The organism is Dyadobacter koreensis (genome assembly GCF_900108855.1).
GTDB classification, from domain to species: Bacteria; Bacteroidota; Bacteroidia; order Cytophagales; family Spirosomataceae; genus Dyadobacter; species Dyadobacter koreensis.
Genome location: NZ_FNXY01000002.1, coordinates 602,309 through 659,979, shown reverse-complemented (window position 1 = coordinate 659,979; position 57,671 = coordinate 602,309). Strand labels below are relative to the sequence as shown.

Genomic DNA, 57,671 nt, shown 5'->3' with positions numbered 1-57,671 from the left:
GAAATACCTGATTGATACTGATAGCGTAATCGATTATCTTAATAATAATTTGCCTGATTCCGGAAGTCAATTTCTTTCAAAAGTTGTTGACGATGTACCCGTCTTATCCGTAATTTCTAAAATAGGAATACTCGGTTTTTAGGCACCTGAAAAATCTTATCGAATTCTTCTTGATTTCATAGATGATTTGTTTTCGGATTAACCGAAGAAGTAGTTGGTAAGACTATCAATCTTCGAAAAGCAAATAAAATTAAATTGCCAGACGCCATCATTGCTGCAACTGCTCTTGTATGAATACGTTTTGATTTCAAGAAATACCTCAGATTTTAAAAATATTGCTGGTTTAAAGGTAATTAATCCTCATGAGTTGTAAAGTAACTCCGGCAACAACCCTTGCAACCCACCGGTATGAACAGCCACGATGCAACTGCCTTTCTTAAAAAATCCCCGGGCCATTAAATCATACAGGCCAAAAAACATTTTCCCAGTATAAACCTGCTCTAATTGGATGTTATGATCATACTTGAATTTTGTGATAAAATCAAGAAGTTCAGGCGTATGACGGGCGTATCCCCCAAAATGATATTCAGTAAAAAGCACGAATTGACCATTGTCTTTACTCCCACGAATTAACTCCATAATATCATTTTCTAAAAATGCCCCGCCTTTTAAAGAAGAAAAAGCCAGCACGTCAGATCCTGATGTAAGAATTCCTGCCGAAGTTCCCCCGGTACCAAGAGCGACCGCATAATAATCCGGTTTGGAATTTAACTGCTGCTCAACCTCAATTGTCATTTCCCGAACACCTTTCAGGGCCAATTCCGACGTTCCTCCTTCCGGAATGACAAAAGGATTTCCGAATTTTTCACGCAACTGATCAACATATTCCGAAGAATTTCTCAGCTTATATTCTTCTCTTGAAACATAATGCAACTGCATTCCGTGCTCCTCACAAAATTGCAGCGTCGGCGATTTCCTTTCCCCAGGATCTTCGCCTCTGATGATACCAATCGTTTTGAAACCAAGATTGGCCCCCGCCGCTGCCGTAGCATAAATATGGTTCGAAAATGCACCTCCAAAAGTCAGAAGTGTTGTTGCGCCCAGCTCCTTTGCTTGCTGAAGACTATATTTCAACTTTCTCCATTTGTTCCCCGAAACAGTCGGATGGACCAGATCATCTCGTTTTATAAACAAATGAACTCCTGCCTTTTTAATAACGATATCTGAAAGCTCCTGAATAGGTGTCGGTAAAGAAGGAACCAGTAAGTCCACGAATTTTGATAGTTTTGTAAAAGAAATAAACTTAGGATGTAAGCGATATGCCCGGGAAGTTTTTGCCTGCAATAGCTTGCGTTACTCAATTTACACCATTCCAGATGTCATTAGAAGTAATTGATAATAGTGCCGACGAAGAAGACGATTTATTTGAACATTACCGGATTGTAGCCGACAAAGGTCAAACGTTGATGCGTTTGGATAAGTTTTTAAATATCCATGTTCCCAATGCTTCCCGCACAAAAATACAAAATGGTATCGAAGCAGAGTCAGTAAAAGTGAATGGACTCGCTGTCAAATCAAGTTATAAGGTAAAACCTCTCGATGTTATCACGTTGCTGCTTCCACAGCCTCCCCGTGATACAGAGATTATTCCGGAAAATATTCCACTTGATATTATTTATGAAGATGATGTCTTGCTGCTGGTCAATAAACCAACAGGAATGGTAGTTCATCCGGCTTTCGGAAACTGGACCGGTACTTTGATCAATGCCTTGGTATACCATTTTCAAAATTTGCCAACCGGCAGAAATGGCGAAGGTCGGCCGGGACTGGTGCACCGGATCGATAAAGATACTTCGGGTTTGCTTGTGATTGCGAAGACTGAGTTTGCCATGACCTTTCTGGCGAGACAGTTTTCAGATCATACAATTGAAAGGACTTACAATGCGCTGATCTGGGGTGAACCTAAGGAAGTCAAGGGAACGATTACGGGCCATATTGGTCGCAGTGCGCGTGACAGGCGTGTTATGGATATTTTTGAAGACGGATCGCAAGGCAAGCACGCAATTACGCACTATGAAGTTATCAAACCGCTACGTTATGTTTCGCTGATTAAATGTAATCTTGAAACGGGCCGGACTCACCAGATCCGTGCGCATATGAAACACATCGGTCATCCTATTTTTAATGACACAGTTTACGGTGGTGATAAAATTTTGAGAGGCGGAACTACGGGCAGTTTTAAGGTTTTTGTTGAAAATAATTTTAAATTACTCCCTGGACAGGCACTGCACGCAAAATCTCTGGGTTTTATCCATCCGACAACAAAAGAGTGGATGCAATTTGATACCGCACTCCCCGAAAATTTTCAGACTATCGTGGATAAGTGGGAAAATTTTGTGAAGTATCAATAAGCGAATGCAGTAGATATTAGTTATTTACATGTTTTAATTACAAAATCTTTGCTCATGAATATTACCACCCGTCAAGGTACACTTGAAGATATCCCAGCCATTTTTGAATTAGTAAAAGAACTTGCCATTTTTGAAAGAGCACTTGATCAGGTTAGCAATAACGTCGACAAGATGTCGCGGGATTTTAAAGAAAATCTGTTTGAATTTTTCGTTGCAGAAGTCGATTCGAAAATCATCGGATTGTCTCTGTATTACTTTCGGTACTCAACCTGGAAAGGTAAAAGATTATATATGGAAGACATTATCGTAACCGAAGAAATGCGCGGTAACGGAATTGGAAAAGTCTTATTTGATGCAACAGTTGCGGCAGCTAAAAGAACAGGTTCAACAGGTATGATGTGGCAGGTTTTGGATTGGAATACTTCTGCTGTTGGTTTTTACCGTAAATATGGCACAAATTTCGATGACGAATGGATCAACTGCAACCTTGATTTTTAAAAAAGTTACGCAGCTAAAACTGATATATATATAAGACCGGATTTACTTCAATAAATCCGGTCTTCTTTCTTTGGTCCTTTTGATAGATTGTTCGTAACGCCATTCTTCCACTTTGGCTTCATGCCCCGATAGTAATATTTCAGGAACAACATTTCCTTCAAAGTCAAACGGACGCGAATAAACCGGCGGCGCCAGTAAATTGTCCTGGAAGGAGTCTGTTAATGCAGAAGTTTCGTCATTGAGCACGCCGGGCAACAACCGAATAATCGCGTCTGCCAGAACTGCTGCTGCCAATTCTCCTCCGGATAGTACGTAATCTCCAATACTTATTTCCTTTGTAATAAACAGGTCACGCACCCGCTGATCCACACCTTTGTAATGTCCGCAAAGCATGATCAAGTTTCCCTTTAATGAAAGCTGATTGACCATTTTCTGCTCCATCAGTTCTCCGTCCGGTGTCAGATAAATAATTTCATCGTAAGCTCTCTCCGCCTGCAAAGCACGGATGCACCCGGCAATTGGCTCAATTTGCAGTACCATTCCTGCCCCGCCTCCAAAAGCGTAATCATCAATCGATCGATGCTTATTTACAGAGTAATCCCGCAAGTCATGTACGACAACCTCTACATATTTTCCCTCCTGCGCACGTTTCAAAATCGAATGCGCAAAAAAGCTGTCCAGGAGGTTAGGAACACAGGAAATTATATCAATCCGCATCGTCAGGAGTATTATCGTCAGAAGAATTGTCCAAATAAACTTCCAGTAAGCCTTCCGGAAGGTTTACCAGTAATTTTTTATTTTCCTTGTCTGCTTTTAACACGATATCTTCGGCTGTTGGGATCAATACTTCTACGCCCTGATACTCCATAGAAATTAGATCCTGACCGTTCAAAGAATATACTTCCCGCACAATGCCAAGTTCTCCTTTATTTTCATCGACCACGGTATAACCCTTGATTTCATGATAATAAAATTCCTCTTCTTCAAGTTCAGCGAGCGAGTCAAGCGGAAGGAACAGCGAAGTTCCAACCAGTGCCTGTGCCTTCTCTATCGTGTCAACCTCTTCAAATCTGACAATGGCCCTACTCTCTTTCTGCAAATTGAAACGCTCCACAAAATACGGAACCAGATCGCCCTTCAGTTCGAAGTATACCGAATCCAGATCTTCGTAGTCTTCCGGATAATCTACATCCAGAAATATCACCACATCACCCGAAGTTCCATGTGTACGAACGATATAGCCCAATAAAAAACAGCTGTCCTGTGTCAAAGTCTTATTGATTAATTATGCTAGTCCTAAAACAAATATGAGTCTGCACGGTATAAACCGGCAGACCCACAAAGAAAGTATGTTATACTAAATTATTCAGCAGCTGGTGCCTCATTAGTATCTTCTGCCGATACTTCGTCAGCCGCAGTTTCGTCCGTTGTTTCTTCAGCAGCAGGTTCTTCTACTACAACAGGAGCGTTTTTCTTAGCGATTGCCTCAGCACGCGACTCATTTACTTTACGTTCAGCATCAAGTTTCGCTTGTTTCTCAGTGTCTTTCTTAGCAGACAATGAATCAGCAGCAGAAACGTTACGATCCGTTTTAGATGCTTTCCATTCTTCAAAACGAGCATCTGCTACGTCCTGACCGATTGCACCTTTAATAACACCAACTTGTAAGTGCTTGCGAAGCATAACACCTTCATGGTGCAGGATTGAACGAGCTGTGTCCGTTGGCTGAGCACCTTTAAGCAACCAGTCAACAGCCTTAGCTGTGTCTAAAACTACGGATGAAGGATTAGTACCTGGGTTGTAGCTACCAATCTTTTCGATGAAGCGACCATCACGTGGTGCTCTGGCATCTGCGATTACGATATCATAAATCGCTTTTTGTTTGCGTCCACGACGCGCTAATCTAATTTTAACTGCCATTATTGAATTTGTTATGAGAGGGAACTCGTCCCTTAATTAAACAGGGTGCAAACTTACGCAATATTATTGACTTCTTAACTATATGTCACAAAAAAAGGGAAGTGAATATTCACTTCCCTTTTTTTGTATTTCAAATCCTGTTATTTCTGGAAACCAGCAGGATATGTTGAGCGAATTGTGTTGTTAGGCAAGATCTTAATCTCAACGCGACGGTTAGATTGAAGACCTTCAACAGTTGTATTTTCAGCAATTGGGCGGTACTCACCGAAGTATTCGATCAAGATTCTGCTAGTATCTTTAAGGCCCTGACGAACCAAGAAACGTTTCGCAGCATCCACACGACGACGGGCAAGAGCCATGTTATAAGAATCAGAAGCACGGGCATCAGTATGTCCTACAAGAACGATACGGCAGTTGGTACGAAGATTCAACAACTCGATAACTTTGCTAAGTGTTTCTTTTGAAGCATCGCGGATAATCGCTTTGTCTGTATCAAATTCAATATTACTGAATAAAGCTTCGCATTCGTCTTTCGGCAAGTTGTTTTTGATAGCGTCTCTGATAATTTTATCAAGATCCATTGCAACACCACCACCTGAAACTACACTTCCAGCAGGCGTATTTGGTTCTTTGTCAAACAAATCGGCTACACCGTCACCATCTGTATCTGTGTAAAGACGTGGATCCACTGGTTTCGGCATATTAGCTTTTGCAATTGAATCAGCATCGTTCATAGTCGGGTTGTAAGGAACCGGGATCAATGCCTGTGGATTTGCCCAACGTAAGTGGTAACGTCCGCTTCCTGCATCGTAAACTCCTTTTTTAGCTCTAACAGCATTTTTACCAAGTTTGTAAGTCAATGCAACTTGTAAAACACCCCATCTGTCATTTTTTGAATCCCCTTTTTCAAACGTCCAAAGGCCCAACTGCGTTTGGTAGTCTGTTCTGTCACCTACTGTCAAATCAAGTTTCTCAGTATTAACATATGTATAAGTATAGTCCAGACCCAAGTCAAAACGTGGAGACAGTTCGTAGTGAACAGCTAAACCCACCGGCATAACCCATTCACGAGTGTAAGTAGAACCGTTACGATCCCAGGATCCAGCAGTTTTAGAACTTCCGGCAGTGTTGGAAGAAACTTCAAAAACCTCGCCTGTACCTGTATTCGTGGCTGTAAGATCAGTGTGGTAATACATGATACCAGCTCCCAAGTGAGCGTCAACTTTCCATCTGCGTAATTTTTTGTAACCAAAAAGCAAACGGTTAAGATTCATTGTTCCATCAAGAGAAACCTGAATGAATGATGGGCTGTTGAAATAAGCGTCGTAAGTATTTGTGATACTCGGGTCTCTTGGGTTAGCAATTTGAATACCTTTTTTTGATCCTTGTAACCATCCGTTATATCCTGTCAACTGGATACCGAAAATAGGAGATAGTTGTTTGTTGATGGAGAGTCCCCATGATCCGGTCAGATCTTCATGATCGCCTCTTTTGAAGTCGTATTCTTTCAAATCACCAAAGAATTTTGTGATGCCACCATATCCGGTGATCGACCATGTATTCATCTTATTGGGTCCATCATACGTTCGGTTTTTTTGAGCCAAAGCATCCAGGCTCATGAGTGACAAACAAACTAAAGCAATGTAAAGATTCTTTTTCTTCATGGGAAACACTAGTTATGTGATTCAATTATTCATTAATTATTTACTTAAAAAACAGAAAAAGGAAGAAGCCTGTAAGCCGGATTCTGTATTCTGATTTTCATCAGAATTCCTACCATTTATCCAGGATTCTGATCACTCAAAACCTCTAACGATCTACCCGTGTTAACGTCCCAAAAGAACGGAGACGAGTAGCCTCACAAGTTAACACCTATTTGATCTTTCAGCCCGTAAGGTTTACCCTGCCTTTAAAGTCACCCTTAAAGCGGTGGGCTCTTACTCCACCTTTTCACCCTTACCTGACATAAAAAATGTGCCAGGCGGTATATTCTCTGTGGCACTTGCTGTCAGTTGGCCGTTCCCAGCCCTCTGCCTTCCCGTTAAGAAGTACGGCACTCTATGCTGTCCGGACTTTCCTCCCCGGCTTTCGCCGCGGCGATAGGACGGCTTATTCCTTTCACTGACCACAAAGCTAAGAAATACTTTCCTTTGATCAGCAGTCAATTTACCATAAAAAGTAAAAAATATGGCATTTGTTTGCACATCAGGCAAAATTATTGGTCAAAGCTTCGCAATCCTTCTACACGTAAATTGATATTCCCCTGAGCAAAAACAACGGAATAAATGTGTTTTGGGGTCAAATATACCTTATCTGGTGTGATCTCCAAAAGTGTTCCCTTTATTTGTACCCCGTCAGTAACTTTATAATTTGCAAGTATCTGCTGGACACTCTTTTTAGCTTCGTTCATCTGACTGCCTACCGGAAACACCATTTCTTTCTCCATCATTTTGCTGAATTTACCCTGCAGCAACCACCCTGCGGTTTTAACAATTGTATTTCTGGTATCCAGATCGTAATCCAGATCTTTAAGGGATAATTGCTGAGTCTTCGGATCGTAATAGGGTATTCCTTTCAAATAGATACTTCCGCTTATGCTGCCTTGAAGTCCTGCTTTGATGATAAGGCGCTCATTCTGACCATACATTTCTATCGAACTAACCTCCACATTATACTTTCCTCCCAAAAAAGAATATTTCTGTCCTGCCAGTCGCGCAGTTGCCATTCTCGCAGCGTCTTCATAGGATATCAAACTGATCAGTCCGATCCTGAAATCCGAGGTTACCTTATCCGTTATCGTCAGATCCGGAAGTTTCGGAGCCGGCTTCACTGCTGGTTTTACAGCCGAAGTAATCGTTTGGGTGAACCCTTTGATACCAATTGACGAACGCAGAATATTATTTGTCACCAGTAACGGTGTCATAATGATAGCATTGGGCGTTACAACCAGCCATGTGTCAAATTCTTTCGACAGCAGAATCGGCTGCCTTGCCAGATTCCAAGCGGCTTCCACATATTTTTTTACTTCAATCCCACCTGCTACCTGATTGTCAATAGCCTGAGTTATCTTTTCAAAATTATGATTTAACAATCTGCTAACCATGCCTTTAATCGGAATTCTGATTCCAGCTACTTTAACATTTGGTTCACTGATCCAGTCATAACTGTCCACATATGTTTCCGTATGAAGTTTCCAATTCGGCGATATTCCGATTTTTGAGATCAACCTGATCCTTATCGAAAATTCTGTATCCTTATAACCTGACAAATTGATTCCCAGCGGACTAACCTTATATCCGGCGTTGACCCAAATTTTTAGCGGAACTTCAAATAAAAAAGTAGAGTCCTTCGCGACGACCCGTATTGGATTGATCTTCCAGACCTTCGCTTTCAGATTATCTCCCCCATTATCCTCAAAGCTGTCATCTTCATAAATCAATCCTTTCAGTTGCGCATTAATCTGTGTTTCTAACTCAGAAACAGGCATTTCGATAGGCAGATTAACAACCGATAAATGCTTTTCATTTTGAATTTCCGCGTCTGAATACAAATATTCTTCCATAGGCTTTTTAGGCGAAGTGGTTTTTGAACGACAGCTCCACTGTGCTAACCCAATGGCAGCAAACAGCAGAACCCATATGACTCGCATAATGCGATTATTTGATTTTAACCAGGGTTGCACCGTATCCGAATTTTTCCTTTTGAGCATCTTTAAAATACTGAACATGTTGATTTTTGCTCAGCCTGCGGTGTAATTCTTCCCGTAAAACTCCACTTCCCGCGCCATGGATAAACGTAATTTCTTCCATTCCATTACCAATCGCTTGCTCCAGACTACTTTCAAAAACGGCCAGTTGTTTTTTCAAAATCTCATCTTTTGAAATTCTGGAAAAATCCTCAACGAGTTTTTCAATATGCAGATCTACAACACCTTCCGGTTTTTCCAGCTCGATTTTTGCTGTAGATCCTCCGCCCATCAAACTCGTGCGAAGTTGCTCCTGAATATTTGTTTTATCCACCACAACTTCCTCTTTTTTAACATTTTCTTCATCCAGTTGGAAGACGAAAGCATCTTTCCCTAAAACCGGAGCGGGGCCTTTGCTCTTATAAAAAGACTGCGCGCGACATTTTATTTTCTTTTGGAAAGGCAGGACTGCATCAAAATTGCCCTCCCGGTAATGCAGAAGATTAAAAGCAAAAATCGGCCAGGACTCAAAGTCTTTTATTTGAAGCTCTGTCAATTTCTGAGAAGTCCTTGGCTGTAATAAGCCAGCTGCCAGTCCTGTATGGACATTTTCTGTTTGCGACGCAGCAGTAAATGGCACTGTCCAGTCAGAATTATTGATGATATGTAAAGTAACGGCCTTATCATTGATCGAGACAAAAGCCAGATAAATTCCCTTTTCAGCAAAAGCCGCTTGTCTTGGCGCAATCCGGTCTCTTTGTGGCGCGATGCTTTGTCCTTCTGGCGTCCTGTTTAAACGCTGGGATTCAACAGGCGAAATAGTTACTAACTCACTGCGCAGCACAGGTATACGAAAACCATCTTCAATCTCAACTTCGATAACATTTCCCGGCAAAAACGCATATATAATCCCCTCTTCGCGGCCATGAACTAATCTAACTTTATCTCCAATATTCATAATTTTACATTTAAAATAAATAACAAACCGTCTGTTGAGACGTCCGTTAATCGCTAAGTTACTTTATTCTTTGTTCGATCTTTACGCTTAAAAATATAACGGTTTAAAATCAATGCCTTTTTTACTGAACTGCAACGCCGGAGCAGGAATTTTCAACGAGTTGGCTAAAAAAGCGACTGTCCTGATAAATTTGCTGCGTGTTTTAATTTTTGTCAAATCTATATCCATAGACAAATAGTATTGCCGGTACGGATGAAATCCCATTTCAATACTTTTTGATTTTTCTGACGCCACCATATCCTGAATCCCATAGCCAACAGAGAAACATAACCAGGCCGGCCAGCTGCTTCCCTTGAAAAACGACCTGGGACTACTTGAATACCAATAAGTTTGGCCATTATAATCTTTCAGCCAGCGCTCCGTGGGTTTGCTTCCCAGCAAGTTAGGCCGCTCTTTGGCAAGTGATGTAAAATGAAAAGAAAATTTCGGCTGTATCCTTACTTCATCCCAAAGTGCAATTTGCCCCAGGTAAATCGCAGAGCCAGTAAGGTTTGCAACCATGTCTCCCGGAGAAAACCCGTACTCGGGAGAAAACCCATCCAGAATCTCAATGGGAGTTTGGAAAATGACACCGGAAATTGCGCCGTATATCATCATCTGCTTTTTTGAAATTCCTGTTTTTTTATAAATTTCGGCAGTGTGGCGTGCAATCTGATAGGATGTGTAAACGTGCCCCATTTTGTCCATTTGGAGCCACTCATAGGTGTCATCCTTTACCCGGAAGTTTGTTAGCGGGTTTTTATACCATGATTTACTGAGTCCGTAAATCGTCCCTAAGTACAATGTTGACTGAGCCGCAAAAATACCCCGCAGCAGTTTATAATTGGGCCTTAATTCTTTCAGAGAATCTTCATGAATCGGAGAAATCATTTGTTCCTGACCCATAACAGAAGTCCAATAGGAAGTCAGGATCAGGACAAAAAAAAGAACTTTTATTTTATAAAAATATTTCATTAAAAATTACCTGAAAGGTTACGCAGCACCATGCGCATGCGCCTTCCGGGATTTGACTTTTGGTATATTATTCGCGCAAATTTTGACAAATAATCACAGACTATCCTCAGTTTCACTTCAAAATAATTCAGATATAAATTAAATAGGATCTTATCCCTTAATATCCACCGTGATACTTTCTTAATCCCCATTCAACGCCAAGTAAAACCAGGATCAGGAAAAACAGCCATTTCAAATGAATCAGTTCAACCATTTCTTCGCTGCTATCTAATTGATCCGGTGCACGGTTTGTTTTTAACTTTTCAATCAGCTGGCTTAGTGTGACGGGCTGAACGAATGTTCCTCCTGTTTTTTGAGCCAGTTCGCGCAACATGCCAAAGTCGGCAGTAGTATTTGCTAATTCAAGATCAACCTTTCTAACTACAAACTGCCCGTTAATTTTTTCCTGAACACCTTTTACCAATGTTGTTGCCTGAAAACGGTAAACTCCTTCCAACAATCCACTAATATTAAAACGCGGATTTTCTGCTGTGTGGGTATAATTATAGGTCTTCGTCTTACCGCTTTCATCGGTAATATCAAGTTTTACTTCCTGCCCGTAAACAGGCTCATAAATATCGTTGTAAATTTCAGTCTGAAAAACAACTTCCTCCCCTTCTTCAAACTCGGGACGAACCGGATAAATCCTGAACTTCCGCTTATCATCGCGTACAGAAAGTATCTGGATTATTTTCTGAAAAAGATTATCAACCAGTTCATGTTTTCCGGTCAGAGCAAATTCCTCTTGCCGCCATTGCCAGATTCCTTCTCCTGTCAAAACTGCCGTTTTTTGTTCTGTTGCCGTGTTTAAAACCAAAAGAGGCTTGCTTGTGTTAAGAGTCCCAACTTTTTGAAACAAGATCGTCTCAGTGCCAGGCGAAACAGTATACTCGCCAAACGGCACAGAAAGCGGTGGCAGCCGTTCAAGTAATTTCAAACTTTCTTCATTAAAATTAATTTGCTGGAATAAGGGATTATAACGAGCTGCAACTTTATCAAACTGCCCCTGATTCACATTAATGGTCAGAGAACGATTCAATGTATTCAACAAAGGAACTGCCGATTGGTTTCCTAAAATATATAACACCGGTCTTTTGGCGTCTATAATCTTGCGAACCATCGGGTTGCCCAGACCAAGAATGTTTGGTATCTGATGCAGAATAACCAGGTCGTAGGGTTTACTGCCAATTACATCTGCATTCGGATTCGAAGAAGCTGTCAGAATATTGACATCCAGTTCATAGTTATCGTTGCTTTCGATAAGACTTCTCAACGCTTTCACATCCGGATGCGGCGTGAGAGCGAGTAAAAGGATTTTTTGTCTTCCGTCAATAATGTCGATGTAGACATCCCGCTTATTATTCCTGTCGGAGGCTTCACCTTGCACAGATCCTAATTCGATGGTATAATGCTGAATCCCTTTTTGATTAGAAGATGCGGTAAAATCAAATGACTTAAAGAAAGAGGCCCGGTCAATCTGCACTTTTTGGGTTGCGATAATCCTTCCGCCCTGTTTGAGAGAAATAGTTGTCGTTTTTCCTGCGAGTCCGTTCGCTGAAATATCTGCACGAATTGGAAAATCATTTCCTAGATAGGCTACCCGGTTATTAACAACATCTTTGATCCGGATATCCAGAACCGGAACGGTGTCTCCAACGGCGATGGTATTAACTTTAAAAGGAAACTGGTTAAAGGTAGGTGCAGCACCCTGATTGACAATACCGTCGGAAAGCAAAATCACATCAGTCAGATTTCTTCCTTCAAAATTACTTTTGACCATTTGAAGCAATCCGGATAAATCGGTTTTGCGCTGATCAAAACGGATTGAATCGATGGTAATATTTTCCGCCGTTCTGTCAAAAGTCTGAACGCTTACCTCGTATCCCGAAGAATTTAATTCCTGCGCTGCCTGGGTAATCTGCTTTAAAACGGGTTGCCCTACCCCTTTCACAGATTCTGAATTATCAATGGCAAAAACAATTTTTGCTTTGTCAACTATACTTTCGGTTCGGCGAACGAGCGGGCTCAGCAATAAAAAACAGATAAAGGCGACGACAATTCCACGCAGAGCGGCTAATGCATAATTCAGTTTCTTACTCCATGAAGCTTCCGGTTGGTATAACAGAAATGCATATGCGCCGCCCGCCAGAAGACAAAAAATGATGAACCAATATGGAGTTTGAAATATAAGCTCTGAACGCATAATGATGAGTAAGCAGTTTCGCCGAAAACAGTATCACAGAAATATAGCAAACACTTTTGCAGAAAGCACTATTATAAGCAATATTCAATACAATAAAGGAGAGAAAAAACTAAAAAGCAATAGCCGGATTTCTTCGCCCGGTTTTGCCATATAACACAAATCCCGCTCCTTCGTAACGAAGAATCGGGATTTGTGTTATATTTTCTTTAAGCCGGTTAAATCAAAAAATGAAAATTCAGAGCACTTTTATCTCAATTATGGCAAAAGCTTTTTTTCGCACTAAGTCAACATGCCGCCATCAACCTGAAGAACCTGGCCTGTGATGTAACGTGACATATCAGAAGCAAGAAAAACACAGGCATCCGCAACTTCTTCCGGCTGACCGCCACGTTTCATCGGGATGGATTGTTTCCAGTCTTCCACTGCTTTTGAATCTACCGCATCTGTCATTTCAGTTTCGATAAATCCTGGCGCGACAGCGTTCGAACGGATATTTCTCGAACCCAATTCGAGGGCAATCGATTTTGTAAATCCAATAATTCCCGCTTTTGAGGCCGCGTAATTCGATTGTCCCGCATTGCCGCTGATACCGACAACAGAGGTGATATTAATTATAGATCCGCTTTTGGCCCGGATCATTGTTTTTGTAGCTGCTTTGGTAAGATTAAACACCGATTTCAAGTTGATATTGATCACTGTATCCCATTGCTCCTCGCTCATGCGCATCAGCAATCCATCACGCGTCACACCAGCATTATTTATAAGGATATCCAGTTTACCGAAATCAGCAACGACGTCAGTAACCAACTGGTCTGCCTGCTGAAAATCAGAAGCATCAGAACGATATCCCTTTGCTTTGATACCGAATTGCTCCAATTCCTTCACTAATGCTTCTCCTTTTTCCACACTGGAAAGATAGGTAAAAGCCACATTTGCTCCCTCCTGAGCTAAACGCAAAGCAATTGAACGCCCAATACCACGAGAAGCTCCGGTAACCAAAGCCACTTTATTTTCTACTAATCTCATAAACAGGTTTAAAATCGGATAGAATGAATTTCGAACCGCAAAAATAGAGTATTTATACAGACGGGCAAAAAAAGAGATAGCGATGAGAAGTTCTTTTGTTATTTAGGCCCAAATCGGATGGATAAATCAGTTGTTGTACAGAAAAATTTTATTGAATGGTTGAGAAAATTTGGCATTACAACCAACTTAGAGAACCATTATTGAAAAAAAACAACCCTGCCAAAAGGATCAGCAAGGTTGTAAGAATAATAGGAGAATCCACTTAATTAACTGTAAAAACTATTTTAACCCTTTCGCCAAAGGAATAAAATAAATCACATTTTGGTCTGTCTGCATTGTTGATGGAAGTATTTTCTGAATGATCGTGTTGTCTGGCGTTGCCGGGCTCACAATACCGAAATCGTCGTCGTTGACAATCGCAATCATATTGTTATTAATAATGGCAAGTCCTTCCGCCTTATCGTGTGCGTAACCTCCCGGAACAGCCAGGATATCTGCAACCAACTCTTTTGTTACAGGTTTGATATTGTTTGAAGAAATTTCAGCATCAGACAATTCATCAACTGTTTTTCCTCCAAAAAGCAAACCGCTTTCTTTATTTTCCGAATCTGAAACATTGGTTGCCGCAGAGATATCAATTTTGTAAACTTTCTTTACCATAGATGCCGGATTACCGCCTGCAAAATCCTGATCACGTTCCAGAACAAGAAACGTATTTCCCGTAATCGCAACGATTTCACTTGATAAGGTTTTAATCGATTCGGTGATATAGACAAATTGTTTTGTCTCGCCCGAGGCGATATTGAAAACGACAATTCTTAAAACTTTTGAACTGGCAACTTTTGCTTTTGACGGGTTATATATCGGCGACTGCATCATCCCAACCAGAAATTTGCCGTCTGGGGTGATTGTCAGTCCTTCCATACCACGGTTCGGACGCCGGCGCGCAAGAACTTTGGGCAATTTCCGGCCACCCGTCCCAGTCCCGAAAGGATTTATGCGTTCAATTGTTTTTCCAGCCTTATCGAAATGGACAATATGCGGACCATATTCGTCGCTTACCCAGAAAGTGCCGTCCTTAGGATCAATGGTCAAACCTTCGCAATCAATGCCCTCAGCATCATTCGAGATCGGCGCACCTGAAAAATCCAGCGCAGTTTCACCTGCATTCCCTTCACCCGGTAAATTTGGACGACCGGTAAGTTTCACTCCCGCAGCATTTTTAAATTCAACAGAAGATTGATAAACCAGCTCATCACCGACCAGTTTAAATTTTGCAATATGCGGATTAAAATCAGGTACCGGAAAAATCTTTGCCTCATTCGTCCCGTCCACATTAGGTCCGCGATCAGTCATCAAATAAAATGAATCCCATTCGCCCGGAACCTGCGCCATGGAAGAACCGTATCCACTTCCGTAAATTTTTGTCCCCGTTGAAGTCGTAGATAAAATAGGCGCAGTCTTGAAGGCCGCTTTTGCAGGATAATTTCCGCCATTCGGATTTTCGATAGCATGATCGGTACACGAAATAATCGCGGCCGCAGATAATGTGGCAAGAAGGGTAAATTGTAAAGTGTGTTTCATAAAATCTGTTTTTTTGTAAAACTACCTTTATGAAATGAGGCGGAAGTTATGTGGATGTTATGAAAAGATTAAATTGCTGATCAAAATACATTTCAAATATTTCCTTCCAACGTAAACCTTCTCATAGCTGGTACGGTTTCTTTTGTTTAACACTAGTATCATTCTAATAAAAATTTCAATAAAAAATGGCAGAATCAACAAAAACAGCACTGATCACAGGTGGCTCAAAAGGAATTGGATATGGAGTGGCCGTAGTTCTTATTAAAGAAGGAATTCGCGTGGCAATTACAAGCCGGTCACAAAAAAGCGCTGATGAAGCGGCAACTGAATTGAACAAAATCAAGGAAGGTTTCGCTATCGGTATCGAATCAGATGTCCGCAGCCTTGAATCACAGCAGAATGCTGTAAAAGTTGTACTTGAAAAGTGGGGACAACTGGATTATGTAGTAGCAAATGCTGGCGTTGGCCATTTTGCTTCCATTTATGAACTGACTCCTGAGCAATGGCAGGAAACTATAGACATCAATCTTACCGGTGTATTTTACAGCGCGAAAGCCTCCCTTGACGCGTTGAAGGAAACAAAAGGATATTTCATTAATATTTCAAGTCTTGCGGGAACGAACTTTTTCCCGGACGGAACCGCTTACAATGCCAGCAAATTTGGTCTGGTGGGTTTCTCGCAAGCGATGATGATGGATGTAAGAAAAGACGGGATCAAAGTTACTACCATTATGCCAGGCTCAGTAGCGACGGAATTCGCGAATCACCAGCCTTCTGAGAAAGATGCATGGAAAATTCAACCGGAAGATATTGGCCAGATGGTATCCGATTTGATCAAGATGCCCGCCAGAACATTGCCAAGCAAAGTAGAAGTAAGACCTGCTGTTCCTGGAAAATAATATTGAAAGAGTACTGTTTGTCCGGATTCTGTTTCAGACAAACAGTACTAAAATTTGATATTTTCTTTACCGTACCATTTAAAATATAAATAGTAAGAAATAACAAACCCCGCAGCCGCGATTCCCCAAACCGGAATTTTATACAAAATCATAAAAGTCAGGATCACAAATCCTGATAAAACCGGTTTCATCATATCTTCCAGCAGTGCGCTTTGTTTGTATAGATAGATATGAAAAAGCATGATTAAAGCCAACCCCAAAATGTATAACTGCATCACTTCAGAAAATGAGATTATCTGATAGCGGAGGGCAACAAGTGTTTCGGGGGCCAGCAAAACCGCATGAATGATTCCAGTTCTTAAAAATCTTTCCGGCATTGAGATAGGCAGAGAGCGATTCCAGAGCCAGACGTCATTCTCCCAATAAAATAACTCGAAAGACAATCCGATATTCAAAAGATAACCAAGCGAAAAACCGATGGCAGGTAAGCGGATATCATAAACATCGGTCTGGTAATAAATAAGCGTACAAATAATTATCCCGACTGAGCCGGCTTTACAAGTCAAAAATGTCAGCCCCTTCTCCCTGATCAACCATTCGATTGACCAATAAATCCAGGAAACGGGGCGGGGAAATGGCCATGCAGATGAGCTTTTTGCTTTCAAATTGAATAGTTGCGGATTGCGAATTCTCCATTCAGCAACCAGTACAACAGCTGCGCTTAAAAACATATAAAAAATAAAAATCGGCCAGACCCGGTGTAAAAGTTTATCCTGTCGGGCGATTGCAAGGATATAAACCCCATAGTAAAGAATGGGTTGCAAAAACCCCAGTGCCATTAGAAAAAAGCGACTGACCCGCTTAAAATTTGGCCATAGTCTGGTTTGATATATAAACGAATAATCTGGCTGAATCCAGAGATTGCTGACAAAATGGCTGCACAAAAAAGTATATAAAATCCAGATTCCAGCCAGGTAAAACATTCCAAAGGGATCTGTCAGAAAGAAAAGTGCAAAACCATAATGCTCGCTCCCACCCATAAAACCGAACAGAATCGCCAGCAAAACGAAAAACATTCCGGCGCGTTGCCTGAAAAAAGTCTGGACTGTGGAAAGCATTAGTATCTTCATTGCATTTTCAGTTTAACCAAGGTTTTATTTTTCAGGACAAAACTTTCGGTTACTTCCAGGCCTTCCTGCTGAAAAAGCTGATGGGAGGAAATCAGGAAAGTAACGCCTTTTTCATAATAAGCCCGAATCAAATGGAACAACGCCTGCCGGGCTTCCTTATCGATGGTAATAAGCGGCTCATCCAAAATGATAACCGAGGGATTTCCAAGAAACGCAACCGCCAGTGATACTTTTTTCACCATACCGCTCGAACAGCTACCGAAGTTTTGTTTAAGATAATTTACACCCAAAGCATCGATCAGCATATCTGCTTGTCTGGCCGGACTTTTTTTTGCCTCAGCAACAAAGGAAATCAAATCTGCGGGCGTTAAAAAGGAAGGGTAAAGAGGTTCCGCTTCACCCAGATTCATCCGCAGCCGATAATCTACCGGATGCGCCCTAAAATCATACTTCGCATCCAAAATTATATTTCCGGAACATGGCAGCATGCCTGCAAGCGAACGAAATAATGTAGACTTTCCAGCACCATTTTCTCCCTGAATCCAGTAAATGCCGTAATCAACCTTCCAGGAGACAATATCGAGGACTTCCAGCACACCATAATGCTGCTTCAAATTTTCGATTTCAAGGATCATTTCCTATATATAAGTTATTGTCATATCAAAGATAATATTTAAACTAAGCCATCGGAAAAGTCGTGATTAAATGTTTAAAAAAGTGTTATTTTTACTTAACAACAAATGCTTCAAGATATGCAGTGGCTTGTTGATTATTTCGGTCAGATTCCATCTTCGCATCGAAGTGCAATCCTTGTGGGCGGAATTCTTTTTTTCTGGATTATTGAGGGAACCTGGCCGCTTTTTGGATATCAATATCAAAAATGGAAACATGCCGGAGTTAATTTCTTTTTCACACTGACAACCATTTTTGTTAATTTTCCTCTTGCTTTTATCTTGGTTAAATCAAGTACCTGGGCAGTTGATAACAATTTTGGGATTTTACACATCTTTCCTAATCTTCCTTATTGGGTACAGGCTGTCGCCGGATTGTTGATACTGGATTTGGTCGGCGCCTGGACCGCACACTGGATCCAGCATCAGGTCAAAGTTCTGTGGCGGTTTCACATTATTCACCACGCCGACCAGCATGTTGATACGACGACAGCAAACCGCCACCATCCCGGAGAAAGTCTGATCCGGTTCGCATTTACAACTCTGGCAATACTGATTTCCGGTGCACCGATGTGGATTGTTTTTCTCTACCAGTCACTGTCGGTTGTACTCTCGCAGTTCAACCATGCCAATATCGTTTTGCCCCGTTGGCTGGATAAATTTGTAAGCCTTGTACTTGTTACGCCAAATATGCACCACGTCCACCATCATTATGTGCAGCCATTTACAGACTCCAATTATGGAAATATTTTTTCAATATGGGATCGCACCTTTGGCACTTTCAAAACATTGGATCAGCAAAAAATCATTTACGGAATCGATACACATCTGAAAGCAGAGGAAAACAGTACCGTCTCTAATCTTCTTCAAATACCTTTTCAAAAATATAGATCTGCAACTGCAGAAAATTTGGGTAAAAAATAATTTACCAAATTTTAACTTGTAATACTTTCAAAATAAGAAAGATAACTTTGGATAAACACTTTTCAGTTCTACTTTTTAAAAATTTTTAATAAATTGTGTGCTCGTTCACAAAGTTGATTACTGTTACACGTTTTTATGAAGAAAATTTCCCTGATTTTAGTATTCTTACTTATTTGTATTTTTCATGTCCAGGCCCAATATCTGGCTGAATGGAAATCACTAGACGCCAGACAGACACCTGCCTGGTTCAGAGATGCAAAGTTTGGGATATTTGTTCATTGGGGTTTGTATTCAGTACCATCGTGGGCTACTAAATCCAATGCAGACGGTTTCGGCAGCGGCTATTCCGAATGGTACTGGCAGCGTCTGATGGAGCCAAAATTGAAAATCCATAAGGAATTTGTCGCTTTTCAGGAAAAGGTATACGGTCCAAATTTTAAGTACCAGGACTTTGCGGGACAATTCAAAGCGGAACTTTTCAACCCCGACGACTGGGCTGATCTGTTCCAAGAGTCAGGTGCAAAATATGTAGTGCTCACATCAAAACATCATGAAGGTTATGCTCTATGGCCAAGTGCGGAATCATGGAATTGGAATTCTACCGATGTTGGCCCTCACCGCGATCTTGCCGGCGATCTGACAAAATCTGTGAAAGAAAAAGGTCTGCATATGGGTTTTTACTATTCCTTATATGAGTGGTTCAATCCGACTTATAAATCTGATGTGAACAAATATGTCGACGAGCATATGATTCCTCAGATGAAAGATCTCGTTACACGTTATAAACCGGATTTACTTTGGACAGACGGTGAATGGGACCAGTCGTCGGAAACATGGAAAAGCAAGGAGTTTCTTGCCTGGCTTTTTAATAACCAATCGGTAAGCAAAAATATTGTGGTGAACGACCGCTGGGGAAATGATACAAAAGGAAAACACGGCAGTTTTTATACCTCTGAATATGGTCAGGGAACGGTTTCAGATTCGCATCCATGGGAAGAATGCCGTGGCATCGGTGAATCATTTGGGTATAACCGTAATGAGAATCTCGAAGATTATATGAGCAGTGATAAGCTTGTTCATTCTCTGATCCGGGTTGTTTCAAAAGGAGGTAATTTCTTGCTGAACATCGGCCCCACGGCCGACGGGAGAATCCCTGTCATTATGCAGCAGCGCCTCAAAGATCTTGGCAAATGGATGCAAGTGAACGGAGAGGCAATTTACAGTTCCGAACGTTGGAGCAGTGCAAATAAGGCTACAACAGACAGCTCTGTCTATTATACAAAAAAAGGGAAAGACCTGTACGTTATCTGTTCGGAATGGCCGGAGCAGATTGCGGTAAAAGGAATTTTAAATCCGAAGCGTGTAACAATGCTGGGATATAAAGGCGTGATAAAAACTTCTCAATCGAAAGGCAAAATTATTATTTCAGCACCCATCGTAACACCAAAGACTATGCCTTGCAATTCCGCCTGGGTTTTCAAACTCGAGGGCGTTTTATAAAAAATAAAAATTAACTCTGACAGAAAATAATTAACTGATAAAATATTACCATGAAACCAACACGTCGTTCTTTTTTGCGTTTATCGGCTTTGGCCCTGCCTTTCACGCAGTTCAACAAACTATTTGCATCCACAGCTGTCAACAAACCAATCGTTGTTTCAACCTGGGATAGTGGACAAATCGCCAATGGCGCAGCATGGCCGGTTCTCGAAAAAGGCGGAAAAGCAATTGATGCGGTTGAGCAGGCTGCCATTGCTATTGAAAACGATATCAACTGTTGTGTCGGTTTGGGTGGAAATCCTGACCGTGACGGATATGTGACGCTTGATGCAAGTATCATGGACGAAAAAGCAAACTGCGGTTCTGTTGCTTTTATGGAACGTATAAAACACCCGATTTCCGTCGCCAGAAAGTTGATGGAAACAACGCCGCACGTTTTTCTTGCAGGCGTTGGCGCACAGCAATTTGCGATTGCAAACGGTTTCCCCCTGGAATCGGGAAAACTCTCACCTGATGCGGCAAAGGCTTACAAAGAATGGCTGGTGAAAGCAGAATATAAACCTGTTATCAATATTGAACATCAGCAATCCAAAAAAGGTGGCCATGGTCCCTTTGCTCCAAATCGTTTTGAAGATGGTTCTTTCAACCACGATACGATGGGTACTATCGCTTTGGATGGCAATGGAGATGTTTCGGGTATGTGCACGACCAGCGGCATGGGCTTCAAAATGCGCGGACGTGTTGGTGATACCCCGATTATCGGTGCTGGTTTGTTTGTTGATAACGAAGTAGGCGCGGCAACTTCTTCCGGACAAGGTGAAGAGGTAATCCGTGTTTGCGGAACGCACCTGGTTGTCGAGTTTATGAGAAACGGGCTCTCTCCGTATGAAGCTTGTAAAAAGGCGGTGGAAAGAATTATCAAACCAAATCCTGAACGTGCAAAAACTTTTCAGGTTGGTTTCATTGCGATCAATAAGCAAGGTGAGGTTGGCGCATATTCTGTACAAAAAGGCTTTAACTATACCGTCACTGAAAAAGGGGGCAAAGGAAAAGTGATTAATGCTGAAAGTTACTTTGCATAACTTCTTGCTGTCGGCTTTCAGCGGTCGGCAATCAATCACTGCAAATATTTTTTATTGAAACAAATAGTTATACCTGAAATGAAATTAAAACCTATTCTGCCTGCCCTGCTCTTATTTTTAACAACGGCAACTTTTGCCCAGCAGCATTCGGAACAAAATCACTCCAACTACGTCGCTCCGGCAGATCCGTTGGTTCAGCAGAAATTGAGTAAATGGCAAGATGTAAAATTTGGCCTTTTGATGCACTGGGGTACTTACAGCCAGTGGGGAATTGTAGAATCGTGGTCGTTATGTCCGGAAGATGAAGGCTGGTGTGAGCGAAAAGGACCGCATTCACACGACTGGTTTGAATACAAAAAAGCGTACGAAGAAATCGGTAAAACATTCAATCCTGTAAAATTTAACCCTGAAAAATGGGCAACAGCTGCGAAAAACGCCGGTATGAAATATGTTGTCTTTACTACAAAACATCATGATGGTTTCGCGATGTTTGACTCCAAATATACAGATTACAAGATCACGAATACACCGTTTAAGTCGAACCCGAAAAGTAATGTAACCAAAGAAGTTTTGTCTGCTTTCCGTGATAAAGGCTTCATGACCGGAACCTATTTTTCAAAACCTGACTGGAATACGCCGTCGTATTGGTGGAAATATTTCCCGCCGAAAGACAGAAACGTTTCCTACGACCCCAAGAAATATCCCGAGCAGTGGAACAAGTTCAAGGATTTTACATACAATCAGATCGAAGAGCTAATGTCTGATTATGGTTCGGTTGATATACTTTGGCTGGATGGCGGCTGGATTCGTCCCAAAAGTACGATTGACCCAAATATCAGCTGGCAGAAAAGTATTCCGTATGATCAGGATATTGATATGGCGCGCATTGCAAAAATGGCTCGCTCACATCAGCCTGGTTTACTTGTTGTGGACCGTACCGTCACAGGTGAGTTTGAAAATTACGTGACACCGGAACAGCAAATTCCTGATCATTACATGGATATTCCCTGGGAATCATGTATGACGATGGGAGATTCGTGGTCTTATATTCCAAAAGAGAATTTTAAATCAACCAGAAAACTGGTTCATACTTTATTGGATATCGTCTCAAAAGGGGGAAATCTTTTGTTAAATATAGCGCCGGGCCCTGACGGTGAATGGCATGAAGAAGCTTACCAGCGCTTGGATGAAATCGGGAAATGGATGAAAGTGAACGGTGTCGGTATTTACGAAACCAAACCTCAGGCCCCATACCGTCAGGGAAAATGGGCATACACTAAAAAGGGAACTACCACGTACGCATTTTATCTTGCAGAAACGGGTGAGACAATTCCCGGCCGCCTGAAACCAGAAGGTCTTACGATTTCGCCATCAGCAAAAATCAGTTTGGCAGGAGATAAAAAAACGTTGAAATTGAAAGACGGAGTTATAGAAATCCCTGCCAAAACAATTTCAGCACTTGGTCAGCAACCTGCTTATTTGTTTGTGATTAACTGATTAACCCACTCGATCTACCACCTGAGGCATCATGGAGAACCTTCGGTAAACTTACATGTCTTAGGTGGTAATTGACAATTTCACTTTATTTGTAATACCTTTAAACAAAAACGTTTACTACTTTCGATTCTTCTGGGAAACCTCAAACCCTTAATTCCGACATGATAAAACAAATAGCCGCTTTATTTTTCCTTACGGCATTTACCTCGTTTGCGCAAACTCCCCCGAAACCTTACGGTGCACTGCCATCTCCACGGCAGATTGCATGGCATGAAACGGAAGTTTATGGCATAATGCACTTCACGCCCACAACATTTGAAAATAAAGAATGGGGTTTTGGTGATGCAGATCCAAAATCATTTAATCCAAAGGATTTCAATGCTGAGCAAATCATCCTGGCTGCAAAAGCAGGCGGGTTGAGAGGTATCGTTTTTGTTGCAAAACACCATGACGGCTTCGCGCTTTGGCCAACAAAAACTACGGAATATAATATTTCAAAAAGTCCGTTTCGTGATGGAAAAGGCGATATGGTAAAAGAAGTCGCAGATGCGGCGCGTAAACATGGATTAAAATTCGGGGTTTATTGTTCACCCTGGGACAGGAATAATGCGAAATATGGCACACCGGAATATCTCGCAATCTACCGGGAACAACTTCGGGAGTTGTATACAAATTATGGCCCGTTGTTTATGTCCTGGCATGATGGCGCAAACGGAGGTGATGGCTATTACGGCGGAGCAAAAGAAAAACGCTCGATCGATAACACAACTTATTATCAGTGGGATTCTACCTGGACTAACCTGACAAGAAAACTTCAGCCGACAGCTAATATTTTCAGCGATGTAGGCTGGGATGTTCGTTGGGTCGGAAACGAAGATGGTGAAGCTGCCGAGACTTCCTGGGCTACTTTAACCCCCGTTCCTTCAAAAGGCACAAATGTTGCCGTTCCCGGACAGGCTAATGCGGATGAAAATCCAGGCGGAACACGAAACGGAAAAATGTGGATTCCTGCTGAATGCGATGTTCCACTTCGCAAAGGCTGGTTTTACCACCCCGACCAAAAGCCTAAAACACCCGATAAACTTTTTGATCTCTATTTTAAAAGTGTAGGGCGAGGTGCCGGACTGGATTTAGGTCTGGCTCCTGACACAAGAGGGCAACTTCATGAAGACGACGTTGCAGCATTAAAGACTTTTGGTGATCGCGTTAAAAATACATTTGCTACCAACCTGATTGCTCGTGCAAGCTCAAAAGCGGTAAATGTTCGCGGCTACAATTCAATTTACAGTGCCAAAAATATTTTAGATGGAAAACCGGAATCTTACTGGGCTACAGACGAAGACTTCAAAACGCCGGAAGTAACGATTGAGATGGGTTCGCCGATCACTTTTGATATCATCAGTTTACAGGAATATATCAAACTTGGACAACGGATCGAAGGCTTTGCAGTAGATGTGTGGACAGGAAATGAATGGAAAGAAATCCATGCAGGAACAAGCGTTGGAGCAAAACGTCTGGTAAAACTTTCTGCTCCGGTAACAGGACAAAAATTTAGACTAAGAATTACAAAATCACCCGTCAGCATAGCAATCAGTGAGTTTGGTTTTTATAAAGACGCTCAGTAATATTTTTAGAGTAGCAAAAAATCCCTTCGAACAATGCGTCGAAGGCATTTTTGTTTAAAAGCTGTTTTTATCATAAGTAAATCCATCAATAATATCGTAAAACCCTGTACAACATATTTATATGTGCTTCGCGGTGGTCATTTTTTCAGATACTCTTAAAAACACTGTCTGATCGGAAATTTCTGTATGCAATATTCTTTTATCTGAAATGCCCATTTGACTTAATACGGATTTATGCTACGTTAATATGGCTCAGTAAAACTATAATCCGACAAATAAAAAAATGCCGGACTGCATAGCGCAATCCGGCATTTAAAAAAGATTTCAGACATATCAGTTATATCCCGGGTTCTGTTTAAATTCTTCTTTGTTTGTAATTGCGTCCAGCTGAACCTGCGGAATCGGACGTAAATTATGGGTTTCCTTGATGTTTGCTTTTGCATCCATATTATATTTCTGGACATAGCTCACCAGTTCCCCTGTCCGTCTTAAATCATACCAGCGGAATAATTCGCCAGCCATTTCACGTCCGCGTTCGTCCAGAATAAAATCTATGGTTAGCTCTGTGGTAGTAATTTCCATGTCCGCTTCCTTCCCGGCAATCGCACCTTTCTTACGAAGGTCGTTCATGTATTTTAATGCTTCGGTAGGATTTGTGTTCATCAGAGCTTCCGCGGCTATGAGATACATTTCAGCGATACGAATCACAAAACTATCCCGTGAGCTCCATTCCTGGTTAGCCGCCAAATATCGATCTCGGAAACTTTTCCTTGCAGTAACCTTAAAGCATTCGTTGTCGAAATTGCAGTAATATCCTTCGCCTTCACCGAAGTTATGGCACCTGTAACGTCGCTTTTCTTCATCGTTCCGTAACCCACAACCACCACTTCTTCAAGGGCTTTTGTATCCGTCAATAATTTAACATCGTAGACAATTTGATAATACTTGAAACATTTTTTAACTATTCAAATAAAAGCGGAGACGATCAAAAATTGGATAAAATTCATAACTGAACAGATTTTTTTATACTAATCCGTGACATTTGGAGCTGTTATACGCGTGGCCTTTCGTCACACTAAAATGTCCGGAAAGATTTATTGAGGATTAAATCTTTAATAAAATAAGACGCACTGATCGTTGGTTTCCTAATCAGCAACACCTCCTCTAATGTTATAAATTGGAGTATAAAGCAATTAAATTTTGATATTCGAATAATATTCAAAACACTATTTCATATAACTTTCTCTTTACCTATTTTTGATTCTACCATGTCTATTTTTAACAGAATTAATATTGACTCAGATTACAAAATTTACTGATGATTCAATACTCTGGGACTGTTTCCGGGACGGGAACGAGGCGGCATATACTGAGCTTGCCACACGTTATTACCGGACTTTACTTCACTATGGCTTACGGTTTACGCCGAATGTCCAAATCGCCGAAGATACTTTACAAGACCTCCTCATACATTTGTGGCTGCATCGCGGAAATTTGAATGAAACAGCTTCTGTTAAATTCTATCTTTTAAAATCTTTCCGCCATAGAATAATTAAAACGTTGAAACCACTTTCGGGCGAACTCGAACTGACGCAACAACTGGATGATCACCTCATGGAGTTTTCTTCGGAAGAGGCACTGATTCAGGATGAAAGTGAAACGGGCTTGAAAAATCAGGTTAAAGAACTGATGACACAACTTCCTGTCCGGCAGCGGGAGGTGGTATATCTTCGCTTTTTTCAAGGATTGAAGTCGGAAGAAATCGGAGCTTTACTTGCTATAAAACCACAATCGGTGAGTAATATTCTTCAACGTGCACTTTCCAACTTAAAAGAAATGTGGCCGATCACACCTTCGTTTTCTTTTATATTTTATTCATTTTTCGAAATTATATTATAATATTCCAATAATATAAAAAATATGCTTTGGCAGGTGAGTATATAAACTTCAAGAACGGATAATAACAATATACACACGTAAATGGTTATTATTCATGAGTAACTCAACGGAAATATTGATCAAAGATTTGCTAAAAAACCCGGCCTTTATAGCCTGGGTTCTGGAAGAAAATCCTGAGCTTGATCGATACTGGAACGAGTGGTCAGACGGAGATTTTTCCAGAAAGGCTGCATTGGACCAGGCACGGTTTACGTTGCTATCTTCTAAAAACGAAATTTCAGAAATTACAGATGAACATATTGCTTATAAGATAAGCCAGTCATTGGAAATTGCGAAAAGGCGGGAAAATTCATCGAAAACAAATAATCCGGAGTATAAGTCTTTCAAACCTTATTGGCTGACTGCTGCGTCTGTCATATTATTGCTGGCACTAGGTCTTGGTCTTTACAAAAACAACAATGCAAGATCTGTTTTTACAGAAAATAAACAACAGTTTCGATTCTCCGGCGAAATTATTGAAGTGGCAAATTCGGATCAGAATGTGAAGTATGTTCAACTTCCTGATGGCAGTTCCGTAGTGCTTCAACGAAATAGCCGGATTAGTTATACAAAACAATTTGACGAAAAAAAGCGTGTGGTAATTCTTTCGGGAGAAGCTTTTTTTGAAGTCACGAAAGACACCGGACGGCCATTTTTTGTATATGCGAATGAACTGGTTACAAAAGTCCTTGGAACGAGCTTCAGTATCAAAGCAGACGAAAAAGAGGCGAGCGTTTTCGTTGCGGTAAAAACCGGTAGAGTTTCTGTTTTTTCAAGTAAAGACAAGCATGCCGAAGACTATAAAGACGGCAAAAAATTAGCAGCATTATTGTTGATGCCTAATCAGCAGGCCACTTTTGAGAGAAATAAATTTACACTGAGCAAATCGTCTGCCAGAAGTTCGGTTTTGCTTAGGATACCGATTGAAAATCAAAGCTTTGTATATAACGAGACCCCGGTTTCAGCGGTGTTTTCTTCGCTTGAAAAAGCATATGGAATTGATATCGAATATAATGAAAAAACCATGGAACATTGCAGCATAACTGCGACCCTCGGCGACGAGCCGCTGGAGAACAAACTGAAATGGATCTGTGCAATTCTGGAAGCGGAATATTATCAAAACGGCGATAAGATAAGCATCAACGGCAATCCCTGTAATTAATTACTAATCCTAAACCCAGACTATTTGAAAACAAACAAAAAAGGTGAACGATGTGGCAACATCATTCACCCTGACTAAAACTCCCCACCTATGTTGGCACTAAGATGAGGTCCCCCGAAAAAGGGACACGGGAATTATTTTGCTGATTTTTTTACAACCATCAAAACATCCAAAAGTATGAAAAAAACCTTACAATGGCCCCCAAGCTTTTTCAAAATTATGAGTATCAGCCTCATACAATTATTCATCATTATACAATTTTCCGGGATGTCGTTTGCTGTTGACAGCAACGCCCAGGAAGTTCTCAACCGCCGGTTGACGATTAATATCAGGGAGCAGAAGATTGGTGTGGCGTTGGAAAAACTTGGAAAACTTTCGGGTGTAAACTTCATGTACAGCCCGGAATTGATTCAGTCCCAGCGCAAGGTTAATCTGACTGCTAAGGAAGAAAAACTGGAATCGATTCTGGACAATTTCCTGACGCCGTTAAAGGTTACTTATGAAGTTTCTGGTAAACAGATTTTGTTGAAAAGAATCCCGGCCCCAAAAACCGGCACTCCGGCGATCGAAGGAATGGGCACATCGATCCAGACGTTAAAGTCAATTCTTTTCCCGATCAAAGGGAAGGTTATTGACGCGACAGGAGCAACTGTTCCAGGCGCGACGGTGGTTTTGAAGGGAAGTTCAAGTGTAGGAACTACAACGGACGGCGAAGGAAATTTTTCGCTTGAATTGCCGGACGGAAGCACAACTCTGGTTGTGTCATCGATCGGTTTTTTAACGCAGGAGATCAGCATTGCTAATAAATCGATGATCGAAATTACATTGCAGTCAGACGTGAAATCTTTGAGTGAAGTTGTTGTTACCGGTTATTCTTCACAGTCAAAAAGGGATATCACAGGTTCGGTATCAACAGTTGACACGAAAGAGCTGACAAAAGTTGCTGCACCGAACGTTGCTCAGCAGTTACAGGGACGCGTTGCAGGTGTGACGGTCACATCAAATAACACGCCTGGCGGTGAAGCAACAGTTCGTATCCGAGGATTTGGTACGATCAATAATAATGATCCTTTGTACGTAATCGACGGTGTGCCTACCAAAGGAGGATTGAACAGCATTAACCCAAATAACATCGAATCGATGCAGGTTTTGAAAGATGCTTCTTCAGCTTCCATTTACGGTTCCCGCGCCGCTAACGGTGTAATCATAATTACGACTAAAAAAGGAAAATCAGGAGCTCCTCAGTTTAGTTTCAACAGCCGTTTTGGTGTCCAAACCGGAAAAGTAGATTTGGGCCTGATTATCGATCCTCAGCAATTCGGCGATCTGCTCTGGACGCAGCGCAGAAATGCAGGAGTACTTACAAATGGTAATCCTGCGCATCAGCAGTATGGTAACGGTGTAAATGCCGTAGTTCCCGATTACATTCTTGCAGGTTCACAGTATGGCATTACCTTAAACCCAAACAACCCGAATGATCCGGCCCTGGCACTTATTGACCCTGCGCGTTACAACTACAACCGTACCGGTTTTTACCAGATTGTAAAAGCAAACAAGCAGGGAACGGACTGGGAGAAAGAAATCCTTCGTGATGCTGCAATCCAGGAATACAACGTTGGCGCAACAGGCGGAAGCGAAAATGGTCGTTATGCGCTTTCCCTGAATTATTTCAAACAGGATGGTATCTTGAAAAACACTTCTTTCAACAGATATTCTCTTCGGTCAAACACGGAATTTTTATTCAAAAAGAAAATCCGCTTTGGTGAAAATCTGGAAGTAAGTTATACTGAAAACAAAGGTTATTACAGCAATAACGGAACGGCTAGCTCAACAAATAACCAGGATGGAAATCCGATTGGAAACGGTTTCCGGATTCCATCGATTATTCCTGTTTATGATATCATGGGTAATTTTGCTGCAACCCGTGCGGCTGGTCTTGGACCTGCGACCAATCCTGTTGCACAATTACATCGTACCAAGGACAACCGCGTAAATACTTTCAGAACTTTCGGTAACGCTTACGTAGAGGTTGATATATTGAAAGACCTGATTGCAAAGTCAAGTATCGGTGTAGATTTTACAAATTCAAACCGTACAGCTTATGTATTGCTGGACTTGGAAGAAGCGGAAATCGAGTCAAACAACTCGTTGACCAACGAATATGCGTACGATATAAACTGGACCTGGTCAAATACTTTGAATTATTCCAAAACTTTCGGTGCACATAAACTTAATGTTTTAGCAGGAACGGAAGCAATCAAAGGTTCAGGGAAAAATTTCTCCGCAGTACGGACTGCATTTTATTCAGAAGATCCTAAGTATATGTACCTGAGCGCAGGAACGGCGGGTATCAATAATGCTGGTGCTGGTTACGAATGGTCACTTTTCTCTATTTTCGGAAAGGTTAACTACGCTTTGAAAGACCGTTATTTATTGGAAGCAACGGTTCGCCGCGATGGTTCTTCACGTTTCGGACAAAACAATCGTTACGGTACTTTCCCGGCTTTCAGCGCCGGATGGAGATTGTCAGAAGAAGCTTTCATGAAACCTTTAAGCTGGCTGGATGATTTGAAACTGAGAGCAGGCTGGGGACAAACGGGTAACCAGGAAATCGGAAATTATAATGGTTTCAGTACTTACCGTTCCACACTTAACCAGTCTTCTTATGCAATCGACGGCTCAAACAGTTCTGTTCAGGCTGGTTTTGATACACAGGCTTTTGGAAACCAGGATGCGAAATGGGAAACTACAACCCAGACAAACGTTGGTTTGGATGCGACTTTCCTGAAAGGAATGTTCAATCTTAATCTTGACGTGTATAACCGTACAACTTCTGATATGTTGTACCAGGTCAGCTTACCAGCTACGCAGGGTGTTGCAACAATTCCTTTTGTGAACATTGGTGAAATGAATAACAAAGGATTTGATCTTGCGATCGACTTCAATAACAAAGCTCTCGAGGGTCAGCTTACATATTCGATCGGTGGAAATATTTCAGCTTACAAGAACAATGTTGAAAAATTGAACAACAGTGCTACCGCCGTTCTTCTTGGACCGACAATCCGCAGTTATACCTGGACTCGTTCGGTTGCCGGAATGCCGTTGTATTCTTTCTACGGTTTACAGATTGACGGAATATATCAGAATCAGGCAGAAGTTGACGCAGGACCTACTTACCCAGGATATGCGGCTGTTGGTAAATACAAATACCACGACACTGATGGCGATGGCGTAATCACCGATGCCGACAGAAAATTCCTTGGCAATCCACATCCTGATTTTACTTATGGCATCAACCTAAACGTTGGTTATAAAGGATTTGACCTTTCTGCATTCTTCCAGGGTGTTAAGGGAAATGAAATTCTGAACATGGTAAAACGCTGGACAGACTTCAACAACCAGGCTGGTAACAGAAGTCTCCGTATGTTAAATGATTCATGGACTCCTGAAAACCCTGACGCAGTTCTTCCGATTCTTGATGCGAACGACAGCAGAAGTCAGCAGCCATCAAGTTATTTCATCGAAGACGGATCTTATTTCAGAATGAAAAACCTGACAATCGGTTATACGCTGCCAGCGAAGGCTTTATCTAAGCTTGGCCTGACTAGTGCTCGCATTTATTTACAGGGACAAAATTTGTTCACAATCACAAAATACTCTGGAATTGATCCGGAAGTTACCTCTGTCGGCTCTGCGCCGGGATCTACGGTTTTGGGTGTTGATCAGGGTAATTATCCAAGATCGAAAATGTATCAGGTTGGTCTAAACTTTGGCTTCTAAGAAAAACAAACCGACACGGATTTTTAAAATCAGAATACTATGAAAAAGAAAATTTTAATATTCACAGCTTTGGTTTGCATGGGAGTTGTTACTTCCTGTAAAGAAAAATTTCTGGAAACGACACCGCTTGGGGTTGGAAACGAGGCCATGCTTTCAAATAAAACCGGGGTCAATGCAGTATTGATAGGTGCATATAGTTTGTTGGATGGTGTAGGTTCCGGTGGAACTTATTTCTCCGCCGTAAGCAACTGGATTTACGGAACTGTTGCTTCTGATGACGGATATAAGGGAAGTGACGTGGGTGACCTTGCTCAGATCACAACCATCGAAAAATACATACAGCAGGCTGATATCGGCGGTTTCAATGACAAATGGGTTTCTCTGTATGACGGAGTGTCCCGCTCTAATGATGCGCTTCGCCTGATCACCAAAGCCACCGACATGACCGACGCAGAAAAAATGCAGGCAACGGCGGAGGCAAGGTTTCTGCGTGGCTGGTATCATTTTGAAGCAAAAAAAATGTGGAACATGGTTCCTTATGTCGATGAGACGGTTACGGATTATGTAAATCTTCCTAATGATAAAGACATATGGCCTATGATCGAAGCTGACTTCCAATTTGCAGTTGACAATCTTTCTGCTACAAAAGCGCAGGCCGGAAGAGCAAGCAAATGGTCGGCAAAAGCAATGTTGGCAAAAACACATATGTACCAAAGCGACTACACAGCAGCAAAACCTTTGCTTGTTGATATCGTAACCAACGGGCCGTTTTCTCTTGTACCAAACTACCACGACAATTTCAGAATCGCTACCGAAAATAATAGCGAATCCGTTTTTGAAGTACAAATGTCAGTTGCAGATGGCGGAAGCGGAGAAAACGGAAGCTGGGGCGATAACCTGAACTTCCCTTATGGCTCGGGCCCCGGCGGATGCTGCGGATTTTATCAGCCTTCCCAAAACCTTGTAAATGCGTTCAAAACGGATGCTGCCGGATTGCCTTTATTGGACACTTTCAACGATACGGATGTAAAAAACGACGAAGGTTTAGCTTCCAGTGATCCTTTCACGCCTTATACAGGAACACTGGATCCAAGACTAGACTGGACTGTTGGCCGTCGTGGTTTGCCGTTCCTTAACTGGGGGGTTCACCCGGGGAGAAACTGGATTCGTGACCAGAGCTTTGCGGGACCTTATACTTTCAAGAAGTTTTTTGCAAACAGCGGCGATAATGCCGGAGCAGAATCTCCCCGTGCAAACGCTAACAATTACCGGGCAATCCGTTTTGCTGACGTTTTATTGATGCGTGCTGAGGTTGCTGTGGAAGAAAATGATCTTGCGACGGCCCTGACAATTGTAAACCAAATCAGAACAAGAGCTGCGACCGAAGTTGTTAAAAATGCTGACGGAACCCCGGCTGCAAATTATCTGGTAAAACCATATCCTTCTTTTGCCAATCAGGAATATGCAAGAAAAGCAGTGCGTTTTGAACGTCGTGTAGAGTTAGCGATGGAAGGCCACCGCCACTTCGACCTGGTTCGCTGGGGTAATGCCGACGTGGTTTTGAATGCTTACATTGCTAAGGAAAAATTGAAAAGAACGTATCTGAACGGTGCAGTTTTTGTTAAAGGCAAAAGCGAATATTTTCCGATTCCACAAGCCCAGATTGATATCATGGGCTCGAACGTATTGAAACAAAATCCATAAAATTCAAAACCGCCGGATCGTAAAAAAATCCGGCGGTTTTAATTAAAGACAACTATTTATATCTTTAATTATATTTCGAGAATACGACTATTCCTAAACCTTTAATATCTCATGCAAGAATCTTTTATCCCTTCTGATCGGGAAGTTTCTTCTTCAAGAAGAAACTGGTTAAAAAGTACTGCGCTGGCAGGCATGGCAGCCGCTGCCGCTCCTGCGATTCAGGCATCTGGACTAAATGCGGGACCTGCTCTTGCAAAACGTCGAATCCCCCTTGCTGTTTCAACTTATTCGTACTGGCATTTTGAAGAAAAAAAGTATCCGATTGAAACGGTGATCGAAGATGCTGCCCGTCTGGGTTTTGATGGTGTTGAAATACTCCATCGCCAGATGACAGACGAAAGTGTTCCGTATATGAACAAGTTAAAGCGTCTGGCTTTTGATAACGGTTTGTCACTTCCTATGCTTTCGATTCACCAAAGTTTCGTTCAGCCCAAAGCAGAAGACCGCAAGAAGGATGTGGAACATACCATACGCTGTATTAACTTGGCAGTACAAATGGGAATTCCCTGCATACGGATGAATACCGGAAGCTGGCGTACAGTTAAACGCGACGCAGCCTATTACAAAGATGGACAAGAGCCACCCATTCAGGGCTATACCGATAAAGATGCCATTAAATGGTGTATCGATTCTTATGGTGAATGTTTGGTTGCAGCTGAAAAAGCGGGCGTTACACTTGCGATTGAAAACCACTGGGGTTTATCTTCCAACATTGATTATCTACTGGAAATATACAAACCGCTTTCATCATCGCCCGCCATGGGCATGAACGTCGACACAGGAAACTTTGTAGGTAATCCCTATCCGCAATTTGAAAGACTGGCCCCTTACGCTACTATCGTTCAGGCAAAAACATATTATGGCGGCGGCCATTTTTACGACCTCGATCTGGATTATCAAAAAGTTGCTGATATTTTACGGAACGCAAATTTCAAAGGCTACATTTCACTGGAAATGGAAGGAAAGGAAAATCCGGCAACTGCCGTTCCTAAAAGCCTGGAATTGTTCCGCAAAGTTTTTAGCTGACAGACGATCTTAAAGAGTATATCATAATTTTCTTCTGTAGTTAATAAAGTGCGTTTTCTTTGAGAGCGTACTTTTTTAACGTTTTGGGGAGAAGCTGGTAATCAAAAAGCTACACTGTCAAGTAACCACTAATTTTTTAGGCTAACTTGGATTGCGCTTCGATGATCCTCTAACTACCAGTTCTGTTTTCAACACCGTTTCATTCGGCAGTTTCACCTCCTCTTCGGATTCAACTAACTGCAGAATCCACTTTGCAGTAGTTTTACCAATTTCAGCTGTCGGCTGTCTGATCGTTGTTAAACCCGGCCCGATATATGCCGATTCAGGATTGTCGCTAAATCCTACCACACCAAGTTGGTCAGGAATTTTTATGCCTTTTTCCAAAGCCATCAACATTATCTCTATCGCCGCTGAGTCATTTACAGCAAAAATTGCATCCGGGCGGTTTTCGAGATCCAATAAATATTTGCCATAAATTCTTGCTTTTTGCTGTGAAAACATGCCCTGAATGATCATATTTTCTTCGATATTTTTACCGTATTTTTCCATAGCTGCCCGGTACCCTCTCAGCCTCTCGCGGCTAACCCTCAAGTTCAGCGGTCCACCCAAATGTGCAATCCGTTCATAGCCATTTAATATCAAATGTTCAACCGCAGAAAAAGACGCATCGAAATCATTTACGACAACTTTCGGAGCCTCTACATGATCACAGACACGGTTGAAAAGTACCAGAGGAATTCCACGCTTTTCAAAAACTTTTAAATGATCATAGTTATTGGTTTCCTGCGTCAGCGAAATGAGCAATCCGTCTATCCGGTTAGCAAGCATCGCTTTCGTATTGGAAACCTCAACGGCATAAGATTCATTTGACTGCATAATGGTCAGATTATATCCCGCCTCAGTCAAAACTTCGTGCGCACCGATGATCACATTTGGAAAAAACGAATTGGTAAATTCCGGTACGATCATCCCAATCGTATTCGTGCGGCTTTTGACAAGATTGTAAGCTAACTGATTCGGCTGATAGTCCAATTGTGCAGCCATATCCAAAACTGCCTGCCGGGTTTCAGGGCTGATATCTGCATGCCCATGTAAAGCACGCGAAACAGTGGAATTCGATACACCAATTGCTTTTGCAATGTCAATGATCGTAGTTTGATGACGCCTGCTTTTTTTTCTAGGCAAAACCTGACCAGGATCTGACAGCGTAAAAAAGTAATTACAATCCTTGCAAACATAGCGCTGTTTGTTGCGGACATATCCCGCTTTCATAATCGAACCCACTTCGGAACATTTAGGACAACCAATCATTGTATTATTTTAATATTGTGTCAAAAATCCGTTATCAATACTCCAAATATATCCAAAATTAACTTCTGTAAAATTTTCATATTAAAAATAATCATAACCATATATCGGTAACGTATCCGCAAACGTTACCGATATTTTTTGTGATAATTTGAGATATTAAAGACTTTTTCTAGCCTTGACAACTTTGTTTTGCTTCCTATATTCATGTAATAATTCGAGTTTATCCACTATTATCACATTAACATGGTGGAATTCGCAATTAGATAAGGATTATTCTCAGTGAAACAAAATTGAATTATTTCAATTTTCGTCATTTTCAAAACCCTTTTAACTATGCTAAAAAATTTATGTAAAATCATTTTTCTGATTCTTCTGGCTATCACTGGAACCGGAAATTCCATTTTCGCCCAGGAACAGGCCGTGAAGGGTAAGGTTACTGACGAAACCGGGCAGACCGTTCCGGGAGCTAGTGTCACCGTCAAAGGAACACAGCAGGGTACGCTGACAAATATTGATGGAACGTACACTTTAAACGCATCTCCCAGCGCCATTTTGGTGTTTTCATTTGTAGGCTGCTTAAAGGAAGAAATAGCAATAAACAACCGCAGCACAATTGATATTACTTTAAAGATTGACCAGAAAGCACTGGAAGAAGTAGTTGTGGTAGGTTATGGGACGCAGCGAAAAGTGGAAACGACTGGCTCCATTGCTTCTGTAAAAGCCGCTGACCTTGTACAAACACCCGTCGCAAATATTGCGCAAGGTTTGCAAGCGCGCGTTGCAGGTGTACAAATAAGTCAGAACTCCGGTTCTCCGGGCGGAAATATCAGCGTGAGAATCAGAGGTACAAACTCGATCAACGGATCTTCCGAGCCTTTGTATGTCGTAGATGGTATCCAGATTTCTAATGGCGGCGGTATTACGGATGTGAGCCCACTTTCTACAATTAATCCTAATGATATCGAATCTGTGGAAGTGTTGAAAGACGCATCGGCTTCTGCGATTTACGGTGCACGTGCCGCAAACGGGGTCGTCCTTATCACGACAAAAAGAGGTAAAAGCGGTGTTACCCGGGTAACCTTCGACAGCTATTATGGTTCTCAGGAAACAAGGAAAAAGCTGGACGTATTAAATGCTTCTCAGTTTGCTCAATTAGAAAACGAAGTTTTTAAAAATACATATTACAAAGACCCTGCATCGCTCGGTGAAGGCATAAACTGGCAGGATCAGATTTTCCGCAAAGCTCCGATTCAAAATCATCAGCTTTCCATCAACGGAGGAAATGATAAAACGCAGCTCGCTCTTTCTTTAAACTATTTTGACCAGAAAGGGATCATTATCGGGTCTGGCTTCAAACGTTATTCGTTCCGTATCAACCTTGACCATCAGCTAAGCAAAAAGATCAAAATCGGAACAAGTATTTTAAGTAGTTATTCAATCAACGACGGGATACAAACCGGTGGTGAAAATATTGGTGATGGCGGTGCAGTTACGGGTTCTATTTTAGGAGCCGCCATCGGTGCCCCTCCTACCCTGCAGCCCTATCGGCCCGATGGATCTTTGTTCCCTTTCGGAGAACAGGCCGGCGGCCAATACCGCGAAGTTACTAATCCGCTTGGATTCGCTGCCGTACTAAGAAAACGCACGATTAAGCGCTCACTGATTAACTTGTATGGGGAAGTAAATCTTTTGAAAGGATTAACTTACCGGGCTTCGTTTAACGCAGATCAGAGCGGCGAGCTATTTAATTTTTATTCTCCAAGATCCATTGTCAATAAATCTGATCTGACAGATAATTCCGGTTCTGCAACAAAGGCGAATTCCAACTTTCTCGCCTTGTTACATGAAAGCATCCTGACTTACAGCACAACGCTGGCGAAAGATCATACGTTGAAAGCAACTGCTGTATTTGGAACTCAGATTGAAATGAATAACTCCAATGAGATTTCAGCAACAGGTTTTCCAAACGATGCCACTCAAAATGAGGCACTTCAGCTAGCACTCACACGTACGGTAAAAAGTGACCGGAGAAGCCAGCGCCTTGATTCTTACATGGCGCGTGTGAACTACGGATTTAAAGACAAGTTTTTCCTTGATCTCACAGCACGCATAGATGGGTCTAGCAAATTTGGTGCTAATAATAAGTATGGAATTTTCCCGGCTGTTTCCGCGGCTTACCGGATCATCGAAGAGCCATTTATGAAACAGGTTAACTGGATGTCCGATTTAAAATTACGCGCCAGTTATGGTATTACTGGAAATGCAGGAGGGATCAATCCTTATCAATCCCTTCAAACGGTGGCGGCAACCGAAAGTGATTACATTTTCAACCATACCTATCTGACCGGCATTAATCCCACAAGAATTGCCAATCCAAATCTTCGCTGGGAACGTTCAACGCAGACAAATATCGGAGCAGATATCAGTTTTCTGAACAACCGGTTGAGTTTGATCGCTGATTTTTATTACAAAAAGACAAACGATCTTTTGTATGTTAAAAAGCTTCCTCTCAGCTCTGGCTACAATGACATTACCGGAAACTTTGCTTCGCTGGAAAACAAAGGAATTGAACTCGCTGTAAACGGAAGAATTTCGGACGGCGCTTTCAAGTGGGATATCTCGGGAAATATGACCATTAACAGGAACAAAATTCTGGATCTTGACGGAGGTGTTACAAATGAGCGTTTCGCAACCACATACACGGTACTTAAAGTTGGACAGCCATTAGGTTTATTCAAAACCTATGTTTTTGATGGAGTCAATCAATCAGGAGAAGCAATCTTGCCTGGATATGACGGTCGCCTGGGTGGCCATAAAGTAAAGGATGTTACCGGCGATGGCCTTATCAATGCAGACGATCAGGTAATTGTCGGAAATCCAAATCCGAAGTTCATCTATGGTTTCTCAACCAATATGTCTTTCAAAGGATTTGATCTCGGAGCCTTTTTCTCAGGAACACAAGGCAACGATATCTACAATGCAAGCCGTCTTTCTTTCGAAAACCCCCTCGGACAACGGAATATGCTGGCAGGGGTAGCAGATCGCTGGTCGCCGACAAATCCGAATAACCAGTATGTAAGCGGATTCCAGGGCGGCCGTTTACCAATCACCAATTACGTTGTAGAAGATGGTTCATACCTGCGTTGTAAAAATATTACGCTGGGTTATAATGTGCCAAAATTCAAGGGTGTGGAGAGAATACGTCTTTATGTGAGTGCTAACAACCTGTTCACGTTCACAAAATACAGTGGCTTTGATCCGGAAGTAAATACTTATGCGGGCTCAAATACGGTGATGGGCGTTGACAATTTCGTGTATCCACAGGCAAAATCACTATTAGGTGGTATTCAGGTAACTTTTTAAAAACAAGTTATAATCACTGATACGACTTAAATAAAACATTCGATCCGATGAAAAAAATATTTAAAAATACGACGCGCCTTTCCTTTATTTTAAGTGCTGCTTTATCTCTGAATGCCTGTCAACTGGATGAAAAAATTTATTCATCTATCTATACCGAGGATTTTTACAAAACTGCCGCCGATGCTGAAAAAGGCTTAATTGGAGCTTACGGGCCGTTAAGGGAACTCGGGAATGGGCCGGCGCTGACACTGGTGGCTGATTTCAGCGATGATCAAACTTATCCGCGGGCAGTGGTTGGCCGGAACACCCTGACATTGTTTACTTACGATGTTAATTATACCACGCAAAAAAGCAACGCCCGCACAAGCGAGTCTCCTCAACAGATCTGGTCATCTTCTTACAGTGGAATTGAAAAAGCAAATTGGGTCATTGCAAAAGTTCCCGATGCAACGATGGACGAAAACCGTAAAAGACAGATTATTGGAGAAGCTTATTTTCTTCGTGCCTTTTACCATTGGCTCCTGGCTAAAAATTTCGGTGACGTACCAATCAAGATTACGCCAAGTTATACCGAAGAAGAGGCGATTGTTGCAAAAAGTCCCAAAGCCGAGGTTTACAAGCAAATTTACGCAGATCTTGACCAGGCACTGGCAGCTGGCTTGCCTTCTTATCCTGCCAATGAAAAAAGTCGTCCTTCCAATGAAGTTGTGAGCGCACTTTACGCCAAGGCTGCTTTGTATAACGAGGATTGGGCCAAGGCTCTGGAAAAGGCAAAGGTGGTTATTGCGTCTGGCAAATATTCGCTGATGCCAGATGTGCTGGATGTTTACAAATACGACAAAGAAGATGCAGCGAGAAATGAAAATATGTGGGCCTACGAAGTTGATCCGATTTCTCCCGGCGCCAGCCATCAGCTGGTAGGACTTTGCGGCCCTCCAGGCAGCGCCGCGCCCGCCTATGCAAGAACTTCCTATGGTTCAATGTTCGCTTACCAGTCATTCTTCAATTCTTTCGACCCAGCCGACAAACGCCGCCAGCTTTTGGATACCTCATATGTCAATAAAAGTGGCGCGACAGTGCCTCAGCGCAGTATAACGCCTATTACCACAGAAGGAGTTCTTATCAAAAAATACATGGACCCGGTTTCTACGATCGGCTTTGTTCCAAATGTTCCAATTCTAAGATTGCCTGACTTATATCTGATAGCTGCGGAGGCGGAAGCACGACTGAACGGAGCAACTGCTGCCGCATACGGTTATATCAACACGGTTCGGAAGCGCGCCGGACTGGCTGATCTCAAAACAGGTTTGACCAAAGACGCCTTTGTTGATGCCGTTTTACAGGAACGAGCCTGGGAATTTTTCGCCGAAGGTGACCGCTGGTATGATCTGACACGTACAGGTAAATTCCTTACAGTTATCCCGAAAGCGGTTAATCCTGTTTATCCTACCAGAAATGTCCAGCCTAAAAACAGATATTTCCCTATTCCGCTGGACGAAATGAATGCAAATCCGAAGCTGGAACAAAATCCCGACTGGAAATAAGTTATTTCTTTCAGGTTATCAGATTCAAACTACCGTAATCAATGTTCAATTTTTCTTGTCTTTTAATACTTACACCTCTTCTTTTCCTTTTTGGAAACGAAGGGGAAAGTATTATGTCAACAGACAAGCAAATGAAAAAAATTCGGGAGTTCACAATCGTTGAAAATGATACGCTTACCTATACGCTAAAATTAAAACTGGACGATGCGGGCAGGCCGCAATATTTTTTCCGGAATATTTTCACCCCGGTTTGTTACACCAATGAGTGCAAGCCAGTTTATATTAATTTTTACTGGGATCTTCTTGGTAATTATCAAAGGTATGATTTACCCGAAGGCAAGGTTCTGACAAAAATTGATCATGACGAATTCAAGCCGGAAGACTACGCAAAACTGCAGGATATTCTGGCGAAGGAAAACTCCATTTTCGCCGGCCTGAATATGGAAGATCTGATCACAAAAGGCACAGACGATCTTTCAGATTCTGTCGACGCGAAAACAGGTGCTACACTGAAAACGATTAAAAATGAAGTGATCGACGGGGCGGTTTATACCTGTTTTACACTCTGGAAAATCGCTTACGGAAAAGCCGTTCCTGAAATGCTGAAAATAACGGAAACTTATAAAAATGACCAGCTGCTTCACTCATTTCTTGCTGATAAAAATTACCATTATCAGTACTGGGCGCTGGAAAAGGTAATTCTGAAAGATGGTAAAATCGCAAAATCTTTTGAACAGGATATCGAAAAAATTATTGCAGGAAAAAATCTCTTTACTGCAAGGACGGCCTTGCAAAAAATGGGGAATGAATTCTTTTCAAAACCTCAAAAACAGAACTGGCTCTGGGAAGTTTTCCAATCTTCTTCCTACCCGATGCAGATCGCGATTTTAAAAAAATTAATGACTATTCCTTTAAACCAAACTTTAACAGAAAGCATCGCCGATGATCTTGAAAAATCTAATGACGAACAGCGAAAACTGAAAATTGAAATTTTGAAAAATCAGGCTAAACTCCCGGCCAGAATCCGAAGAATCCTGGATGATGCAAATGATGAATAATGACAAATCCGAAATAGAGGAAAAGAAACACTAACCCGGAGTTCGGCCCTGGGAAATCACAAACCATCCGTATTCAAGGTTTTAACCCTGAATGCCAGGAACAAAACAAACAAGTATGAGAAACTATATAACTTTATTTCTTCTGTTATTCGCCATACAGCTTTCCGCGCAAAACCACGTTTTCGTAGAAACAGAATCATTTGAAGACAAAGGCGGCTGGGTTATCGATCAGCAATCTTTCGTCGTTATGGGCTCGTCCTATCTTATGGCGCACGGCATGGGGCGGCCGGTCAGGGACGCATCAACTACCGTAAAATTTCCAAAAAAAGGAAAATATCACATTTGGGTACGGACAAAAGACTGGGCACCTTTCCCAAAAGGTCCCGGAAAATTCCAGGTCGCCATTGACGGAAAAACGATCACGCAAATTTTTGGCGAAAGTGGATCTGATGAATGGAAATGGTACGATGCCGGAGAAACGGAAATAATAAGTGACCAGATTAAATTATCCATTAAAGACCTGACCGGATTTAACGGCCGCTGCGATGCTGTTCTTTTCACCGATGCCCCGAAATTTACGCCGCCGAACAAGCTCGAAGAATTAACTGCTTTCCGAAAAAAATTATTAAATCTTACCGAAAAACCTGTATCCGCCGGGCATTTTGATATGGTTGTAGTTGGCGGTGGCATTGCCGGAACCTGTGCGGCGATTTCAGCTTCCCGGATGGGATTAAAGGTTGCTCTGATTCAGGACCGTCCGGTTTTGGGTGGAAATAACAGCTCAGAAATCCGGGTGCATCTGATGGGTGATGTGGATAAAAATTATTATCCCAAACTTGGCCGAATCGTTCGCGAAATGGATAATGGAGATCCCGGAAATGGAAATCCGGATGCAAAAGAATACGGGGACGCTAGAAAAACTTCGATCGTCAAAGCGGAGAAAAATATTTCGCTTTTCCTGAACACGTTTGTTTATAAAGTTGAAAAACAAAATGATATTATCACCGCCGTGATCGGACGGGATATTGCAACAAACAAAGAAACCAGATTCGAAGGATCTTTCTTTTCAGACTGTACGGGTGACGGAACGATCGGTTATCTGGCCGGAGCGGAATTTCGTATGGGGAGAGAAAGCAAGGCCGAAACCGGAGAATCACTTGCTGCCGAAAAAGCGGATGATTTCACTTTGGGCACCTCCAATCTCTGGGCTTCGCTGCCTCGCGACACCGTCTCTACTTTTCCCGAAACACCTTGGGCACTTCAATTTTCTGATGAATATCACATCGATAACAGCAAAGCGGATTGGGAATGGGAAACCGGCTTTGGTAATTTCAATACGATCACGGATGCCGAGAAAATCCGGGATCATAACCTGCGTGCGATCTATGGTAACTGGTCCTATTTAAAAAACCACAAGTCTCAGAAATATGCCAAACATGAGCTGGCCTGGGTAGCCTATATCGGTGGAAAACGTGAATCCCGTAGAATAATTGGTGACCATATTTTAAATCAGATGGATATTCAGGAAGGCAAACAATATCCTGATGGTTCGGTAACAGCTACCTGGACAATTGACCTTCATTTCCCTGACTCAAAAAACAGTAAATACTTTGAAGGACAGGAGTTTTTTGCAGGAACGAAACATATTAAAGTAGCACCATACACGATCCCTTACCGCTGTCTCTATTCCAAAAATATACAGAATCTTTTCGTTGCGGGAAGAAATATTAGTACTACCCATGTCGCTTTTGGAAGTACGCGTGTGATGAGAACCTGCGGCATGATGGGCGAAGTGGTCGGGTTCGCTGCCTACCTGACATCAAAATACAAGACCACGCCAAGAGGTGTTTATCAGGATCATTTGCCTGAATTAATGGCGATACTGAAAGGTGAAACAGTTTCGCCGCAACCTTAATATGATCTGTTAGCTATGAAGAAAGTCGTGAAAAATCTTGTTATCATTTTCGCTTTGCTATCGTCGTTTTCAACGATAGCAAAGTGCGATGATATTCCGGTGATCTCTATTCGGGGAGAAGCGCAAGGCACGACCTATCATATTAAATATTTTGACGAAAGACGGCGAAATTTCAAAGTCGATATCGATTCTATCTTGCTGGATTTCGATCTATGTTTATCCCTTTACAAGTCCGATTCTGAACTTTCAAATTTTAACCAATCAGATTCTCATCTATACAAATCTTCCTATTTCTATCCCGTATTAAAAAAGTCAAAAGAGATTTTTGAAGCGACAAACGGAGCCTTTGATCCAACAATTTTACCCCTGGTGGAAGCTTATGGCTTTGGTCCGAAAGAGAATAAAAATCCTGAGAATGTGAACGTAGATTCCTTGTTGCAATTAATCGGTTTCGATGATGTTGTATTTGATTCGTTGTCCGTAAAAAAAACAAAATCAAACGTACAAATCGACTTCAATGGAATTGCGCAAGGTTACTCAGTTGATGTGATCGGAAACTTTTTAAATAAACAGAACATCAGCCGCTTTATGGTAGAGATTGGGGGCGAAATTCTTTGTAAAGGATTTAAGGCAGATCATAAACCCTGGATAACAGGTATCGAAAATCCATTGAAACCGGGAGCTCTCTATTGCTCGTTTCAGCTTTCCGATCGTGCCATGACGACCGCAGGAAATTACCGCAATCATTTTGAAAAGAATGGGCAGATTTTCAACCATATCATCAATCCGAAAACCGGTTCTATGGAGCAGAGTTCTCTATTGAGCGTAACCGTTTTTGCCCGCGACGGCATCACTGCGGATGGCTACGATACAGCATTTTTCGTCATGGGACTGGAAGAAACCAAACGGTTTTTGAGCGAACGAAAAGACATCGACGCCGTCATTTTATACAGCAGCGAAGACGGCAAACTGAATGCTTATTTAACCGACGGAATAAAAAATTTAATCACAGTATTGTAAACTTTTTCTAATGAAATATTACCTGACGCTATTTTCCATCCTGATTTCTTTTGTCATTGCTTTGGGACAAACTCCCAAGACAGTGACGTTGAGCAACAAAAATGTAGAAATTGTCTGGCAAAAAGCCGCGAAAGGTTACCGCCTTCAAAAGATTGCTGTTAATAAAAATGGAAAGTGGATTTCAGATCTCACTCCTTCCGGCGAATATACTTTGTTATTTGCCGAAGCAAAACCTTCATCTGAATCGTCAGAAACTTTTGAGAAAATAACAGGCGGAAAATTCCCGGAAGACGCCTACCATTATCAGCGGGAACAATGGAAAGAAAGCACAACGGCCGTTTCATTGAATACTGCCGGAAAGGCATACCATTTTTTTCCTTCCAAAGTAAAAACCATAGATAAAAATCATTTTCAATTCAGCCAGGAAACGGAGGTTGCAACTATTATCGCCGATTGGAAACTGGATGAAAAATATGGATCAGATATTCAGGTGATCCAAAAACTGATTCCAAAAAGAAAAGGGTTTTTCTCCCTGGCAACACCGACACTGGCGGTTTTGGAAAAGGAAAAAATGAGCTGGGTTTCTGTTCCGGGTTATTTTCAGGGAAATTTTATGCAGGAAAATTTCGCTCTGGCTTATGCTTATGGTCATGGAATTCCAGATCGTCCCGTCATTTATCGCGAACGTTGTGCGAGTACTTTAAGTCCGCTCATGAGCAGCAAAAGTGGAATTACCTTTTCTGTCATTCCTGAACCCGGCTTAGCTCGTGATCCCTGGGCAAAAGACAAAATAACGCAAACGGATTGGTTCATCGGCTTGTCCCACATGGACCGAAAATCTCAGCTATCGCCTACTTTATATTATCCGGTTTTGGGAGAAGAAAAATCGGAAAGAGAAATGAGTCAGGATATAAGTTACGGGTTTCGTTATAGTCTGATTTCAGGTGACTGGTTTCAGGCACTGAATCATGCCATTTACGATGTGTATCAATTTAAAGAAGGACTGGCACTTCGTCAGAGCACCCAATCTTTATCGGATCGTATCGAAAAAATGCACCATTATCTGATCGATCCGAAAACTTCGCTCTGGAATATTGAAGAATATAAAGGAAAACAAATCGGTGCACAATCATACCTCGGCGGTGTCGTCGGTTCGAATAAGGATGCGATGAAAAATTCGGATTATGGCGCCATGTGGATGCTTGCCCACGAAACCAAAGATCCGGAATTGACTCAGAAAGTATTACCGCCGGCGGAGAATTTCAAACTGGTTCAGCAAATAACCGACAATGGTTTTTTCAAAGGCGCAATCGAAGGACAATACTATCTCGCAAAAAGTAAAAAGTTTGTGGAGGAATGGGGATCAGTTGTAGAACCGATCGGCCTGACTTATTACATCATGCTGGACATTGGCAATATGCTCCTTTTTGAACCTGATAATACGGAATTAAAAGACAGACTGAAATTCGGTGCTGAAAAATTGTTACGCTGGCAAAAACCAGATGGAAGTTTTGCTGTTGCCTATGATCGGAAAACGGAAGAAGAAATATTTAAGGATATCAAAGATGTTCGTCCTACCTTCTACGGTTTGATCGTCGCTTACCGGATTTTGAAAGATGAAAAATATCTGAAAGCTGCTCAAAAAGGTGCAGATTGGTTTATTAAAAACGCTGTTGAAACCGGTTCTTTTCTTGGTGTTTGTGGTGACGCGCGTTATGCGCCTGACTTCGCAACCGGACAATCTGCTCAGGCTTTGCTAGATCTTTTTGATATGACAAAAGATGAGCGTTATAAAAAAGCAGCTATCACTTCTGCTAAAATTTATGTGAGCTCAATCTATACGCATCCGATTCCATCCCAAAAAATCAAAATCGTTAATGGCTCTGAAAGAGAAGATTGGGAAATCGGTCAGGCCGGTTTGAGCTTTGAGCATGGTGGAATTTTCGGCTCAGCGACGCGCCATGGTCCCATTCAATTGGCCAGTCACGCCGGACTTTTTATCAGAATGTATAAAATTTCCGGCGAACAGATTTTTGCTGATCTGGCAAGATCTGCATCTATTGGCCGTGACGCTTTTGTCGATCCTAAAACGAGTGTAGCTTCCTATTACTGGCAATCCATGAACAAAGGTGCTGGTCCCTATCCACATCATGCATGGTGGCAAATCGGCTGGATTACAGATTATTTATTGTCTGAAACTGAAATGAGATCTGACGGAAAAGTCATTTTCCCGAGAGGTTTTGTCACCCCGAAAGTCGGTCCTCACCAGACTTATGGCTTTGAACCCGGATCGGTTTATGGTGAAAAGTCAAACCTGGTAATTCGGGAGGGTTTTGTTCAAAATGACAAACCCGTTATAGATTATATTCTGGCAGAAAACGGTCAAAAAAATGAGGCCTATCTCATGCTGCTTAATGACCGCTCCCAAGCAACATCTGGCAAAATAACTTTAAATCCGGAAAAATGGACTTCCGGAAAAAAGATCTCGAAAATCCGGAATATGAAATCTGATCAGACCATTACCGCATCCGACAATTCCTTTTCCTACAACATTCCGGGTTTTGGTATTGAAGTGATTGCTATTCAATTTAAATAAAAAACCTCAAAAAAATCAATTCACCTAACACTCCTGAACGCTTGAACTCACCCATTGATACCGCCGTCATTTTTATTTTTTCGGCCTTCGTTTTGTTTATCGGAATGCTTTTCGTCCGGACAGGACGGAATATGAAATCCTTCTTTGCCGGAGGCGAATCCGTGCCCTGGTTTATCGGAGGACTTTCTCTGTTTATGAGTTTTTTCTCGGCGGGTACTTTTGTCGCCTGGGGTGCTATTGCTTATAAATATGGCTGGGTTTCGGTCACAATTCAGTGGACGATGTGTATAGGTGCGCTGATCACGGGACTTTGGCTGGCTCCAAAATGGAAAGCAACCGGCGCTTTGACGGCAGCAGAATTTGTAAAAGAACGATTGGGATTGACGGTACAGAAAACGTTCATCTACATTTTTACGCTTGTTTCTCTTTTCATTAAAGGTTCTGTTTTATATCCGGTCGCAAAACTGGTCAGTGTTTCATTGGGATTTCCGTTGATACACAGCACTATTGTTTTAGGAATAATGATGATCGCATACACGGCTGTTGGCGGCTTGTGGGCTGTAATGGTGACTGATATTCTTCAATTTGTGATTTTAACAGCCGCCGTTTTTATCATTTTACCCTTATCCCTAAATGCCGCCGGCGGTTGGGAAGCGGTTACGACAAAGGCACCTGATGGTTTCTTCGAACTATTAAACGGAGAATATACTTTCGGATTTATCATCGCCTTCACACTCTATCACATTTGTTATATCGGCGGCAACTGGACTTTCGTACAACGTTACACCAGCGTCGACAGCGGGAAGTCTGCCCGAAAAGTTTCCTTTCTGTTTGCGGGACTATATCTGATCAGCCCAATTATCTGGATGCTTCCTCCAATGATTTACCGGACTATCAATCCTGATCTCATAGGTCTGGATACTGAAAATGCCTATTTGAAGGTTTGCCAATTGGTTTTGCCTCCGGGTTTAATGGGACTGATGCTGACCGGTATGTATTTCTCGACTTCCGCCTCAGCCAATACAACCTTAAATGTCGTGTCAGCCGTTTTCACAAACGATATTTACAAAGGCATGATCAATCCGGGCGCATCAGACAAAAAGCTGATGTCCGTCGCACGATTATCGTCACTTGTCTTTGGTATTGGAATGATCGTGATCGCTTTGCTGGTACCGGCTGCCGGCGGGATTGTGGAAGTTGTTTTAAGTATCGGCGCCGTTACCGGAGGACCACTTTTAGCACCCGCACTTTGGGCTCTATTTTCTAAAAAGTTAACCGGAAAGGCTACGCTTTGGATTACCGGTTCAACATTGACGGTTAATTTACTTTTCAAAATTATCCTACCCGTAACGGCAGGTTTTAAACTCAGCCGCTCCGAAGAAATGCTTCTTGGTATCGGTTTGCCTATCATTTTACTGGCAATCAATGAATGGCTGCTTTCTCGAAAAACTGCAACCAGCTCTGACTATGACGTTTACCAGGCAGTTATGGCACAACGAAAATTCGATTTCCTGGAAAGCTCTGAAGAAGAAAAGACCGAAGCTCGGAGACAAAACCAATTCGGTTTGCGCGTAATCGCAGGGGCACTTGCCTTCACCGCTTTTCTGCTATTTATTTTAAGTGCTTTGACGACAATCGGTTCTGTTTTAACGGCTGCGATAGCATTTGGCATTCTGCTTACTGCAATTATTCCATGGCGCGCCTCCCGGAAAATCAGCCTGGTTTCAACAGAAATAAAAGACCAAATCCTGCACTCATAAAATCGCAACTCACTTACTATCATGATAATAAAGAAATCACTTTTCGTACTGACGTTATTATTTCTATCAGGTCCATGTTCTTTTGGTCAATATAAAATCAGTCGGCCTAATGCTATTCCATTGCATGGCGAGTGGTCGTTCGCGCTGGATCCTGCCGAAATGGGACAGGCAGGAAAATGGTATGATTCAAAAATTGATGGTAACCGTTTTGACAAAGTAACGGTGCCACATTGTTATTCCGCAGATTTGCGCTATCAGTTTTACAACGGAACGGCTTGGTACCGAAAAACTTTTCCATGGAAAAACACATCCGGCAAACGAATCATTCTTCATTTTGACGCAGCTTATTATAAAACCCATATCTGGCTGAATGAGCAAAAAGTCGGGGAACATGAAGGCGGATACACACCATTCAGCTTTGATATAACAGATTTTCTAAAAGACGGAGAAAATCTGCTGGCTGTTTCTGTAAACAATGACACTTGGAAAGTGGGCACAATTCCCGGAGCAAAAGACAACAACAGAATTAACGACGCCTTTATGGGCTGGGTTAATTACGGCGGTTTGATTCGGCCGGTTTATTTAACCGTGGAACCGGAAGTTTATGCGGATAATATCAAGATTGAAAGTACACCGGATCTTACCAAAGGAACGGCTGTTTTGAATACAAAACTAAGAATCAAAAACATCTCAAAACAGACGGTTTCACCGAAAGTAAATTATGTCGTTCAATTCAAAGACAAACCGGTTTCTCTTAACTGGAAAATTAAATCAATCAGCATTTCAGCAGGACAAACGGGTATTATTGAAGCCGAAGCAAATCTTTCAGCAGCTCAGGTTAAACTTTGGAATCTGGATGATCCGAATTTATATCACCTTACTGCTACTGTTGGAGCAGATACCATTTCTTCAAATTTTGGTATCAGAAAAGTTGAAATAAAGAATGCCCAGTTGCTGCTGAATGGCAAATCGCTTAGGTTAGGCGGAGGAAACCGTGTGGTTGATTATCCCGGTTTAGGTTCATTGGAACCCGATTGGCTGATTGAAAAAGATTTTCGTTTGATGAAAGAAGCGGGAATGGAATTTCAACGGCTGACACATTACACGCCTTCCGAATATTTCTATGAACTGGCGGATAAGTATGGAATGCTGATTATTTCTGAAGCCGGAAACTGGCAGTTGACACCTCGTCAGATGGACAACGACAGTATGCGAACCAAATTCCGTTCGCAGTTCCGGGAAATGGCAGAACGCGACTGGAATCATCCTAGCATTATTGCTTACAGTGTTGGGAATGAGTACGAATCAAAATCTCAGGCCGGACTAAAATGGACCAAAGATATGATCGCGAGTGCACGTGAATTGGACCCTACCCGATTATACACTTTTGCGAGTATGTTTTTGAATACGCTTCCGGAAAAACCGGAAGATGAAGCAAGCCAGTATGTTGATTTTGTTTGTACCAATACTTATGGAAATCATGCGAAGGCTTTGGATCACATCCATAAACTTTATCCTGAAAAACCAATTTTAATCAGCGAATGGGGTGTCAGAGCTGATAATAAAGATGGTGAAACAGGCCAGGCTCAACATATACGTAATGTGATTGCGGAAGTAAGACAAAGACCTTACGTGATAGGAACTTCCTGGTGGACTTACAACGATTATCAAAGTCGCTACCATGGCACAAATGCAAACGGATATCGCCCCTGGGGAATTGTTGGCCCGGACCGGTCTTTACGCCCTGCTTACAAATCCCATCAGGAGGAAATGTCGCCGGTTTTAATTGAAAAAGTGAGTTTTAAACCAGGAGAGCGCGGTTCGCACCAACTGGTTCTTAAACTGACTGCACGGAATGATTTCCCTTCTTATGCTATTCACGGATATTTATTAAAAACGAATAATGGCAGCTATGCCATTCCGGACCTGAATCCTGGCGAGAGCAAAGAAGTCACAATCCCTCTTAGTGGTTTTGACAAAAATATATCCCTTACACTCATGAAACCAACGGGATATTCTGCCGGGATTAAAGAAATCGAACTAAAATAATTCAAAACATAAATACGACTGGGAAATAATGATTCGAGGTTGAATCCCCACCCTAACGCTATTAACTAATGCTAAAAGAAGAATTCATCTACAAAAGATCACCAAAAACCATATCTCTTGAATCAGATTTAGTAATCGTCGGAGGTGGATTGACGGGAACCTGCGCAGCGATCACTGCGGCACGGACAGGAATGAGAGTAATTGTTGTCCAGGATCGACCGGTTTTGGGCGGAAATGCGTCAAGTGAAGTCCGTCTGTGGGTTTTGGGCGCCACTTCGCATATGGGAAACAACAATCGCTGGGCACGGGAAGGTGGTGTGATCAACGAAATTATGCTGGAAAATATTCATCGGAATCCCGATGGAAATCCGCTGATTTTTGATACCGTTTTACTGGAAAAAGTGATCGAGGAAAAGAACATTACTTTACTTTTAAACACCGCCGTTTTTGATCTTGACAAATCTGCTGAAGATACGATTTCGGCTGTCCACGCTTTTTGCAGTCAGAATAGTACGCAGTACCAAATCAGCGCGCCTCTGTTCTGTGACGCCTCCGGTGACGGAATCGTTGCCTTTCTGGCGGGTGCGGCATTCCGCATGGGTGCGGAATCACAGGAAGAATTTGGTGAAAAATTCGCCCCGGATAAAGCCTATGGTGAGCTGTTGGGTCACTCGATGTATTTCTATTCGAAGGATGTTGGCAGACCCGTGAAATTTACGCCGCCTTCTTTTGCTTTGCAGGATATTACGCAAATTCCCCGTTACAAAACATTCAATCCAAAAGATTTCGGTTGCCGGCTCTGGTGGCTGGAATATGGCGGACGACTGGATACCGTTCATGACACGGAAACGATTAAATGGGAACTATGGAAAGTGGTTTATGGCGCCTGGAATTATATTAAAAATTCCGGACTCTTTCCGGAAGCTGAAACCATGACTTTGGAGTGGGTCGGTACGATTCCCGGAAAACGTGAAAGCCGCCGTTTTGAGGGCGATTATATGCTTAAGCAGCAAGATATCGTCGAACAAAAACAATTCAAAGATACCGTTGCTTTTGGTGGATGGAGTATCGACTTGCATCCGGCCGATGGAATTTACAGTGATCAGGCAGGTTGTAATCAGTGGCACGGAAAAGGCGTCTTCAGTATTCCTTACCGCAGTTATTACAGCAAAAACATCAATAACCTGTTTATCGCTGGTCGCATTATCAGCACGACACACGTAGCTTTTGCATCCACCAGAGTAATGGCTACCAGCGCGCATGGCGGACAAGCTGTTGCGATCGCGGCATTCCTGGCAAAAAAATATGGTATTTCACCAAGAGAAGTCGGCACACTTCATCTGGACGAGTTACAACAAGAATTGATTAAATCAGGTCAGTATATCCCGCATTTAAAATTGTCAGATTTGGAAGATCTGGTTCAAAAAGCGATAAGTATTCAGGCAAGTTCCACATTAAAATTGAAAGAGATTCCGGGAGCAGATTTTTGGGCGACAATTAATCATTCAGTTGGACAAATGCTGCCGGTTTCTCTTGGTAAAATGCCTTCGGTTACCGTTTGGGTTGATGCTGATAAGGCAACTGAATTAATCGTTGAACTGCGAAAAAGCAGCAAATCTTTCAACCATACACCTGATGTTACACTTGAAGCGAAGTCCGTTTCTTTGAAAAAAGGAAAGCAGGAAATTACATTGGATTGGAAGGCAGAATTTGACGATGCATGTTATGCTTTTGTTTGTTTTATAAAAAATGAACACGTTAAAATTCAGTATAGTGAGACAAGGATTTCGGGAATCGTGACGGTTTTTAACGCAACCAATCCTGCCGTTTCCAATTACGGGAAACAGGAACCGACCGAGGATATCGGCGTGGATACTTTTGAATTCTGGTGCCCGCAGCGCAGGCCGGAAGGAAGAAATATTGCCATGAAACTAGGTACTGAAATCGATCTTTTTGAAGCTGAAAATCTAAGAAATGGCTTGCAGCGTCCAATCGCCAGTCCAAATGCCTGGGTTGCAGATTACAATGACAGAAACCCAACAATTCTTCTCACCTGGGCTGAAATAACGAAAATTTCAACTATAGCATTTGTCTTTGACGCAGATTACGATCACCCGATGGAAAATGTCATTTTCCTCCATCCCGAAACCGTGATGCCGTTTTGTGTAACAGATTTGAATGTTTATAATGACAAAAATGAACTCATCGGATCGATTGAAAATAATCACCAGAATAGAAAGACCATTACTCTGAGCGAACCGGTTTTAACGCAAAACCTCAAAATCGAACTGGCCAATTCGAATGAAAATACGCCTGTTTCGATATTTGAAATCCGGTGTTACTAAGTCTGATTTTTTAATGTATAATCGTTTTAAAAAAGACGGATCTTCGGGTTCGTCTTTTTTTATTCTTTGAAAGCTAATATTTTGATACTAAATTTGCACCTCATTTAGCAAACATTAGTTTGCTATTTTATTAATACTTTACTCTATCATAATACTATACTAGATAGACTTTGAAGGACGCGTCAGAATCATTGCCCTCATCAGAAGTTAAGGAGCCAGTCAATTGGGAATCCCTGGAAGTCGCTTACATTGCAAGTGGTGATCCTGAGGAAGATCGCCGTTTGGCAGCTATTGCGAGAGAACAGGGAAAAGTAGTTTTTTTACCAGATCTGCCTGAAGAATCAGATTCCCGTTTCAATACCGGAGCTCAAAAGATTGATCTGCAAAATACATCCTCTGACTTAACTAAAAATAATACAAAACTGCCATTTTCGTGGGACCGGATTCAGGACAAGATATGGGCCGCTACTTTGCGTAAAAGAAGCCGGACTGAAATTGGCGTGAATTTATTCGCAGCCATCGCTTTGATGATTGTCGGGCATCTGGTTTTTACTTACATTACTTACGACAGACTTTCCGTTCTCTGGAATGATCTTGAATTGAACGAAAGCTTTTTCTACTATATCCTTGGCGGTTTTATTGCGCAAATGATAGATGGTGCACTCGGTATGGCTTATGGTGTAACATCTGCAACATTCCTGCTTACACTCGGCGTTCCACCTTCGGCAGTCAGTGCCAGCGTGCACGCCTCTGAAATATTCACCAGCGGCGTTTCAGGGTATATGCACCTTAAATTTGGAAACGTAAACAGTAAGTTATTCAAGAAAATATTGATTCCGGGTGTGATAGGCGCAATTTCGGGTGCATATCTTCTGACATCACTTGAAAAATATATTTACATCATCAAGCCGTTAGTGGCTGTTTATACCCTGGTTCTGGGAATTCTTATCATCCAGAAAGCGTTAAAGAAACGGATTGAAAAGCGGCCAATAAGACAAATCGGATGGCTTGCATTTGCCGGAGGATCGTTGGATTCCATCGGCGGCGGAGGCTGGGGACCTATTGTAACGTCAACGTTGATTGCAAGAGGCCGTCACCCGAAATATACGATCGGATCAGTAAACCTTGCTGAGTTTTTCGTGTCGCTGGCCAGTTCAGTTACCTTTATAACGCTGATTGGCTTTTCCCATTGGCAGGTCGTTTTAGGGTTAATTTTAGGAGGAATGGTTGCAGCACCAATTGCAGCAAATCTGTCCCGGAAATTGCCGATAAAAACAATGATGATCATGGTTGGAACAATCGTCATCATCGTCAGTTTGAGAATAATTTATATGGTTCTTTTTTAGGTATTGGCTGTTAGCGATTAGCCGCGCGGCGAACCGTTTTTTGCTTGGACCAGGAAAATTAGAATTTAATAAAAAAGAGAGTCCCGGTATTCTCACCAAAAAGAAGTATTTATTACCAGCTAAACGCTAATAGCTATAAGCTAGAATCTATGAAAAAGCAGACCAAAGCGATACGTACCCAGACTAAAAAAACGCAGTACCGTGAGCATTCTACGCCTTTATTTTTGACAAGCAGCTTTACTTTTGAAAGTGCTGAGCAAGGAAAAGCGCTGTTTGAAGAAACGGAAGAAGGCAATATTTACAGTCGTTTTTCGAACCCATCTGTTCAGGAATTTATAGACAAGGTTTGTCTTCTTGAAGACTGCGAGGATGGTGTGGCGACTGCTACAGGTATGGCTGCGGTTTTTGCAAGTATGGCTGCGTTGCTGAAAAGTGGGGACCACATTTTGGCTAGTCGCGCTTTGTTTGGCTCTGCGCATCAGATCATTACACAAATTATCAGCAAATGGGGTATTACCTATACTTACCTGGATGCAGACGCAAGTGAGGCGGATTGGGAAGCGGCGGTAACACCAGATACGCGCATGGTATATTTGGAAACACCATCAAATCCAGGTCTGGATCTTGTGGATCTTGAAATGATCGGTAAACTTTGTAAAAAGCATAATTTGATTTTTAACGTCGATAACTGTTTCGCTTCTCCGGCATTGCAAAATCCGGTTGATTTCGGAGCGGATCTGGTTGTGCATTCGGCTACTAAATATATGGATGGGCAAGGCCGCGTTTTGGGTGGAATTGTGGTTGGAAAAGAAGAATATATCAAACATATCCGCTTTTTCTGCCGTCACACAGGACCGTCTATGTCTCCGTTTAATGCCTGGGTGTTAAGTAAAAGTCTTGAAACCCTGGAATTGAGAATGGAAAAACATTGCTCAAACGCATTGGCTTTGGCTTCGGCTTTGGAAAAACATCCGGACGTAAAATTAGTTAAATATCCATTTTTAGCGTCTCACCCGCAACATGAACTTGCTAAGGCGCAGATGAAGGCGGGCGGTGCTATTGTTACCATTGAACTGGAAGGTGGATTTGAACGTGTTTCTGCATTTATGGATGCACTGGAAATTGCTTCTCTGTCTTCAAATCTTGGTGATACGAGAACAATTGTTACCAATCCATTCACAACGACACATGCCAAACTGAAAGCAGACGAAAAACTGGCTTTGGGCATTACCGAAGGCTTAATCCGTATTTCCGTAGGTTTGGAAGATATCGAAGACCTGATCGAGGATTTCACAAATGCTGTGGAAGTGTCGGTCAAAAGTGATATATTAGAGTAAAAATCAATAGATTAAATTGGTCGAAATATGAAAACACTAACCATCAATTTGCCGGAAAATTTCGAGAAGGAGAAGGTATTGCTTTCAATCGCCGGCCAACTTTATCAGCAAGGAGCACTCTCCGCAAAACAGGCCACTGATTTGGCAGGTGTTACAATGAACGAATTTGTTTATAGCACGCTGGCGGATGATGATCCTTTGAAATCTATGATCAGTAATCCCGACGATAAAAATTTGTCATTTGAAGATCGGATTGAAAAACTGAAAACTAAACAGGGGTATAAAGGTTTAAATAAAGAAAAGCTTGAAGCTCTGAGAGATGCAATTGATATTCAGGAGCCCCTTGAAGTTCTTCTTTCGCAATTGACAAAATGAGATATGTCCTGGACACTAATGTCATCCTGGCATATTTGAGAAAACATTCAATCTGGGATTTAATTGAATTGCAGCTTGGAATATTTGAAACAGATTCGGATATATATATTCCTGCGGTCGTAATAGGAGAATTAAGATCGCTTGCTGTTCAAAATAAATGGGGATTTAACAAGAGGCGAGAGCTGGATATATTCGTAAAAGAATTTACAATAATCGATTTTATAACAGAGGAAATTATAGCTTCTTATGCAGAAATAGACGCTTTCAGCCAGGGAAGACTTGAAGAAAAACCACTTAAAGGTTCTTCAAGAAATATGGGCAAGAATGATTTATGGATTGCAGCGACGGCAAGTGTTTTAAACGCAACATTGATAACAACTGATAAGGATTTTCAACATCTGCACACTCACTTTTTGGAAGTTGCATATTTTGAATTAAAATAAAAAAACAGGTTACACAGAGTTTCACAGAGAAAAGTTAGAGAGCCAAAGAGAATATAAATAAAAACCTCTGTGGCCCTCCTTTTAACTCCACCTTCCTCTGTGTAACAATACGAGAAGCAATACAAGGCGAATCACCATGAACACAAACATAGACGCATTAACCGCCGCCCTTGAAGGCAAAAGCGAAATCGAATCGCTGACAATTCTGGCAGATCTTTTTCCGGGTCAGGTCGTATTTTCTACGAGCCTGGGTTATGAAGATCAGGTTATCACAGATTTTATCTTGAAAAACAATCTGGATATCAGCATTTTCACTCTGGATACAGGAAGAATGTTTAACGAAACGTACATGACGCTTCAAAAAACAAACAACCGTTATGATACCAAAATAAAGGCATACTATCCTCAAACGGATTCTGTGGAAGCTTTACTTAGTACAAAGGGCCCTTTGAGTTTTTACGATTCTGTTGAAAACCGCAAAGAATGCTGCTTTATCCGTAAGGTTGAACCTTTGAACAGAGCTCTGAAAGGAGCAAAAATCTGGGTGACAGGTATCCGGGCAGAGCAATCAGGAAATCGTCAGTCTATGCATAAGCTTGAAGCAGACGAAGCGCATGACCTGATCAAATTCCATCCTATTCTGGATTGGAGTTTTGAGGAAGTAAAAACCTATGTAAAATCAAATGGCATTCCTTACAATCCTTTGCACGACAAAGGTTTTGTAAGTATTGGCTGCGCGCCTTGTACACGTGCCATCCAGGAAGGCGAAGATTTCCGCGCCGGACGTTGGTGGTGGGAAGATGAGTCGAAGAAAGAATGTGGTTTGCACGCGAAGTAATAAAAGCATCCCAATGCTACGTAAATAAAGAAGAA

The 57,671-nt window shown here is 41.9% G+C and carries 44 protein-coding genes and 1 other RNA gene (1 of these 45 cut by a window edge); 28 read left to right on the top strand and 17 right to left on the bottom strand.

Annotated features, from left to right (window positions below; all coding sequences use genetic code 11):
* On the top strand, nucleotides 1-142 hold the 3' portion of the coding sequence (locus BMY70_RS30650) for a PIN domain-containing protein (protein ID WP_143072066.1). It extends 11 nt beyond the left edge of the window; the window shows 142 of its 153 coding nt (coding positions 12-153); its start codon lies beyond the left edge, outside the window; it ends in the stop codon at nucleotides 140-142.
* Between the two features lie 218 nt (nucleotides 143-360).
* Here BMY70_RS30650 and BMY70_RS07250 read toward each other — a convergent pair whose 3' ends face one another.
* Nucleotides 361-1,272 carry a 1-aminocyclopropane-1-carboxylate deaminase/D-cysteine desulfhydrase gene (locus tag BMY70_RS07250; protein ID WP_090334776.1) on the bottom strand — a complete coding sequence of 304 codons (912 nt, stop codon included), beginning with the start codon at nucleotides 1,270-1,272 and terminating at the stop codon, nucleotides 361-363.
* A 104-nt stretch (nucleotides 1,273-1,376) separates the two neighbouring features.
* Here BMY70_RS07250 and BMY70_RS07245 point away from each other — a divergent pair, with 104 nt between their 5' ends.
* Both BMY70_RS07245 and BMY70_RS07240 read left to right on the top strand, forming a co-directional pair.
* Nucleotides 1,377-2,411 (top strand): RluA family pseudouridine synthase, encoded by a 1,035-nt coding sequence (locus BMY70_RS07245; protein ID WP_090333968.1) that lies wholly within the window; start codon nucleotides 1,377-1,379, stop codon nucleotides 2,409-2,411.
* Nucleotides 2,412-2,465: 54 nt separating this feature from the next.
* Entirely contained in the window at nucleotides 2,466-2,909 is a 444-nt protein-coding gene (locus BMY70_RS07240; RefSeq protein WP_090333965.1) for a GNAT family N-acetyltransferase, read from the top strand.
* Between the two features lie 42 nt (nucleotides 2,910-2,951).
* Here BMY70_RS07240 and trmD read toward each other — a convergent pair whose 3' ends face one another.
* From trmD to BMY70_RS07185, 11 genes are all read right to left on the bottom strand, one after another.
* A complete protein-coding gene (trmD, locus tag BMY70_RS07235; protein ID WP_090333962.1) occupies nucleotides 2,952-3,626 on the bottom strand; it encodes a tRNA (guanosine(37)-N1)-methyltransferase TrmD in 675 nt (224 codons plus the stop codon).
* Nucleotides 3,616-4,179 carry a ribosome maturation factor RimM gene (rimM, locus tag BMY70_RS07230; protein ID WP_090333959.1) on the bottom strand — a complete coding sequence of 188 codons (564 nt, stop codon included), beginning with the start codon at nucleotides 4,177-4,179 and terminating at the stop codon, nucleotides 3,616-3,618. Before rimM ends, trmD begins: the two co-directional genes overlap by 11 nt.
* A 92-nt stretch (nucleotides 4,180-4,271) precedes the next feature.
* Nucleotides 4,272-4,829 (bottom strand): 30S ribosomal protein S16, encoded by a 558-nt coding sequence (locus tag BMY70_RS07225; RefSeq protein ID WP_090333957.1) that lies wholly within the window; start codon nucleotides 4,827-4,829, stop codon nucleotides 4,272-4,274.
* Nucleotides 4,830-4,969: 140 nt separating this feature from the next.
* Nucleotides 4,970-6,493: an OmpA family protein gene (locus BMY70_RS07220; protein ID WP_090333954.1), complete on the bottom strand. Its 1,524-nt coding sequence runs from the start codon at nucleotides 6,491-6,493 to the stop codon at nucleotides 4,970-4,972.
* Nucleotides 6,494-6,549: 56 nt separating this feature from the next.
* Nucleotides 6,550-6,945, bottom strand: an RNA gene (gene rnpB / locus BMY70_RS07215) — RNase P RNA component class A.
* 99 nt (nucleotides 6,946-7,044) lie between these two features.
* The gene (locus BMY70_RS07210) at nucleotides 7,045-8,478 is read right to left on the bottom strand and encodes a DUF4403 family protein (RefSeq protein ID WP_229209511.1); all 1,434 of its coding nucleotides are present in this window, start codon (nucleotides 8,476-8,478) and stop codon (nucleotides 7,045-7,047) included.
* Nucleotides 8,479-8,485: 7 nt separating this feature from the next.
* On the bottom strand, nucleotides 8,486-9,472 hold the full coding sequence (locus BMY70_RS07205) for a Smr/MutS family protein (protein ID WP_090333950.1): 987 nt from the start codon (nucleotides 9,470-9,472) through the stop codon (nucleotides 8,486-8,488).
* 87 nt (nucleotides 9,473-9,559) lie between these two features.
* On the bottom strand, nucleotides 9,560-10,486 hold the full coding sequence (locus tag BMY70_RS07200) for a DUF2279 domain-containing protein (RefSeq protein WP_090333948.1): 927 nt from the start codon (nucleotides 10,484-10,486) through the stop codon (nucleotides 9,560-9,562).
* Nucleotides 10,487-10,643: 157 nt separating this feature from the next.
* Nucleotides 10,644-12,728 (bottom strand): vWA domain-containing protein, encoded by a 2,085-nt coding sequence (locus tag BMY70_RS07195; RefSeq protein WP_090333946.1) that lies wholly within the window; start codon nucleotides 12,726-12,728, stop codon nucleotides 10,644-10,646.
* A gap of 279 nt (nucleotides 12,729-13,007) precedes the next feature.
* Nucleotides 13,008-13,754, bottom strand: coding sequence for a 3-oxoacyl-[acyl-carrier-protein] reductase (gene fabG, locus BMY70_RS07190; protein WP_090333943.1), 747 nt, complete (start codon nucleotides 13,752-13,754; stop codon nucleotides 13,008-13,010).
* 279 nt (nucleotides 13,755-14,033) lie between these two features.
* Nucleotides 14,034-15,338 (bottom strand): esterase-like activity of phytase family protein, encoded by a 1,305-nt coding sequence (locus BMY70_RS07185; protein ID WP_090333940.1) that lies wholly within the window; start codon nucleotides 15,336-15,338, stop codon nucleotides 14,034-14,036.
* Nucleotides 15,339-15,523: 185 nt separating this feature from the next.
* Here BMY70_RS07185 and BMY70_RS07180 point away from each other — a divergent pair, with 185 nt between their 5' ends.
* The gene (locus BMY70_RS07180) at nucleotides 15,524-16,237 is read left to right on the top strand and encodes an SDR family oxidoreductase (RefSeq protein ID WP_090333937.1); all 714 of its coding nucleotides are present in this window, start codon (nucleotides 15,524-15,526) and stop codon (nucleotides 16,235-16,237) included.
* 47 nt (nucleotides 16,238-16,284) lie between these two features.
* On the opposite strand, the gene BMY70_RS07175 is transcribed toward BMY70_RS07180, so the two are convergent.
* Nucleotides 16,285-17,367 carry a hypothetical protein gene (locus BMY70_RS07175; protein WP_090333934.1) on the bottom strand — a complete coding sequence of 361 codons (1,083 nt, stop codon included), beginning with the start codon at nucleotides 17,365-17,367 and terminating at the stop codon, nucleotides 16,285-16,287.
* Complete coding sequence (locus BMY70_RS07170; protein WP_090333931.1) at nucleotides 17,364-18,002, bottom strand: ABC transporter ATP-binding protein; 639 nt, start codon at nucleotides 18,000-18,002, stop codon at nucleotides 17,364-17,366. The genes BMY70_RS07175 and BMY70_RS07170 overlap by 4 nt, the downstream gene beginning before the upstream one ends.
* Before the next feature lie 117 nt (nucleotides 18,003-18,119).
* On the opposite strand from BMY70_RS07170, the gene BMY70_RS07165 reads away from it, so the two are divergent.
* The 5 genes from BMY70_RS07165 to BMY70_RS07145 all read left to right on the top strand — a co-directional run bounded on the left by BMY70_RS07165 (nucleotide 18,120) and on the right by BMY70_RS07145 (nucleotide 24,666).
* Nucleotides 18,120-18,962 (top strand): sterol desaturase family protein, encoded by an 843-nt coding sequence (locus tag BMY70_RS07165; RefSeq protein ID WP_090334774.1) that lies wholly within the window; start codon nucleotides 18,120-18,122, stop codon nucleotides 18,960-18,962.
* Between the two features lie 135 nt (nucleotides 18,963-19,097).
* Nucleotides 19,098-20,462 (top strand): alpha-L-fucosidase, encoded by a 1,365-nt coding sequence (locus tag BMY70_RS07160; protein WP_090333927.1) that lies wholly within the window; start codon nucleotides 19,098-19,100, stop codon nucleotides 20,460-20,462.
* 50 nt (nucleotides 20,463-20,512) lie between these two features.
* A complete protein-coding gene (locus BMY70_RS07155; protein ID WP_090333924.1) occupies nucleotides 20,513-21,544 on the top strand; it encodes an isoaspartyl peptidase/L-asparaginase family protein in 1,032 nt (343 codons plus the stop codon).
* A gap of 78 nt (nucleotides 21,545-21,622) precedes the next feature.
* Nucleotides 21,623-23,041, top strand: coding sequence for an alpha-L-fucosidase (locus tag BMY70_RS07150; RefSeq protein ID WP_090333922.1), 1,419 nt, complete (start codon nucleotides 21,623-21,625; stop codon nucleotides 23,039-23,041).
* Between the two features lie 161 nt (nucleotides 23,042-23,202).
* Nucleotides 23,203-24,666 (top strand): alpha-L-fucosidase, encoded by a 1,464-nt coding sequence (locus BMY70_RS07145; RefSeq protein WP_090333918.1) that lies wholly within the window; start codon nucleotides 23,203-23,205, stop codon nucleotides 24,664-24,666.
* Between the two features lie 333 nt (nucleotides 24,667-24,999).
* On the opposite strand, the gene BMY70_RS07140 is transcribed toward BMY70_RS07145, so the two are convergent.
* On the bottom strand, nucleotides 25,000-25,413 hold the full coding sequence (locus BMY70_RS07140; protein ID WP_374754695.1) for a RagB/SusD family nutrient uptake outer membrane protein: 414 nt from the start codon (nucleotides 25,411-25,413) through the stop codon (nucleotides 25,000-25,002).
* The gene (locus BMY70_RS31235; protein WP_143072065.1) at nucleotides 25,371-25,580 is read right to left on the bottom strand and encodes a hypothetical protein; all 210 of its coding nucleotides are present in this window, start codon (nucleotides 25,578-25,580) and stop codon (nucleotides 25,371-25,373) included. The genes BMY70_RS07140 and BMY70_RS31235 overlap by 43 nt, the downstream gene beginning before the upstream one ends.
* 379 nt (nucleotides 25,581-25,959) lie before the next feature.
* Between BMY70_RS31235 and BMY70_RS07135 the strand changes: the two genes are divergently transcribed.
* The 5 genes from BMY70_RS07135 (at nucleotide 25,960) to BMY70_RS07115 (ending at nucleotide 34,336) form a co-directional block, all read left to right on the top strand.
* Nucleotides 25,960-26,565: an RNA polymerase sigma factor gene (locus BMY70_RS07135; RefSeq protein ID WP_177196972.1), complete on the top strand. Its 606-nt coding sequence runs from the start codon at nucleotides 25,960-25,962 to the stop codon at nucleotides 26,563-26,565.
* Between the two features lie 94 nt (nucleotides 26,566-26,659).
* Nucleotides 26,660-27,766: a FecR family protein gene (locus BMY70_RS07130; protein ID WP_090333912.1), complete on the top strand. Its 1,107-nt coding sequence runs from the start codon at nucleotides 26,660-26,662 to the stop codon at nucleotides 27,764-27,766.
* Nucleotides 27,767-27,943: 177 nt separating this feature from the next.
* A complete protein-coding gene (locus tag BMY70_RS07125) occupies nucleotides 27,944-31,546 on the top strand; it encodes a SusC/RagA family TonB-linked outer membrane protein (protein ID WP_090333909.1) in 3,603 nt (1,200 codons plus the stop codon).
* A 39-nt stretch (nucleotides 31,547-31,585) separates the two neighbouring features.
* On the top strand, nucleotides 31,586-33,250 hold the full coding sequence (locus tag BMY70_RS07120) for a RagB/SusD family nutrient uptake outer membrane protein (protein WP_090333906.1): 1,665 nt from the start codon (nucleotides 31,586-31,588) through the stop codon (nucleotides 33,248-33,250).
* A gap of 111 nt (nucleotides 33,251-33,361) precedes the next feature.
* Nucleotides 33,362-34,336 carry a sugar phosphate isomerase/epimerase family protein gene (locus BMY70_RS07115; protein WP_090333903.1) on the top strand — a complete coding sequence of 325 codons (975 nt, stop codon included), beginning with the start codon at nucleotides 33,362-33,364 and terminating at the stop codon, nucleotides 34,334-34,336.
* Nucleotides 34,337-34,477: 141 nt separating this feature from the next.
* Here the strand turns inward: BMY70_RS07115 and BMY70_RS07110 are convergent, their stop codons facing one another.
* Entirely contained in the window at nucleotides 34,478-35,647 is a 1,170-nt protein-coding gene (locus BMY70_RS07110) for a LacI family DNA-binding transcriptional regulator (RefSeq protein WP_090333900.1), read from the bottom strand.
* Between the two features lie 333 nt (nucleotides 35,648-35,980).
* Between BMY70_RS07110 and BMY70_RS07105 the strand changes: the two genes are divergently transcribed.
* The 14 genes from BMY70_RS07105 (at nucleotide 35,981) to BMY70_RS07040 (ending at nucleotide 57,636) form a co-directional block, all read left to right on the top strand.
* Nucleotides 35,981-39,010 (top strand): SusC/RagA family TonB-linked outer membrane protein, encoded by a 3,030-nt coding sequence (locus tag BMY70_RS07105; RefSeq protein ID WP_090333898.1) that lies wholly within the window; start codon nucleotides 35,981-35,983, stop codon nucleotides 39,008-39,010.
* Nucleotides 39,011-39,057: 47 nt separating this feature from the next.
* Nucleotides 39,058-40,554: a RagB/SusD family nutrient uptake outer membrane protein gene (locus tag BMY70_RS07100; RefSeq protein WP_090333895.1), complete on the top strand. Its 1,497-nt coding sequence runs from the start codon at nucleotides 39,058-39,060 to the stop codon at nucleotides 40,552-40,554.
* 131 nt (nucleotides 40,555-40,685) lie between these two features.
* Nucleotides 40,686-41,612: a hypothetical protein gene (locus BMY70_RS07095; protein WP_229209510.1), complete on the top strand. Its 927-nt coding sequence runs from the start codon at nucleotides 40,686-40,688 to the stop codon at nucleotides 41,610-41,612.
* A gap of 115 nt (nucleotides 41,613-41,727) precedes the next feature.
* Entirely contained in the window at nucleotides 41,728-43,527 is a 1,800-nt protein-coding gene (locus BMY70_RS07090) for an FAD-dependent oxidoreductase (RefSeq protein WP_090334772.1), read from the top strand.
* A gap of 15 nt (nucleotides 43,528-43,542) precedes the next feature.
* Nucleotides 43,543-44,547 (top strand): FAD:protein FMN transferase, encoded by a 1,005-nt coding sequence (locus tag BMY70_RS07085; protein ID WP_090333893.1) that lies wholly within the window; start codon nucleotides 43,543-43,545, stop codon nucleotides 44,545-44,547.
* Nucleotides 44,548-44,557: 10 nt separating this feature from the next.
* A complete protein-coding gene (locus BMY70_RS07080) occupies nucleotides 44,558-47,143 on the top strand; it encodes a glycoside hydrolase family protein (protein ID WP_229209509.1) in 2,586 nt (861 codons plus the stop codon).
* Between the two features lie 41 nt (nucleotides 47,144-47,184).
* Nucleotides 47,185-48,903 carry a sodium:solute symporter family protein gene (locus BMY70_RS07075; RefSeq protein WP_090333890.1) on the top strand — a complete coding sequence of 573 codons (1,719 nt, stop codon included), beginning with the start codon at nucleotides 47,185-47,187 and terminating at the stop codon, nucleotides 48,901-48,903.
* 21 nt (nucleotides 48,904-48,924) lie between these two features.
* The gene (locus BMY70_RS07070; protein WP_090333887.1) at nucleotides 48,925-50,952 is read left to right on the top strand and encodes a glycoside hydrolase family 2 protein; all 2,028 of its coding nucleotides are present in this window, start codon (nucleotides 48,925-48,927) and stop codon (nucleotides 50,950-50,952) included.
* A 68-nt stretch (nucleotides 50,953-51,020) separates the two neighbouring features.
* Entirely contained in the window at nucleotides 51,021-53,297 is a 2,277-nt protein-coding gene (locus BMY70_RS07065; protein ID WP_090333884.1) for an FAD-dependent oxidoreductase, read from the top strand.
* 281 nt (nucleotides 53,298-53,578) lie between these two features.
* On the top strand, nucleotides 53,579-54,643 hold the full coding sequence (locus BMY70_RS07060; RefSeq protein WP_374754699.1) for a sulfite exporter TauE/SafE family protein: 1,065 nt from the start codon (nucleotides 53,579-53,581) through the stop codon (nucleotides 54,641-54,643).
* A gap of 107 nt (nucleotides 54,644-54,750) precedes the next feature.
* On the top strand, nucleotides 54,751-55,980 hold the full coding sequence (locus BMY70_RS07055) for a trans-sulfuration enzyme family protein (protein ID WP_374754698.1): 1,230 nt from the start codon (nucleotides 54,751-54,753) through the stop codon (nucleotides 55,978-55,980).
* Nucleotides 55,981-56,007: 27 nt separating this feature from the next.
* Nucleotides 56,008-56,355 carry a UPF0175 family protein gene (locus BMY70_RS07050; RefSeq protein ID WP_090333875.1) on the top strand — a complete coding sequence of 116 codons (348 nt, stop codon included), beginning with the start codon at nucleotides 56,008-56,010 and terminating at the stop codon, nucleotides 56,353-56,355.
* Complete coding sequence (locus BMY70_RS07045; protein ID WP_090333872.1) at nucleotides 56,352-56,798, top strand: type II toxin-antitoxin system VapC family toxin; 447 nt, start codon at nucleotides 56,352-56,354, stop codon at nucleotides 56,796-56,798. The genes BMY70_RS07050 and BMY70_RS07045 overlap by 4 nt, the downstream gene beginning before the upstream one ends.
* 130 nt (nucleotides 56,799-56,928) lie before the next feature.
* Complete coding sequence (locus tag BMY70_RS07040; protein WP_262485740.1) at nucleotides 56,929-57,636, top strand: phosphoadenylyl-sulfate reductase; 708 nt, start codon at nucleotides 56,929-56,931, stop codon at nucleotides 57,634-57,636.
* Nucleotides 57,637-57,671: the final 35 nt, after the last annotated feature.

Bases quoted from the DNA above. Each gene is read 5' to 3' on its own strand.
- BMY70_RS07245 (WP_090333968.1), top strand. From the start codon at position 1,377: ATGTCATTAGAAGTAATTGATAATAGTGCCGACGAAGAAGACGATTTA.
- BMY70_RS07240 (WP_090333965.1), top strand. From the start codon at position 2,466: ATGAATATTACCACCCGTCAAGGTACACTTGAAGATATCCCAGCCATT.
- trmD (WP_090333962.1), bottom strand. From the start codon at position 3,626: ATGCGGATTGATATAATTTCCTGTGTTCCTAACCTCCTGGACAGCTTT.
- BMY70_RS07225 (WP_090333957.1), bottom strand. From the start codon at position 4,829: ATGGCAGTTAAAATTAGATTAGCGCGTCGTGGACGCAAACAAAAAGCG.
- BMY70_RS07220 (WP_090333954.1), bottom strand. From the start codon at position 6,493: ATGAAGAAAAAGAATCTTTACATTGCTTTAGTTTGTTTGTCACTCATG.
- BMY70_RS07210 (WP_229209511.1), bottom strand. From the start codon at position 8,478: ATGCGAGTCATATGGGTTCTGCTGTTTGCTGCCATTGGGTTAGCACAG.
- BMY70_RS07205 (WP_090333950.1), bottom strand. From the start codon at position 9,472: ATGAATATTGGAGATAAAGTTAGATTAGTTCATGGCCGCGAAGAGGGG.
- BMY70_RS07200 (WP_090333948.1), bottom strand. From the start codon at position 10,486: ATGAAATATTTTTATAAAATAAAAGTTCTTTTTTTTGTCCTGATCCTG.
- BMY70_RS07195 (WP_090333946.1), bottom strand. From the start codon at position 12,728: ATGCGTTCAGAGCTTATATTTCAAACTCCATATTGGTTCATCATTTTT.
- fabG (WP_090333943.1), bottom strand. From the start codon at position 13,754: ATGAGATTAGTAGAAAATAAAGTGGCTTTGGTTACCGGAGCTTCTCGT.
- BMY70_RS07185 (WP_090333940.1), bottom strand. From the start codon at position 15,338: ATGAAACACACTTTACAATTTACCCTTCTTGCCACATTATCTGCGGCC.
- BMY70_RS07180 (WP_090333937.1), top strand. From the start codon at position 15,524: ATGGCAGAATCAACAAAAACAGCACTGATCACAGGTGGCTCAAAAGGA.
- BMY70_RS07175 (WP_090333934.1), bottom strand. From the start codon at position 17,367: ATGAAGATACTAATGCTTTCCACAGTCCAGACTTTTTTCAGGCAACGC.
- BMY70_RS07170 (WP_090333931.1), bottom strand. From the start codon at position 18,002: ATGATCCTTGAAATCGAAAATTTGAAGCAGCATTATGGTGTGCTGGAA.
- BMY70_RS07165 (WP_090334774.1), top strand. From the start codon at position 18,120: ATGCAGTGGCTTGTTGATTATTTCGGTCAGATTCCATCTTCGCATCGA.
- BMY70_RS07160 (WP_090333927.1), top strand. From the start codon at position 19,098: ATGAAGAAAATTTCCCTGATTTTAGTATTCTTACTTATTTGTATTTTT.
- BMY70_RS07155 (WP_090333924.1), top strand. From the start codon at position 20,513: ATGAAACCAACACGTCGTTCTTTTTTGCGTTTATCGGCTTTGGCCCTG.
- BMY70_RS07150 (WP_090333922.1), top strand. From the start codon at position 21,623: ATGAAATTAAAACCTATTCTGCCTGCCCTGCTCTTATTTTTAACAACG.
- BMY70_RS07145 (WP_090333918.1), top strand. From the start codon at position 23,203: ATGATAAAACAAATAGCCGCTTTATTTTTCCTTACGGCATTTACCTCG.
- BMY70_RS07130 (WP_090333912.1), top strand. From the start codon at position 26,660: ATGAGTAACTCAACGGAAATATTGATCAAAGATTTGCTAAAAAACCCG.
- BMY70_RS07125 (WP_090333909.1), top strand. From the start codon at position 27,944: ATGAAAAAAACCTTACAATGGCCCCCAAGCTTTTTCAAAATTATGAGT.
- BMY70_RS07120 (WP_090333906.1), top strand. From the start codon at position 31,586: ATGAAAAAGAAAATTTTAATATTCACAGCTTTGGTTTGCATGGGAGTT.
- BMY70_RS07115 (WP_090333903.1), top strand. From the start codon at position 33,362: ATGCAAGAATCTTTTATCCCTTCTGATCGGGAAGTTTCTTCTTCAAGA.
- BMY70_RS07110 (WP_090333900.1), bottom strand. From the start codon at position 35,647: ATGATTGGTTGTCCTAAATGTTCCGAAGTGGGTTCGATTATGAAAGCG.
- BMY70_RS07105 (WP_090333898.1), top strand. From the start codon at position 35,981: ATGCTAAAAAATTTATGTAAAATCATTTTTCTGATTCTTCTGGCTATC.
- BMY70_RS07100 (WP_090333895.1), top strand. From the start codon at position 39,058: ATGAAAAAAATATTTAAAAATACGACGCGCCTTTCCTTTATTTTAAGT.
- BMY70_RS07095 (WP_229209510.1), top strand. From the start codon at position 40,686: ATGAAAAAAATTCGGGAGTTCACAATCGTTGAAAATGATACGCTTACC.
- BMY70_RS07090 (WP_090334772.1), top strand. From the start codon at position 41,728: ATGAGAAACTATATAACTTTATTTCTTCTGTTATTCGCCATACAGCTT.
- BMY70_RS07085 (WP_090333893.1), top strand. From the start codon at position 43,543: ATGAAGAAAGTCGTGAAAAATCTTGTTATCATTTTCGCTTTGCTATCG.
- BMY70_RS07080 (WP_229209509.1), top strand. From the start codon at position 44,558: ATGAAATATTACCTGACGCTATTTTCCATCCTGATTTCTTTTGTCATT.
- BMY70_RS07070 (WP_090333887.1), top strand. From the start codon at position 48,925: ATGATAATAAAGAAATCACTTTTCGTACTGACGTTATTATTTCTATCA.
- BMY70_RS07065 (WP_090333884.1), top strand. From the start codon at position 51,021: ATGCTAAAAGAAGAATTCATCTACAAAAGATCACCAAAAACCATATCT.
- BMY70_RS07050 (WP_090333875.1), top strand. From the start codon at position 56,008: ATGAAAACACTAACCATCAATTTGCCGGAAAATTTCGAGAAGGAGAAG.
- BMY70_RS07045 (WP_090333872.1), top strand. From the start codon at position 56,352: ATGAGATATGTCCTGGACACTAATGTCATCCTGGCATATTTGAGAAAA.